This window comes from Pedococcus aerophilus (assembly GCF_039532215.1).
GTDB classification, from domain to species: Bacteria; Actinomycetota; Actinomycetes; order Actinomycetales; family Dermatophilaceae; genus Pedococcus; species Pedococcus aerophilus.
Genome location: NZ_BAAARN010000005.1, coordinates 1 through 56,975 on the forward strand (window position 1 = coordinate 1; position 56,975 = coordinate 56,975).

General features: G+C 71.0%; 52 protein-coding genes and 1 other RNA gene (1 of these 53 running past the window's edge). 14 read left to right on the forward strand and 39 right to left on the reverse strand.

What is annotated here, in order from left to right:
* Positions 1-440 precede the first annotated feature (440 nt).
* Positions 441-1,682 carry a homogentisate 1,2-dioxygenase gene (locus ABD286_RS16680; protein WP_344195530.1) on the reverse strand — a complete coding sequence of 414 codons (1,242 nt, stop codon included), beginning with the start codon at positions 1,680-1,682 and terminating at the stop codon, positions 441-443.
* Between the two features lie 100 nt (positions 1,683-1,782).
* Between ABD286_RS16680 and ABD286_RS16685 the strand changes: the two genes are divergently transcribed.
* Positions 1,783-2,643, forward strand: coding sequence for a hypothetical protein (locus ABD286_RS16685; protein ID WP_344195532.1), 861 nt, complete (start codon positions 1,783-1,785; stop codon positions 2,641-2,643).
* A 3-nt stretch (positions 2,644-2,646) separates the two neighbouring features.
* Positions 2,647-3,888: a fumarylacetoacetase gene (gene fahA / locus ABD286_RS16690; RefSeq protein ID WP_344195534.1), complete on the forward strand. Its 1,242-nt coding sequence runs from the start codon at positions 2,647-2,649 to the stop codon at positions 3,886-3,888.
* 52 nt (positions 3,889-3,940) lie between these two features.
* On the opposite strand, the gene ABD286_RS16695 is transcribed toward fahA, so the two are convergent.
* Positions 3,941-5,017, reverse strand: a complete 1,077-nt coding sequence (locus ABD286_RS16695; protein WP_344195536.1) for an RDD family protein — start codon at positions 5,015-5,017, stop codon at positions 3,941-3,943.
* A 128-nt stretch (positions 5,018-5,145) separates the two neighbouring features.
* On the reverse strand, positions 5,146-6,354 hold the full coding sequence (gene hppD / locus ABD286_RS16700; protein ID WP_344195538.1) for a 4-hydroxyphenylpyruvate dioxygenase: 1,209 nt from the start codon (positions 6,352-6,354) through the stop codon (positions 5,146-5,148).
* A 107-nt stretch (positions 6,355-6,461) separates the two neighbouring features.
* Between hppD and ABD286_RS16705 the strand changes: the two genes are divergently transcribed.
* Positions 6,462-6,926: an Lrp/AsnC family transcriptional regulator gene (locus tag ABD286_RS16705; protein ID WP_344195540.1), complete on the forward strand. Its 465-nt coding sequence runs from the start codon at positions 6,462-6,464 to the stop codon at positions 6,924-6,926.
* A 42-nt stretch (positions 6,927-6,968) separates the two neighbouring features.
* Here ABD286_RS16705 and ABD286_RS16710 read toward each other — a convergent pair whose 3' ends face one another.
* From ABD286_RS16710 to ABD286_RS16755, 10 genes are all read right to left on the reverse strand, one after another.
* The gene (locus tag ABD286_RS16710; RefSeq protein WP_344195542.1) at positions 6,969-7,253 is read right to left on the reverse strand and encodes a hypothetical protein; all 285 of its coding nucleotides are present in this window, start codon (positions 7,251-7,253) and stop codon (positions 6,969-6,971) included.
* Positions 7,254-7,307: 54 nt separating this feature from the next.
* On the reverse strand, positions 7,308-7,898 hold the full coding sequence (locus tag ABD286_RS16715) for a hypothetical protein (RefSeq protein ID WP_344195544.1): 591 nt from the start codon (positions 7,896-7,898) through the stop codon (positions 7,308-7,310).
* Positions 7,898-8,647: a hypothetical protein gene (locus ABD286_RS16720; RefSeq protein ID WP_344195546.1), complete on the reverse strand. Its 750-nt coding sequence runs from the start codon at positions 8,645-8,647 to the stop codon at positions 7,898-7,900. Before ABD286_RS16720 ends, ABD286_RS16715 begins: the two co-directional genes overlap by 1 nt.
* Entirely contained in the window at positions 8,644-9,264 is a 621-nt protein-coding gene (locus ABD286_RS16725) for a hypothetical protein (RefSeq protein WP_344195548.1), read from the reverse strand. Before ABD286_RS16725 ends, ABD286_RS16720 begins: the two co-directional genes overlap by 4 nt.
* Before the next feature lie 135 nt (positions 9,265-9,399).
* Complete coding sequence (locus tag ABD286_RS16730; protein WP_344195550.1) at positions 9,400-11,160, reverse strand: DEAD/DEAH box helicase; 1,761 nt, start codon at positions 11,158-11,160, stop codon at positions 9,400-9,402.
* A gap of 127 nt (positions 11,161-11,287) precedes the next feature.
* On the reverse strand, positions 11,288-12,253 hold the full coding sequence (locus ABD286_RS16735; protein WP_344195552.1) for a zinc metalloprotease: 966 nt from the start codon (positions 12,251-12,253) through the stop codon (positions 11,288-11,290).
* A 226-nt stretch (positions 12,254-12,479) separates the two neighbouring features.
* Positions 12,480-12,782 (reverse strand): DUF3039 domain-containing protein, encoded by a 303-nt coding sequence (locus ABD286_RS16740; protein ID WP_344195554.1) that lies wholly within the window; start codon positions 12,780-12,782, stop codon positions 12,480-12,482.
* Between the two features lie 42 nt (positions 12,783-12,824).
* On the reverse strand, positions 12,825-13,379 hold the full coding sequence (locus ABD286_RS16745; protein WP_344195556.1) for a YqgE/AlgH family protein: 555 nt from the start codon (positions 13,377-13,379) through the stop codon (positions 12,825-12,827).
* Positions 13,380-13,502: 123 nt separating this feature from the next.
* Positions 13,503-15,869 (reverse strand): DEAD/DEAH box helicase, encoded by a 2,367-nt coding sequence (locus ABD286_RS16750; RefSeq protein WP_344195558.1) that lies wholly within the window; start codon positions 15,867-15,869, stop codon positions 13,503-13,505.
* A 213-nt stretch (positions 15,870-16,082) separates the two neighbouring features.
* Positions 16,083-16,481 (reverse strand): VanZ family protein, encoded by a 399-nt coding sequence (locus ABD286_RS16755; protein WP_344195560.1) that lies wholly within the window; start codon positions 16,479-16,481, stop codon positions 16,083-16,085.
* Positions 16,482-16,549: 68 nt separating this feature from the next.
* Between ABD286_RS16755 and ABD286_RS16760 the strand changes: the two genes are divergently transcribed.
* The gene (locus tag ABD286_RS16760; RefSeq protein ID WP_344195562.1) at positions 16,550-17,665 is read left to right on the forward strand and encodes an LLM class flavin-dependent oxidoreductase; all 1,116 of its coding nucleotides are present in this window, start codon (positions 16,550-16,552) and stop codon (positions 17,663-17,665) included.
* Here ABD286_RS16760 and ABD286_RS16765 read toward each other — a convergent pair.
* The 4 genes from ABD286_RS16765 to ABD286_RS16780 form a co-directional block, all read right to left on the reverse strand.
* On the reverse strand, positions 17,630-19,105 hold the full coding sequence (locus tag ABD286_RS16765; protein WP_344195564.1) for an NAD-dependent malic enzyme: 1,476 nt from the start codon (positions 19,103-19,105) through the stop codon (positions 17,630-17,632). The two genes, ABD286_RS16760 and ABD286_RS16765, sit on opposite strands and share 36 nt — an antisense overlap.
* Before the next feature lie 139 nt (positions 19,106-19,244).
* Positions 19,245-20,720, reverse strand: coding sequence for an amino acid permease (locus tag ABD286_RS16770; RefSeq protein ID WP_344195566.1), 1,476 nt, complete (start codon positions 20,718-20,720; stop codon positions 19,245-19,247).
* 17 nt (positions 20,721-20,737) lie between these two features.
* Positions 20,738-21,187, reverse strand: coding sequence for a hypothetical protein (locus ABD286_RS16775; protein WP_344195568.1), 450 nt, complete (start codon positions 21,185-21,187; stop codon positions 20,738-20,740).
* Positions 21,188-21,196: 9 nt separating this feature from the next.
* A complete protein-coding gene (locus ABD286_RS16780; protein WP_344195570.1) occupies positions 21,197-21,907 on the reverse strand; it encodes a class I SAM-dependent methyltransferase in 711 nt (236 codons plus the stop codon).
* 98 nt (positions 21,908-22,005) lie between these two features.
* On the opposite strand from ABD286_RS16780, the gene ABD286_RS16785 reads away from it, so the two are divergent.
* From ABD286_RS16785 to ABD286_RS16795, 3 genes are all read left to right on the forward strand, one after another.
* Entirely contained in the window at positions 22,006-22,617 is a 612-nt protein-coding gene (locus ABD286_RS16785) for an SIMPL domain-containing protein (RefSeq protein WP_344195572.1), read from the forward strand.
* A 4-nt stretch (positions 22,618-22,621) separates the two neighbouring features.
* The gene (gene trxA, locus ABD286_RS16790) at positions 22,622-23,002 is read left to right on the forward strand and encodes a thioredoxin (RefSeq protein ID WP_344195574.1); all 381 of its coding nucleotides are present in this window, start codon (positions 22,622-22,624) and stop codon (positions 23,000-23,002) included.
* A gap of 73 nt (positions 23,003-23,075) precedes the next feature.
* A complete protein-coding gene (locus tag ABD286_RS16795; protein ID WP_344195576.1) occupies positions 23,076-23,711 on the forward strand; it encodes a hypothetical protein in 636 nt (211 codons plus the stop codon).
* On the opposite strand, the gene ABD286_RS16800 is transcribed toward ABD286_RS16795, so the two are convergent.
* Both ABD286_RS16800 and ssrA read right to left on the reverse strand, forming a co-directional pair.
* On the reverse strand, positions 23,708-24,568 hold the full coding sequence (locus tag ABD286_RS16800; RefSeq protein ID WP_344195578.1) for a phosphatase PAP2 family protein: 861 nt from the start codon (positions 24,566-24,568) through the stop codon (positions 23,708-23,710). The genes ABD286_RS16795 and ABD286_RS16800 overlap by 4 nt on opposite strands.
* Before the next feature lie 118 nt (positions 24,569-24,686).
* Positions 24,687-25,053, reverse strand: a transfer-messenger RNA (tmRNA) gene (gene ssrA / locus ABD286_RS16805).
* Positions 25,054-25,319: 266 nt separating this feature from the next.
* Here ssrA and ABD286_RS16810 point away from each other — a divergent pair.
* A complete protein-coding gene (locus tag ABD286_RS16810) occupies positions 25,320-26,342 on the forward strand; it encodes an NADP-dependent oxidoreductase (RefSeq protein ID WP_344195580.1) in 1,023 nt (340 codons plus the stop codon).
* Positions 26,343-26,426: 84 nt separating this feature from the next.
* On the opposite strand, the gene ABD286_RS16815 is transcribed toward ABD286_RS16810, so the two are convergent.
* The gene (locus ABD286_RS16815) at positions 26,427-27,320 is read right to left on the reverse strand and encodes a phosphatidylinositol-specific phospholipase C/glycerophosphodiester phosphodiesterase family protein (RefSeq protein ID WP_344195582.1); all 894 of its coding nucleotides are present in this window, start codon (positions 27,318-27,320) and stop codon (positions 26,427-26,429) included.
* A 166-nt stretch (positions 27,321-27,486) separates the two neighbouring features.
* Complete coding sequence (locus tag ABD286_RS16820) at positions 27,487-27,948, reverse strand: winged helix-turn-helix transcriptional regulator (protein WP_344195584.1); 462 nt, start codon at positions 27,946-27,948, stop codon at positions 27,487-27,489.
* 91 nt (positions 27,949-28,039) lie between these two features.
* On the opposite strand from ABD286_RS16820, the gene ABD286_RS16825 reads away from it, so the two are divergent.
* From ABD286_RS16825 to ABD286_RS16835, 3 genes are all read left to right on the forward strand, one after another.
* A complete protein-coding gene (locus ABD286_RS16825; RefSeq protein WP_344195586.1) occupies positions 28,040-28,654 on the forward strand; it encodes an NAD(P)-dependent oxidoreductase in 615 nt (204 codons plus the stop codon).
* Positions 28,655-28,887: 233 nt separating this feature from the next.
* Positions 28,888-32,268 carry a pyruvate carboxylase gene (locus ABD286_RS16830; RefSeq protein WP_344195588.1) on the forward strand — a complete coding sequence of 1,127 codons (3,381 nt, stop codon included), beginning with the start codon at positions 28,888-28,890 and terminating at the stop codon, positions 32,266-32,268.
* Between the two features lie 221 nt (positions 32,269-32,489).
* Entirely contained in the window at positions 32,490-32,663 is a 174-nt protein-coding gene (locus tag ABD286_RS16835; RefSeq protein ID WP_344195590.1) for a CsbD family protein, read from the forward strand.
* Positions 32,664-32,805: 142 nt separating this feature from the next.
* On the opposite strand, the gene ABD286_RS16840 is transcribed toward ABD286_RS16835, so the two are convergent.
* The 8 genes from ABD286_RS16840 to ABD286_RS16875 all read right to left on the reverse strand — a co-directional run bounded on the left by ABD286_RS16840 (position 32,806) and on the right by ABD286_RS16875 (position 41,965).
* Positions 32,806-34,800, reverse strand: a complete 1,995-nt coding sequence (locus ABD286_RS16840; protein WP_344195592.1) for a DUF2207 domain-containing protein — start codon at positions 34,798-34,800, stop codon at positions 32,806-32,808.
* On the reverse strand, positions 34,797-35,279 hold the full coding sequence (gene smpB / locus ABD286_RS16845; protein ID WP_344195594.1) for an SsrA-binding protein SmpB: 483 nt from the start codon (positions 35,277-35,279) through the stop codon (positions 34,797-34,799). The genes ABD286_RS16840 and smpB overlap by 4 nt, the downstream gene beginning before the upstream one ends.
* Before the next feature lie 103 nt (positions 35,280-35,382).
* Positions 35,383-36,813 carry a peptidoglycan DD-metalloendopeptidase family protein gene (locus tag ABD286_RS16850; protein WP_344195596.1) on the reverse strand — a complete coding sequence of 477 codons (1,431 nt, stop codon included), beginning with the start codon at positions 36,811-36,813 and terminating at the stop codon, positions 35,383-35,385.
* Between the two features lie 144 nt (positions 36,814-36,957).
* Positions 36,958-37,863, reverse strand: coding sequence for a permease-like cell division protein FtsX (gene ftsX, locus ABD286_RS16855; RefSeq protein ID WP_344195598.1), 906 nt, complete (start codon positions 37,861-37,863; stop codon positions 36,958-36,960).
* A 33-nt stretch (positions 37,864-37,896) separates the two neighbouring features.
* Positions 37,897-38,586 (reverse strand): cell division ATP-binding protein FtsE, encoded by a 690-nt coding sequence (gene ftsE, locus ABD286_RS16860; protein WP_344195600.1) that lies wholly within the window; start codon positions 38,584-38,586, stop codon positions 37,897-37,899.
* A gap of 204 nt (positions 38,587-38,790) precedes the next feature.
* The gene (gene prfB / locus ABD286_RS16865; protein WP_344195602.1) at positions 38,791-39,906 is read right to left on the reverse strand and encodes a peptide chain release factor 2; all 1,116 of its coding nucleotides are present in this window, start codon (positions 39,904-39,906) and stop codon (positions 38,791-38,793) included.
* A 134-nt stretch (positions 39,907-40,040) separates the two neighbouring features.
* Positions 40,041-41,441, reverse strand: coding sequence for a GntP family permease (locus tag ABD286_RS16870; RefSeq protein WP_344195604.1), 1,401 nt, complete (start codon positions 41,439-41,441; stop codon positions 40,041-40,043).
* Positions 41,438-41,965 carry a gluconokinase gene (locus tag ABD286_RS16875; RefSeq protein WP_344195606.1) on the reverse strand — a complete coding sequence of 176 codons (528 nt, stop codon included), beginning with the start codon at positions 41,963-41,965 and terminating at the stop codon, positions 41,438-41,440. Before ABD286_RS16875 ends, ABD286_RS16870 begins: the two co-directional genes overlap by 4 nt.
* 156 nt (positions 41,966-42,121) lie before the next feature.
* Between ABD286_RS16875 and ABD286_RS16880 the strand changes: the two genes are divergently transcribed.
* Positions 42,122-42,865: a FadR/GntR family transcriptional regulator gene (locus ABD286_RS16880; protein WP_344195608.1), complete on the forward strand. Its 744-nt coding sequence runs from the start codon at positions 42,122-42,124 to the stop codon at positions 42,863-42,865.
* Positions 42,866-42,875: 10 nt separating this feature from the next.
* Here the strand turns inward: ABD286_RS16880 and ABD286_RS16885 are convergent, their stop codons facing one another.
* From ABD286_RS16885 to ligA, 3 genes are all read right to left on the reverse strand, one after another.
* Complete coding sequence (locus ABD286_RS16885) at positions 42,876-44,270, reverse strand: alpha/beta hydrolase family protein (protein ID WP_344195610.1); 1,395 nt, start codon at positions 44,268-44,270, stop codon at positions 42,876-42,878.
* 129 nt (positions 44,271-44,399) lie between these two features.
* Positions 44,400-44,870, reverse strand: a complete 471-nt coding sequence (locus ABD286_RS16890; RefSeq protein ID WP_344195612.1) for a mycothiol transferase — start codon at positions 44,868-44,870, stop codon at positions 44,400-44,402.
* A 1-nt stretch (position 44,871) separates the two neighbouring features.
* Positions 44,872-47,049, reverse strand: coding sequence for an NAD-dependent DNA ligase LigA (gene ligA, locus ABD286_RS16895; RefSeq protein WP_425565415.1), 2,178 nt, complete (start codon positions 47,047-47,049; stop codon positions 44,872-44,874).
* 179 nt (positions 47,050-47,228) lie between these two features.
* On the opposite strand from ligA, the gene ABD286_RS16900 reads away from it, so the two are divergent.
* Positions 47,229-48,728, forward strand: a complete 1,500-nt coding sequence (locus ABD286_RS16900) for a long-chain-fatty-acid--CoA ligase (RefSeq protein ID WP_344195616.1) — start codon at positions 47,229-47,231, stop codon at positions 48,726-48,728.
* Positions 48,729-48,803: 75 nt separating this feature from the next.
* On the opposite strand, the gene ABD286_RS16905 is transcribed toward ABD286_RS16900, so the two are convergent.
* From ABD286_RS16905 to ABD286_RS16925, 5 genes are all read right to left on the reverse strand, one after another.
* Positions 48,804-49,835 (reverse strand): DMT family transporter, encoded by a 1,032-nt coding sequence (locus tag ABD286_RS16905; protein ID WP_344195618.1) that lies wholly within the window; start codon positions 49,833-49,835, stop codon positions 48,804-48,806.
* A 7-nt stretch (positions 49,836-49,842) separates the two neighbouring features.
* Complete coding sequence (locus ABD286_RS16910; protein WP_344195620.1) at positions 49,843-50,829, reverse strand: uroporphyrinogen decarboxylase/cobalamine-independent methonine synthase family protein; 987 nt, start codon at positions 50,827-50,829, stop codon at positions 49,843-49,845.
* Positions 50,830-50,964: 135 nt separating this feature from the next.
* Positions 50,965-51,234 carry an MmcQ/YjbR family DNA-binding protein gene (locus ABD286_RS16915; RefSeq protein ID WP_344195622.1) on the reverse strand — a complete coding sequence of 90 codons (270 nt, stop codon included), beginning with the start codon at positions 51,232-51,234 and terminating at the stop codon, positions 50,965-50,967.
* Between the two features lie 5 nt (positions 51,235-51,239).
* The gene (gene mnmA, locus ABD286_RS16920; protein WP_344195624.1) at positions 51,240-52,325 is read right to left on the reverse strand and encodes a tRNA 2-thiouridine(34) synthase MnmA; all 1,086 of its coding nucleotides are present in this window, start codon (positions 52,323-52,325) and stop codon (positions 51,240-51,242) included.
* Positions 52,325-53,512, reverse strand: a complete 1,188-nt coding sequence (locus ABD286_RS16925) for a cysteine desulfurase family protein (RefSeq protein ID WP_344195626.1) — start codon at positions 53,510-53,512, stop codon at positions 52,325-52,327. The genes mnmA and ABD286_RS16925 overlap by 1 nt, the downstream gene beginning before the upstream one ends.
* A 183-nt stretch (positions 53,513-53,695) precedes the next feature.
* Between ABD286_RS16925 and ABD286_RS16930 the strand changes: the two genes are divergently transcribed.
* Positions 53,696-55,147, forward strand: a complete 1,452-nt coding sequence (locus ABD286_RS16930; protein WP_344195628.1) for a S8 family peptidase — start codon at positions 53,696-53,698, stop codon at positions 55,145-55,147.
* Positions 55,148-55,295: 148 nt separating this feature from the next.
* On the opposite strand, the gene ABD286_RS16935 is transcribed toward ABD286_RS16930, so the two are convergent.
* Together ABD286_RS16935 and ABD286_RS16940 are read right to left on the reverse strand one after the other, a co-directional pair.
* A complete protein-coding gene (locus ABD286_RS16935; protein ID WP_344195630.1) occupies positions 55,296-55,772 on the reverse strand; it encodes a (2Fe-2S)-binding protein in 477 nt (158 codons plus the stop codon).
* Positions 55,773-55,781: 9 nt separating this feature from the next.
* A protein-coding gene (locus tag ABD286_RS16940) for a molybdopterin cofactor-binding domain-containing protein (protein ID WP_344195632.1) crosses the window boundary here: on the reverse strand, positions 55,782-56,975 show its 3' portion. 1,188 nt of this gene lie beyond the right edge of the window; the window shows 1,194 of its 2,382 coding nt (coding positions 1,189-2,382); the start codon falls outside the window, past its right edge; it ends in the stop codon at positions 55,782-55,784.

Consider the following 56,975-nt stretch of genomic DNA (forward strand, 5'->3'; position numbering starts at 1 on the left):
TGAAAGCCGCGCCACCCCAGAGACGAGGTAATTGGCATCGATTTTTGACACGCTGTTGAGTTCTCAAGGATCGGACGCACACCAGCGACTCGCCGTTTCCGGCCGGAGTGTTTGGGGCAACCGTTCAAGGTTACTCGCCTCGCAACTTGGGCGTCAAATCCGCTCTTCCTTGTCAGGAAGGCCCGGATCGAAGCGCGCTTGGCGTTCGGCGATGACTCAACTGTAGACCATGAACGGCGAGACGCCAAAATCGAGGTCCGCAACCCCCTTCTCACGGGCTGGATCGCACTGCCGGCGTGCTCTTGTGGCGCGAATCCTGTTGTGCTGCACCGGGATTCGCTTCCCTTGCCCCCACGCCCGTACTGCCGGGGTGCTGCTGGGGTGCTCCCGCCGTGCTCCCGCCGTGGTCCCACAGCGGGCCGGAGGCACCCCGGCAGCCGTCACGAGCTGCGCGGACGGCTCCAGGACCACACGTAGGCACCGTCGTCGACGGCCCGGCCACCCTCCCCCAGCTCCAGGGGACGGAAGGTGTCGACCATGACGGCGAGCTCGTCGAAGTACTCCGTACCGATCGAGGCCTCGCTCGCGCCGGGCTGCGGGCCGTGCGCGTGACCCCCGGGGTGCACCGAGATGGAGCCCTTGCCGATCCCCGATCCCTTGCGGGCCTCGTAGTCGCCGTCGACGTAGAACATGATCTCGTCGCTGTCGACGTTCGAGTGGTAGTACGGCACGGGTATCGACAGCGGGTGGTAGTCCACCTTGCGCGGCACGAAGTTGCAGATGACGAAATTCCAGCCCTCGAAGACCTGGTGCACGGGCGGCGGCTGGTGCACGCGCCCGGTGATGGGCTCGTAGTCACGCACGTTGAAGACGTACGGGTAGAGGCAGCCGTCCCAGCCGACGACGTCGAGCGGGTGGAAGGGAAGGGTGTGGATCGTTCCCACGATCCCTCCGGGGCCGTTCCCTCGGTGCTTGATGTAGACCTCGGACTCCTCGTCGGCCTTGGCCCCCACGTCCTCGGCCAGCAGGGGCCCGGCGGGACCCCGCAGGTCCCGCTCGCAGTAGGGGGCGTGCTCGAGCAGCTGCCCGTACTTCGACAGGTAGCGCTTGGGCGGGGCGATGTGCGAGTTGGCCTCGATGGCGTAGGCCCGCAGCGGGTCCTTGGTCGAGCGCCTCGGGATCCAACGGTGGGTCGTCGCCCTCGGGATGATGACGTAGTCCCCCTCGGCGACGTCGAAGGCGCCGAACACGGTCTCCACCCGTGCCCTTCCGCGCTCGATGTAGACGCACTCGTCACCCACACCATTGCGGTACCACGGGCTCGGGGCGCCGGCGACGGCATACGAGATGCGCACGTCCCCGTTGCCCAGCACGAGGCGACGCCCGGTCACGACGTCGGTGTTCCTGACGTCCTTGGGCGCGAACAGGTCGTGCAGCTTGAGGTGTCGCGGCACGAGCGGGTGGTTGGGCGTCGTGGACAGGTCACCGATGCTCCACTCCCTTGCGCCGACCACGGTCGAGGGGATGTTGCGGTGGTAGAGCAGGGAGGAGTCCGAGGAGAACCCCTCCTCCCCCATGAGCTCCTCGTAGTAGAGCTCACCGGGTCGGCCGCCACGGGCCGGGCGCCGGTGCTGGGTGTGCCGCTTGGGCGGGATGCTGCCCATGGCCTGGTAGTGCGCCACTGTCCACCTCGTCGTGGTCTCGTCGCTGGTCGCGTCACCCGTGCGGGACGGACCTCGGGCCGGGTCCTCGGCCGCTTGCCACCCTAGTAGCCTCGCCGCCATGACACCGCCGTCGACGACCGCCGCTGTGCGCGTCGCCGACCCCGCGCTGTTCGACGGCCTGGTCGACGACGCCGCCGTCTTCCCGCCGGGGAACGCACCGCTGGACGAGGCGGTGCGACTGCACCGGTTCCACCGCTCGAGCGCGTACGCCTCGATGGTGGGCCCACTGCTCGTCCCGGTCGCCTCTGTGCAGCAGCTCGAGCCGGTCGCAGCCGCGAGCGTCGGAGCCCTCACAGCGGACCTGGCCGTCGCGCTGGTCGCCCGTCCCGGCGTCCCTGTCGCCGAGGTGGAGGCAGCCGTGACGACGCTCGAGGCCGCCGGCGGCGTGGTCGCGGTCGGTGTCGAGATGGCCTGGACCCCGTCCTGGCGCGATGCCGCCCTCGGCGCGCTGCCCCTGACCCTCGAGGTCCCCCGGGGCGATGCGCAGCCGTCGGCCCTGGACGACCTCCGCGGTGAGGACACCGTCCAGGCGAAGTTCCGCACCGGTGCGACCCCGACCTGGCACTGGCCGGACGAGGCCGAGCTCGCCGGCTTCGTCGTTGCGGCGGTGGGCCGCGGGGTCCCGTTCAAGCTCACCGGTGGCCTGCACCACGTCGTCCGCGGCACGCGTGCCGAGGGTGAGCAGCACGGCCTGCTCAACGTGCTGCTGGCCGTGCACGCTGCGCTCGACGGCGCCCCGCAGCCGGAGCTCGCAGCCGTGCTCGCGGACCGCGACACCGAGGCGCTCGTGCGCCGGACGGGGCTCCTCGGCCCCGAGGAGGCCACCCGCCTCCGTGCCACCTTCACGGCATACGGATGCTGCGAAGTGACCGACCCGATCGGCGAGCTCACCGCACGTCGCCTCATCGAAGGAGCCTGACCGATGTCCACGGACCCGATCGACCAGACCGCCCGTGCGCCCTGGCTCGACCTCCCGGCCGACCACCCCTTCGGGCTGGGCACGCTCCCCTACGGCGTCTTCTCCACCGAGGGCACCGCGCCGCGCGTGGGGGTCCGCATCGGCGACCAGGTGCTCGACGCCGGGGCGTGCGCCGAGCAGGCCGGTATGGAGTCGGGCGAGGTCTGGCTCGCCCCCTGCCTCAACCCCTTCCTGGCCCAGGGGCGTCCGGCGTGGGACGCCGCGCGCGCGTGGCTCGTCGAGGTGCTCACCAACGACAGCCTGCGGGACTGCGTCGAGCCGCACCTGCTCGACCTGGAGGACGTGCGCCTGCACCTGCCCGTCGAGGTGGCCGACTACGTCGACTTCTACGCCAGCGAGCACCACGCCACGAACGTGGGACGCATCTTCCGCCCCGACTCCGAGCCGCTGACCCCCAACTGGAAGCACCTGCCGATCGGGTACCACGGCCGGGCCGGGACCGTCGTCGTCTCCGGCACCGACGTGGTGCGCCCCACCGGCCAGCGCAAGGCGCCGACCGAGACGGCCCCGACGTTCGGCCCGAGCATCCGCCTCGACATCGAGGCCGAGCTGGGGTTCGTCGTGGGTGCGGCGACCGAGCTCGGCAGGCGGGTGTCGGTCGACGACGCCGACGACCACCTCTTCGGGGTGGTCCTGCTCAACGACTGGAGCGCGCGCGACCTCCAAGCCTGGGAGTACGTGCCGCTGGGGCCGTTCCTCGGCAAGTCCTTCGCCACGAGCATCTCGGCGTGGGTCGTGCCGCTGGCCGCCCTGGCCGGCGCCCGGCTGCCCCTGCCGGCCCAGGACCCGCAGCCGCTGCCCTACCTCCTCGGCGACGGCACCCCCTGGGGGCTGGACGTCCACTACGAGGTGGAGCTCAACGGCACCGTCGTCGCCCGCCCCGAGTACCGGGACCTCTACTGGTCGCCGGCCCAGATGCTGGCGCACCTCACCGTCAACGGTGCCTCGGTGCGCCCCGGTGACCTGTTCGGCTCCGGGACGATCTCCGGCACCGACCGCGGCACGCGGGGCAGCTTCCTCGAGCTGTCCTGGAACGGCACCGAGCCGATCGAGCTCGCCGACGGCAGCACCCGGTCGTTCCTCGAGGACGGCGACACCGTCGTCATCCGCGGCTGGGCGCCCGGTCCCGACGGGACGCGCATCGGCCTCGGCGAGGTCCGCGGCACGATCATCCCCGCCCGCTGAGGCGGACCCGGGTGGGCTGGGGTGGTCGGGGTGGTCGACGACCCGGCTCCGGCTAGCGCTGCTGCTTGCCCTTGACGACGTTCGTCGCCGCGAACTTGTCGTGCAGCGCCTGCTTCTTGTCGTCCCAGGCCGGCCACAGGAGGTCCAGCAGGGCGGCGAGTCCGGCGATGTTGCCGAGCACCGGGATGTTCGACAGCAGGCTGAGGGCGGTCTGCACCGACGTGCGCCGCGCTGCCACGCCGACGCTGGGCACCCCGGGACGCTCACGCAGTCGCACGCTGATGCCCAGGACCGCCTTTCCGGGAGTGGCCCCCGTGCGCGACAGGAACAGCACGGAGTACCCGAACTGGATGGCCGCCGAGATCAGGGCGAAGGCGATCAGCGAGCCGTAGTCGAGGCCCGTCGTGTTGATCGTCTCGAATGCCGCGGGGTCGTTGGTCTCGATCGCGCGGCGGAAGTCGTCCAGCACCGGCCCGAGCGCCCGCACGAGAAGCCAGCCGGCGAACACCAGCACCAGCAGGAACTGGATGATCCCGTCGATGAGGTACGCCCCGACACGCTGCCAGAAGGTGGCCAGCGGCTGACCGTCCGGGGTCGTGGGTCCGGTGACGAAACCGCCGTAGCCGGGGGCGTTCCACGGCGCCTGCTGGCCGGGGTGCTGCTGCCCGGGCTGCCCGGGGTACGGCTGACCCTGCTGGCCGTAGTGCTGGGGGTACTGCCCGTGCCCGGGGTACGGCTGCTGCCCCTGCTGGGGCTGGCCCTGCGGGGCGTTCCACTGCCCTGACTGGGGCGTACCGGGGAACTGCGGGTTCGGGGCCTGCCAACCGCCCTGCTGCTGACCCTGCTGCGCCGGGGTCCGGCCCTGCGGGGCGTCACCCGACGGGGCCTGGCCCTGGCCGCCGGTGCTGCCTTGGCTGCCCTGGCTGGAGGCGCTCTGCGTCTGACCGGGGTACTGCGGGGGGTGGCCCTGACCGGGGTACTGCTGCTGCCCGGGCTGGGCCGGCGCCGACGACGCCTGCCGCGTCGACCGGGGCGTGGTGTGCTTCGTCCACACGACGCCGTCGAAGTACCTCAGCTGCTGGTCGTTCTCGGGGTCGTCGAACCAGCCGGCGTGCGTGGGGGTCTGCATGGGGTCAGCCTCTCACGCACCGCTGCGGCCCCTGACGAGGCGGGTGCGACGAGGCGGGCACGACGAAGGGCCGGTATGGCGCGTGGTGACCGCGCGCCATACCGGCCCTGGTGTCCGGGCGGGGTGGCTCAGAGGTTGCCGCGGGCGTCCTGCTCACGCTCGATGGCCTCGAACAGCGCCTTGAAGTTGCCCTTGCCGAAGCCCAGCGAGCCGTGCCGCTCGATGATCTCGAAGAACACGGTGGGGCGGTCGCCGAGGGGCTTGGTGAAGATCTGCAGGAGGTACCCGTCCTCGTCACGGTCGACGAGGATCTTGCGGCTCTGCAGCTCCTCGATCGGCACGCGGACGTTGCCGATGCGGGCGCGCAGCTCCTCGTCCTCGTAGTAGGAGTCCGGGGTGTCGAGGAACTCCACACCCTCCTTGCGGAGCTCGTCGACGGTGCGCAGGATGTCGTTCGTCGCGAGGGCCAGGTGCTGGGCGCCGGGGCCGCCGTAGAACTCGAGGTACTCGTCGATCTGGCTCTTCTTCTTCGCGATCGCCGGCTCGTTGAGCGGGAACTTCACGCGGTGGTTGCCGTTGGCGACGACCTTGGACATCAGCGCGGAGTAGTCGGTGGCGATGTCGTCGCCGATGAACTCGGCCATGTTCACGAAGCCCATCACCTTGTTGTAGAAGGTGACCCACTCCTCCATCTTGCCGAGCTCGACGTTGCCGACGATGTGGTCGAGGGCCTGGAAGAGCCGCTTCGGGGCACCGTCGCGCTTGGCGAAGGTCGACGCCTTCGCGACGTAGCCCGGCAGGTAGGGACCGGTGTAGCGGGACCGGTCGACGAGGCTGTGCACCGTCTCCCCGTAGGTGGCGATGGAGGCGATGCGCACGGTGCCGTGCTCGTCGCTGATGTCCTCGGCCTCACGGACGACACGGGCGCCGGCCGCCTTGGCCTGGGCGACGCACTTGTCGACGTCGGGGACCTCGAGGGCGATGTCGACGACGCCGTCGCCGTGCTTGGCGTGGTGGGCGATGAGCGGGCTGTCGGGGGTGACGGCACCGTTGACGACGAAGCGGATCGAGCCGGACTTCAGCACGAACGACTTGTGGTCGCGCTGGCCGTTCTCGGGTCCTGCGTAGGCCACGAGCTCCATGCCCCACGCGGACATGTAGTAGTGCGCGGTCTGGGTCGCGTTGCCGACGACGAAGACGATGGAGTCCCACCCGGTGACCGGGAACGGGTCCTTCGACTCGTCGTACTCCACGAGCCCGACGAGCTGCTTCAGCTGCTCGATGTCGAGGTTCGCCTCGCGCTCCTGCGGGGTCAGGTCAAGGGTGGTGTCCGTCATGGGTGCAGCGTGGCGGCTGGGCCTCTTGTGTGCAACCGTATGCCGCCGCGTTGCACAGTGTGCGCAGAGTGCCTGCCCGATCGGGGCTGCTGGTGGACAATGTGATCATGATCCTCGACGACCTCGACCGCCGCGTGCTGACCCTGTTCACCGACCACCCGCAGATGGGTGTCCTCGGGGCCTCGCGGGAGCTCGGCGTGGCGCGGGGGACGGTGCAGGCGCGCCTCGACCGGCTGGTCTCGCGCGGCGTGATCCGGTCGTGGGCCCCGCAGCTCGACCCGGCCTCGATGGGCTACCCCGTCTCGGCGTTCTGCACCCTCGAGATCCGCCAGGGGCGCGGTCACTCCCCCGTGGTCGAGCACCTCGAGGGGATCCCCGAGGTGCTCGAGGCGCACACGATCACCGGCTCGGGCGACGTCTTCATCCACATCGTGGCCCGAGACAACGCCGACCTCCAGCGCGTCATCGACGCCGTGGTCGACGACCGCCACGTGGTCAGGGCCAACACGACGATCTCGCTGGCGACCCGTATCCCGCTGCGGACTCTCCCGCTGGTGCAGGCGGGCGGCTGACCGGCGATCCGACCCGGACGGTGGCCCAGCCCGGTCGGTGGCTCAGGAGGCGTTGCCGAGGGCGAACGACACGAAGATCGAGGCGACGATGACCAGGCCACCCAGGGACATGACGGCCGAGCCGGACTCCCCCTGCGTGGCGACCCGTCGGCGGCTGCCGACGAGGACCAGCGCGATGCCGAGCGCGTTCATGGGCAGCGCCGCGTACCAGCCGGGCTCGGGAACTGCGATCGCGCCCCAGGTGAACAGGGCGGCGATGAGCACGCCGAGGATGATGAGCATGACCCGGGTGATCTTGATCCGGGTCTCGATGTAGGCGTTGGCCACGGGGGTACCTCTCGGGGGAACGGGGTGGAGTCGTGCAGCAGGCAGGCTAGGCGGTCACCAGACGCCGCCGGGCCTGGGCGGGCCGCCGCGACGGTCGCGACCGTCACCGCCGGCCGGGTCGTCGCCCGGCGGTCCCACCTCGGGGCCTCCCGGTCGGCCCGGGTCGAGGCTGCCGGGGCGCAGGGGGTCGATCCGGTCGTCGACGGGCGGCTCGGGGAAGTCCACGGGGTGGTCCGGTCCGAACCGGTCGAAGGCCGCACCCCACTCGGGGTCCTCCTCACGGAGCCGGTCCACGACCTTGCGGGCCTGGACGCCGACGGCCTCGCGGTAGGCGACCGCCGTCTCGTGCTCGTCGCGGCCGGACAACACCTCGGCCCACGTGGTCTGGTTCGCGTCGAGGCGGCGCTGCAGCGCCCGTCGCTCGGGTCCGAGCTCACCGGTGCGGGCGGCGGTCTCCTCGGCACGGCGCTCGGCTGCATCCTGCGCCTTGTCCCGCTCGATCTCGACCTTCGCCCGGGCGGTGACCGCCTTGGCCCGCTCGACACCCTTGAGCACGTCGGCGATCTCGGACTCCTGACGGCGCAGCGCGGCCTGCGCCCGGTGGATCACCTCGTCGAGCTCCCGCTCGCCCGGCGCCGGCGCCATCAGAGGTCACCCGGCCCGGTGCCCGGGAAGCCGCTGTTCGCGGTCTCGTCGACGTGGGACCCGGCTTGGCCGTGCGAGGCAGCCGCGGCGCCCGACAGCACGACGTTCACGCCCTGCATGACGAGCGCGAAGATGCCGCACGCCTCGATGAGGGCGGGGATGAGCTTGGACAGGCTCTGGATCAGGTCGATGGCCTGGTTGATCAGGGTGATGGCGCGGCGGATCCCGCCACCCATCGTGATGAGCTCCTTGGCGAGCTTGGCGACGCTGAGGGTCAGCACCCACTCCTCGATGAGACCGAGGATGCCGGCCACCGCCTGCACCACCTGGGAGGTCGCCGACATCATGTTGCCGAGCTGGCGGCTCATCAGGCCGGTCGCCGTGCTCTGCCGGCCGTGGGCCGAGGCGAGGTCGAGCAGCTGGGCCCTCGCCAGGGTCGCCGACCCGGCACGCCAGGCCTGGTCCACGTGGTTGGCCATCCGCCGGTAGTTCTCGGCGACCTCGTTCAGCCCCTTGCTCGTGGAGTCCCAGTTGCTGCGCATCTGGTCCACACCGTTGAAGTCCCCGGCCAGCGGGCTCATGATCGCCTCGATGGGCGACCAATGCAGGATCTTGTTCATCGCCCAGTCGATGCCCTGCAGGATCGGGCCGCAGTTCCCCTTGGCGTTCTCGATCACGTCGCCGAACGCGTCGGACGTGCCGGCGGCGTTCAGGTACCCGGCCGGGTCGTGGATGGCCAGCGCGCTCACTTCTCGCCCCTCTCGAAGTCGCGGTAGTCGTCGAGGTCGTCGCCCACCCCTGCGGCGTCGGCGGTCGTGTTGACGGCGTTCTCGATCTCGCCCGCGAGCGCGATCGGCGACAGCGGGTTGAGGCTCTTCGGTCCGTCGTCCCAGGCGTGGGCCGGCACATGCGGGTTGAAGAGGTTCTCCCCCTCGCGGGTGATGTCGATGACCACCCCTGCACCCCCGGCGATGTTCTTGTCCTCACGGGTGACCCAGGGTCCGTGCTCCCCTGGCGCCATGGGTCCGCCGGGGCCGATGCTGGGCAGGCCGGCGACACTGATCTGGGTCTCGAAGGCCTTGAGCCGGTCGGACGCGGCGATGTCGCGCTGGTGGAAGTTGTCGGCGGTGGTCCGGATCTTGGAGGCCATGCCGTGGGCCGCACCGGGGCTCTGGCTGAGGCTGGTCTCGGCGTCGGTGTAGGCGGAGCGGTACTGGCCGGCGAAGATCGACATGAAGCCGCTGAAGGCTCCGAAGTTCGAGCAGCTCCCCGTCACGAACGAGTGCACGGAACGCAGGTAGCCCCGCTGCAGCTCGGCCGCCTGGGCCAGCTCGGCCATCCCGCCGTAGTTGACCTCGATCGTCATGGTCTCTCCCCCGTCGCGTCGGTCTTCGTCCTTCGGCGCGCGAGCCCCCTCGCTGCGCCAGCCGGAACCTTACCGGCGATCGCGCGGAGCCACGATGGGGACCACTCCCCTGTCCGTGAAGTCGGTCCGGAGGTGCTACCTGCGGCCCACGAACCAGTTCCGGATCTTGTCGATCCGCGCGGTCACCTGCTCGGAGGTCGCCTCGTCCAGGGAGGGACCACCGCAGGCCCGACGCAGGTCGTTGTGCACGACCCCGTGCGGGGCGTTGTTCTTGCGCGCGTAGGCGGCCACGAGCTTGTTGAGCTCCTTGCGCTGCGCCGCGAGGGCCCGGTGCGCGGACACGGCGCCCTGGGCCTCGGCTCCCTTGGGTCGCCGACCGTGCTGGGCGGTCTGCCGCTCGTGCAGCAGCACCGCCATCTGGTCCGGCTCGAGCAGGCCGGGGAGCCCGAGGTACTCCTGCTCCTCGTCGGACCCGACCACGGCGTTGAGGCCGAACTGCTTGGCGTCGAAGAGCACGTGGTCGAACTCCGCGTCGGACTCCAGCGCCTCGAAGGTCATCTGGTCCATGTCGGGGGTGCGCGCGGTGCGGTTGGCCGCGTCGATGAGCGCGTCCTCCTCCGCCCACATGGCCGAGGCGCTGTTCTCGTCCTTCGTGACACGGTCGAGGGCGTGGTCGCGCTCGTCCTCCAGCCGCGCCGCGTGCTCGAGGATCACCGGGACGGACGGCAGGAACACCGACGCGGTCTCGCCCCGTCGGCGGGCGCGCACGAAGCGGCCCACCGCCTGCGCGAAGAACAGCGGGGTGGACGTGGAGGTGGCGTACACACCGACGCAGAGGCGCGGGACGTCGACGCCCTCGGAGACCATCCGCACGGCGACCATCCAGCGGGAGTCGCCCGCGGCATACTCCTCGATCCGCTCGGACGAGCCCGCGTCGTCGGACAGGACCGTCGTGACCTTCTCGCCCGTGATGGCCTCGAGGATCTTGGCGTAGGCGCGGGCCGCGGTCTGGTTGGAGGCGATCACCAGGCCACCGGCGTCGGGGACGCCTCGGCGCACCTCGGTCAGCCGCTTGTCGGCGGCGGCCAGGACGGACGGGATCCACTCACCCTTGGGGTCCAGCGCGGTGCGCCAGGCCTGCGCCATCGAGTCCTTGGTGAGCATCTCGCCCAGCCGGGCGGCGATCTCGTCACCGGCCTTGGTTCGCCAGCGCATCGCGCCGCCGTAGGCGAGGAAGAGCACCGGGCGGACGACGCCGTCACGCAACGCCTCGGCATACCCGTAGGTGTAGTCCGCCGAGGAGCGGCGGATGCCGTCGCGGTCCTCGGCGTAGGTGACGAACGGGATCGGTGAGGTGTCGGAGCGGAACGGCGTTCCGGTCAGCGCCAGGCGACGGGCGGCGGGCTCGAAGGCCTCACGGATCGCGTCGCCCCACGACAGGTTGTCGCCACCGTGGTGGATCTCGTCGAGGATCACCAGCGTCGGGGCGGACTCGGTGCGCGTGCGGTGCAGGGAGGGCCGGCTGGCGACCTGCGCGTAGGTCAGGGCGACGCCGTCGTACTCGCTCGAGTGCCGGGCCGAGGAGTTGGAGAACTTGGGGTCGATGTGGATCCCGACGCGGGCGGCTGCCTCCGCCCACTGGGTCTTGAGGTGCTCCGTCGGGGCCACGATGGTGACGGCGGAGATGGTCCCCCGGCCGAAGAGCTCGGTGGCCAGCCGCAGGGCGTAGGTCGTCTTGCCGGCGCCAGGCGTGGCCACGGCGAGGAAGTCGCGCGGGTCGGCCTCGAGGTAGGAGGTGAGCGCCGCCTGCTGCCAGGCGCGCAGCTTCGACGCGGTGCCCCACGCCGCCCGCTCCGGGAATGCTGGTGAAAGGTGCGAAGCGGCGGCGGTACTCATAGGCGGGCCACGTTAGCCGGTGTCGGCGGACGACATGCCGAGGCCCCGGCGTCGCCGCCGGGGCCTCGGTGTGTGCTAGACGACAGCACTCGCTGGGAGTGGGGTGCGGGCGTCGACCAAAGGGTCGTCAGTTGCCCTGGCGGTAGGTCACCCAGGCGTTCTGCATGCGGGTGGTCTGGCCTGCGGTGAAGCTGTCCATGCAGGCGTCGTCGGTGTAGTCCATGAAGTTCTTGATGGGGTCCAGACCGGCGGCGGAGGTGCAGCTGTCACGGCCCGTGGGGCACCCGTAGGCCGGCGAGGCCTCGGCAGCGGTGTCGGAGACGTAGTCGCCCTGGCCCGTGCAACCGCCCTGGAACGTGTGGTAGAGCCCGGCCCAGTGGCCGACCTCGTGCGTGCCCGTGTCACCGAGGTTGTACGGCGCCGCGCTGCCACCGGGCAGGCTCTCGTCGAGGACGACGACGCCGTCCATGGCGTCGTAGCTGGCCTTGGGGAAGGTCGCCCAGCCCAGGAGGCCGCCGGAGAGGTTGGCGCTGTAGATGTTGAGGTCGTCCATGGTGCCCTTGCGCAGGGCCGTCTTCATGGAGCGCTCGGCGCTGCTGCCCTGGGACAGGTTGTACCAGCTGGCGTTGTTGGTCACGTCGGTGCCGGCCAGCGTGAACGAGAAGCCGGACGAGGCGTAGGCGTTGTTGAGGACCGACAGCTGGTTGTTGATCTGCGTCGTCGTCAGCGTGCCGTTGGTGCCGTCGGTGATGACGTGGAAGTACACGCTGATGTTCGTCGCGGCGAAGGCGCTGCCCCCACCGGGCTTGCGGGCCGAGCCGTTCGAGGCCTTGCTGTAGCCCTTGGCCGCCATGGCCTTGGCGAGGCCGGCCTCCATGGCCTTGGCCTGGGCCGGGGACAGCTCGTTGCCGTCCTTGCGGTTGCCACCCTCCGCCGTGCGGGCCGAGTTCACCGAGTCGGTGTGGGTGGCGCACTCGGCGGCGACAGAGGTCTCGCCGGCCATCGGCTGCGCGGTGGCGCTGCCCTGGCCGAGACCGAGGGCGACGGCCCCCAGCATGAGGGACGAGAGGGCGATTCGGGAGCGAAGCTTCATGGGCGTCCTTTCACGGGGCACCGATCTCGAGGTGACCGGCGCCGACCCGTCGACGCTAGGCGTCGCTGCGGCAAGGTCGCCTCAACAGCCGGTAGGAGCAGGTAAAGACTCCATCGCAAAAGGGCAGGTCAGGGAACCAGAGTGGTCCAAGCACCGTCCTGAGCCGCTCGGGGCTCCCGAGCAGCGTGGGACCGGAGTGGCTTGCTCGGGACCCCTACGGACGCGGCTACTCGCCGCCGTCCTGCGGAGCCCGCAGACCTTCGTAGATCTCCTTGCAGGTCGGGCACACGGGGAACTTCTTCGGGTCGCGGCCCGGGACCCAGACCTTGCCGCAGAGCGCGACGACCGGGTCGCCGGACAGGGCGCTCTCGAGGATCTTCTCCTTGCGCACGTAGTGCGAGAAGCGCTCGTGGTCGCCGGGCTCTTGGAGCTGCTCCTCGACCTGCTCGCGCTCCAGCACGGCGGTCGAGGTGGAGGGCTGGGCCGCGGGGGCCAGCGGGTCGTCCAGGGGGATCTGGGGCTCGCTCATGCGCCCGAGTGTATGACGTGCGGGGCCGCACCCAGCGTCGCGTCAGTTCATCTCGGGGTCGGCGGGGAACGTCGCGACGAAGGCCAGGTGGTCGCGCTGGCGGCGCAGCACCCGCGTCCACAGCTGCCCCGGGTCCGCGTCGAAGGCGTCACGTCCCTCGGACTCCACGACGTACCAGCTCCCCGAGCGCACCTCCGCCTCGAGCTGCCCGGGTGACCACCCGGCATACCCGGCGAAGATCCGCAGCCCGGCGACCTCGGGGACGACGATCGCGGGAGGCGTGTCGAGGTCGACCAGGCCCAGGCCACCGAAGAGCCGCTTGACGCCCAGGGGCTCCACGTCGCCCGGCACGGTCACGAGGCCGAGGGCGCTGTCGAGCCCGACCGGGCCGCCCTCGAAGAGCACGCACGGTGCGGTGGCGTGGGCCTGCCAGTCCGGCAGGACCGCGTCGATGCGGGCCTCCATGGGCCGGTTGAGGACGACCCCCTGGGCTCCCTCGGCGTCGTGGTGCAGGAGCAGCACGACGCTGCGGCAGAACACCCCGTCCTCGATCTGGGGTGTCGCCACGAGCAGGTTGCCCGACAGGTCAGCGTCCACTCCCCCATCATGCCCACCCACGACAGAGCCCCGGTCACGGGGACCGGGGCTCTGGCTGTTCGGGTGAGGCGCGCCGTGCGGTGTCGCTGCGGTCAGCGCGCGTCAGTCACGCGGGGGTGATGCTCAGCGGGAGTAGCTGCTGCGCTCACCGCGCTGGCCGCCACGGTCGCTGCCGTAGGAACGGTTGCCACCCTGGCGCGGGCCACGGGGACCGCCACCACGGGGGCCACCGCCACGCGGGCCACCGTGTCCACCGGGACGACGGCCACCGCGCTTCTCACCCTCGAGGACACGACGGACCTGGTCCTCGGGGACCGGGATGCCGCTGGGGGTGACGGCGCCGGTCGCCGCGAGGCGCTCGTCGCCGGGGACGGCCTTGGTCGGGACCGCGTCGATGCCGGCCTCACGGGCCATGCGCTCCATGGTGCGGCGCTGGTGCGGCAGGGCCAGGGTGACGACGGTCCCCTTGTCACCGGCGCGGGCGGTGCGACCCGAGCGGTGCAGGTAGTCCTTGTGGTCGGCCGGCGGGTCGACCTGCAGGACGACGGAGACGTCGTCGACGTGGATGCCGCGAGCGGCGACGTCGGTGGCGACGAGCACCGGCAGGCTGCCGTCACGGAAGGCTCCGAGGACGCGGTTGCGGGCACCCTGGTTGAGGCCACCGTGCAGGGCGGCCGCGAAGACACCCTGCTCGCGCAGCTGGAGGGCGACGCGGTCGGCACCGAGCTTGGTGCGGACGAAGACCACGGTGCGACCCGAGCGGTTCGCGACCTCGGCCGTGATGGTCTTCTTGTGCATCGGGTCGATGAGCAGCACGTGGTGCTCCATCGTCGTGACCGAGGCCTTGGCGTCGTCGGTGGAGTGCGTCACCGGGTCGGTGAGGTAGCCGTCGACGAGCTTGTCGACACCCTTGTCCAGCGTCGCGGAGAACAGCATGCGCTGCCCACCCTTGGGCATCTGGTCGAGGATGGCGGTGACCTCGGGCATGAAGCCCATGTCGGCCATGTGGTCGGCCTCGTCGAGGATGCAGATCTCGATCGCGTCGAGGATGACGGCCTCGCGCTCGACGAGGTCCTTGAGGCGACCGGGAGTCGCGATGAGCAGGTCGACGCCGCGGTTCAGGGCGTTGATCTGGGTCGTGTAGGACAGGCCGCCGGCGACGAGCTTGTGGCGCAGGCCGAGGACGTGCACGAGGGGCTCGAGCGCGTCGGACACCTGCATCGCGAGCTCACGCGTCGGCACCATGACGAGGGCACGCGGGCGACGCGGGGACGCCTTCTGGCCGTTGTCGAGGCGCGACAGGGCGGGCAGGCCGAAGGCCAGCGTCTTGCCGGAGCCGGTCTGGCCACGGCCGAGGACGTCCTTGCCGGCCATGGCGTCCGGGATGGTGGCGTTCTGGATCGGGAACGGCGTGGTGATGCCGTCACGGGCCAGTCGCTCGACGAGGCGGCTCGACAGGCCGAGGGCGGCGAAGCCGTTGTCCTCGGCGACGTCCACGGGACCGTCGACGCTCTTGCGGGTCGCCTTCACCCAGGTGTCGGCCTCCATGCGCTCGGCCTCGGGGTCCACCTGGTCCTCGAAGCGCGGGCGGTCGTTCCGGTCGAACGAACGCTGCGGGCGGTCGTTCCGGTCGAACGAACGCTGCGGGCGGTCGTTCCGGTCGAACGAACGCTGCGGGCGGTCGCTGCCGAACTCACGACGCGGACCACGGTTGTCGTCACGGTCGAACGAACGCGCAGGGCGGTCGTCACGGTTGAACGAGCGCTGCGGGCGGTCGCTGCCGAACTCACGACGCGGACCACGGTTGTCGTCACGGTCGAACGAACGCGCGGGGCGGTCGTCACGGTTGAACGTGCGCGCCGGACGGTCGTCACGGTCGTTGGAGCGTGCGGGACGCTCGTCACGGTTGAACGTGCGGGCCGGGCGGTCGTCGCGGTTGAACGAGCGCTGCGGGCGGTCGTCACGGCCGGCGTCACGGCGCGGGCCACGGGAGTCTTCATTGGAAAAGCGGGTCACGGTGCGGTCCTCACGGGAGTAGGTGCTGCGCTGGGGGCGCTCATCGCGGGAGAACTCGCGGCGCGGGCCACGGTTGTCGTCACGGTCGAAGCGACGGACCGGGCGGTCGTCACGGGTGAACTCGCGGCGCTGGGGCCGGTCGTCTCGGTTGAACGAACGCGCAGGACGCTCGTCACGGGAGTCGCGGCGCTGGGGCCGGTCGTCACGGTTGAACGAACGCGCGGGGCGCTCGTCACGGCTGAACTCGCGGCGGGGGCCGCGGTCGGTGGTGGGGCGGCGGTCGCCACGGCTGTCGTCACGGCTGAACTCGCGGCGCGCCAGGCGGTCGGCGTCGCGGGCCGGACGCGAGGCGGCGGACCCGCCTGCAGCGGACTGTCCGCGGTGGGCCTTCTTCGGACCCTTCTTCGCGGCAGCCTTCTGGTCAGGGGTCCAGCGGGCCCTTTTGGGCGCGCCGGATCGCTGGTTCTTGGGCACAGATATTCAACTCACTTCAGGTGCTCGAGGTAGACACGTCTCGAGCCACCTGGCGAGGGCAACGATGAAGACGAGCCTCAGGCGCATCAGCGCCCGTTGGACCGGATCAACAGTTGTCATCCGGTGGGGCTCAGTCGGAATCGGGAAAACGTGGTGAGGCCACTGTGCCTCCGGTGGCGCTGCCAGGCGCCTGCCGAACTGAGCACCTGAATACTACCAGCGCCAGCGACGCCTTCCGACCACGGCCAGCGTGACGGCGAGCACCACTCCCCCGAGGTCGGCGACGGCGTCCCAGGCATCCCCCGACCGGTTGGGCAGCCAGAAGTGCTGGGCGAGCTCGCTGAGCGGGGCGTGCAGGGCGATCAGGCCGACGGCCGGCCACGGACGACGCCAGGCCCGGAGCAGGAGCAGGGTGGGCACCCCGAAGAGCAGCACGTGCACGACCTTGTCGGTCCAGGTCACCGGCCCCTGGATGTCCACCCGTGGCCAGTACAACGCCGCCAGGTGCACCGCGACGACGACCACGGCGAGCACCTGGGTCCGGGTCGGACCCCGCGACCCCTCCGGACGGATCCGCCCCGCGGCCTGCGTCGGCTCGGTCTGCTGCCTCACCCGGCCAGCGTATGCGGCGTGGTCGCCGCCCACGGAATCGGTGGCCGCCCGGTGGTGTTGCCTCCTGCGTGACTGACGTGACCGCGACGAACGAACCGACGAACGAACCGACGAACGAACCGACGAACGACGAGCAGACCGATGGACTCGCACCCGAGCCCACGACGCGCCATACCCGGCCGTTGTCGTTGCTCGACTTCGTCGACGTCCCGGCAGGGCAGAGCGCGCAGGACGCCATCGCCCGGAGCACCCGGGTGGCCCAGGCGGCCGACCGGCTCGGTTACGCGCGGTACTGGATCAGCGAGCACCACAGCTTCGCAGGCCTTGCCAGCAGCTCTCCCGAGATCCTCATCGCGCACCTGGCCGGACAGACGTCCGCGATCCGCGTCGGTGCCGCCGGCATCATGCTGCCGAACCACTCCCCCCTCAAGGTGGCCGAGTGGTTCAAGACGCTGGAGATGCTGCACCCGGGCCGGATCGACCTCGGCCTGGGGCGCGCGCCCGGCACCGACCAGCTGACGGCGTTCGCCCTGCGTCGCTCCCGGGAGGCCCTGTCGGCCGACGACTTCCCGCAGCAGGCCGGCGAGCTACTGGCGTTCCTCTCGGACACCTGGCCCGACGACCACCCGTTCAAGGCGGTCCTGGCCACCCCGGTCGTGGACACCTCCCCCGAGCTGCTCATGCTTGGCTCGAGCGGATGGGGCTCGTCCTTCGCGGCGGCCAACGGGATGACGACCGTCTTCGCGCACCACATGGCCCCCGAGCTCGCGGTGGACGCGCTGCGGGCCTACCGGCGCAACTTCCGTCCCGGCCTCGTCGGCGACACCCCGCGCGTCATCATCTCGGTGCTGGCCCTGGCCACCGACGACGAGGACGTCGCAGCCGACTTCCGCGCGGGGTGGGCGCTGCAGATGCGCCGTATCCGCAGCGGCGACACCACGCGTCCGAGCGCGGCCGACATCCGCGAGTTCCGGCTCTCAGCCGACTTCGCGCGCATCGCGCCCAGCCTCGAGGGGCGGGTGTTCGCGGGTCCGGCCACCGATGTCGCCAAGGGCCTGACCGCCCTCGCGGACGAGGCGGGCGCCGACGAGATCACCCTCGTGGCACCGACGCCCGACCTCGACGCGAAGCTGCGCAGCCTCGAGCTGCTAGCGCAGGAGTTCGGCCTCGTCGCCCGTGGGTGAGGCTGCCTCGGCGACCGCCGCACGCTCGACCGCCTCGGGGCTCTGCCCCAGCACCGCGGCCTTGACCGCTGCGGCGACGACCTTCGACACGTCGGGGTGGAAGACGCTCGGGATGATGTAGGCGGCGTTGAGCTCGTCGGGGTGCACGACCTCCGAGAGCGCCTTGGCAGCAGCGAGCATGACGTCGAGGTCGATCGAGGTCGACGCCGCGTCCAGCAGGCCACGGAAGACGCCGGGGAAGACCAGGACGTTGTTGATCTGGTTGGCGAAGTCGGAACGGCCCGTCGCCACGACGGCGGCGTGCTGCGCGGCGGCGGACGGGTCCACCTCGGGCTCGGGGTTGGCCATCGCGAAGACGATCGCCTTGTCGTTCATCGTGGCGATGTCGTCGCCGGTGAGGATGCCGGGCGCGGAGACGCCGATGAAGACGTCGGCCCCGCCGACGGCCTCCTTGAGCGTCCCCGTCAGGCCACGGGTGTTGGTGTGCTCGGCCACCCAGCGCAGGTTCTCCTGGCCCTCGGCGGCGAGGTCCGCGCGGGCGCTGTGCACGACGCCGTACTGGTCGGCGACGACGACGTCCCGGGCACCGGCCCGCAGGAGCAGCTTGAGGATCGCCGTGCCGGCCGCACCGGCCCCGCTGAGGACGACCTTGGACTCGCTGAGCTCCTTGCCGACCACGCGGAGCGCGTTGCGCAGGGCGGCGAGCGTGACGATCGCCGTGCCGTGCTGGTCGTCGTGGAACACCGGGATGTCGAGCTCCTCACGCAGCCGCGCCTCGATCTCGAAGCAGCGCGGTGCGGAGATGTCCTCGAGGTTGATGCCGGCGAAGACCGGGCTGATCGCCTTGACGGCGGTGATGATCTCCTCGGTGTCCTGGGTGTCGAGGCAGATCGGGAAGGCGTCGATGTCGGCGAACCGCTTGAACAGGGCGGCCTTGCCCTCCATCACCGGCAGGGCCCCGAGCGGCCCGATGTTGCCCAGGCCCAGGACCGCGGACCCGTCGGTGACGACGGCGACGGTGTTGCGCTTGATCGTCAGGCGACGCGCATCGGCCGGGTTGTTGGCGATGGCCATGCAGACCCGGGCCACGCCGGGCGTGTAGATGAGCGACAGGTCGTCACGGTTGCGGATCGGGACCTTGGACTCGATCTTGAGCTTGCCACCGAGGTGGACGAGGAAGGTGCGGTCCGAGACCTTGCCGATCTCGACGCCGTGGACCGCGCGCATCTGCTCGACGATCTCGTCGGCGTGCGTCGTGTCACGGGCGGCTGCCGTGACGTCGACGCGGATGCGGTCGGCACCCGACGCGGTCACGTCGAGACCGGTGACCAGTCCCCCGCTCTTCTCGATGATCCCGGTGAGCTCGGAGACCGCGGTGGCGCGGGCCGGGAGCGTCAGTCGGACGGTGATGGAGTTGGACACGGAGGGCACGGCGCTCATGCCGTGCATTGTCCCGATTACCGGGGGGTACGCCGAACCGGGGTGTCCGCCATCTCGCCGACCGGTCTCGCCGGCCGGTCTCGCCGGCCGGTCTCGCGGACCGGTCTCCCCACGGGCCGGGCGGCGAGACCGCGACGGGTCACCGGGTGCTTCGCGCCTGCTCGGTCTCAACCGACCGGTGCGGGCCGGTGCCGCGTCGGGAGATGCCGATCGCGAGGATCACCGCTGCCAGCGCGAGGCTGAGGCCCAGCTCGAGACGGTGCCCCTCCTGGACCAGCATGAGCACGAGGACCGCGACGATGAAGGTGATCGTGGCGTAGGTCAGACCGGGGTAGAGCCACATGCGCACGGCCGGCCGGGTGCCCTCGTCGTCGAGCTGGCGTCGCATCCTCAGCTGGGACAACGCGATGGCGAGGTAGACGAATAGCGCGATGGCGCCCGAGCTCGCCAGCAGGTAGCCGAAGATCTTCTCCGGGAGCAGGTAGTTGCCGACGACACCGAGGAAGCCGACGACCGAGCTGGCGATGATGGCGTTGGCCGGGACGCCGCGGCTCGTGGTCCGCGACCAGCCGGCGGGTGCGTCACCTCGCGACGAGAGCGAGAAGGCCATGCGGGACGCGGTGTAGAGCGCCGAGTTGAGGCAGCTCGCGACCGCCGTGAGGATGACGAACTCGAGCACCGTCGTCAGGCCACCGAGGCCCATCCGCTCGAGCGCGGCCTGGTAGGAGCCGGAGTTCTCGTCGACCAGGGCCGGGTCGTTCCACGGCACGAGGGCGACGACGACGAAGATCGAGCCGAGGTAGAAGAGGCTGATGCGCCAGATGACCGAGTTCACGGCCTTGCGGATGCCCGCCTCGGGGTTGGGCGACTCGGCGGCGGCGATGGTGACGATCTCGGTGCCCATGAAGGTGAACATCGTGACGAGCATCGCCGACAGGACGGCGCCGAAGCCGTTGGGCATGAACCCGTCGTTGGTCCACAGGTTGCTCACGCCGGAGGTGTCGGAGCCGGGCAGGACGCCGAAGATCGCGAGGGCGCCCACGACGATGAAGGCCACGATGGCGATCACCTTGACGAGCGCGAACCAGAACTCGAACTCGCCGTAGTTGCCGACGCTGAACAGGTTGGTGACGACGAGCAGCCCGGTGATGACCAGGGCGAAGACCCACTGCGGGACCCCGGGGAACCAGTCACCGAGGATCAGCGCCCCGGCGGTGGCCTCGACCGGGATCACGATCACCCAGAACCACCAGTACAGCCAGCCGATCGAGAAGCCGGCCCACGGTCCGATCGCGCGGTCGGCATAGGTGGAGAACGACCCCGTGTCGGGCTGCGCGGTGGCCATCTCCCCCAGCATGCGCATGACCAGGACGACGAGGGTGCCGGCGAGCGCGTAGGCGATGAGGACGGCCGGCCCGGCTGTCGCGATGGCCTTGGCCGAGCCCACGAACAGACCCGCGCCGATGACCCCCGCGATGGAGATCATCGTGACGTGACGTGGCTTGAGGCCGGCCTGGAGGTGGCTGCCCACGGGGCCCCCCTCCTGCGTGCCGCTGCCGCCGCTCGGCTCGGGGATGGAGGGGTCGGTTGCTGTGCTCCTGCTCGAATCACTCACCCGAGGAGGGTGGCGGCTCAGTCACCGGTGCGCAAACCGGGACCATTCGCCGCGCGGCGTCGCAGCCTCCGCAGGACGAGCTGGTGCCCGGTCAGCGAAAGCCACAGGCAGACCCCCGCGAGCGGCAGCTCCACGACCACGGCCATCGCCACCGCCACCCACCGGTCGTCGGTCGCCGGGGCGGTGACGACGTCGAACCACGCGTCCACGACGAGGAGCGTCCCGGTGACGGCCGCGAGCGACGGGAGGGCTGGGTGCAGGCGCAGCGCCGCCCACGCGGTCGCGGCGAGCGCCACGAACATCGCCGCGTCGAACCCACCCCACGCGAGGTCGTAGTGCGCCGCCGCCTGCGAGCTCGGCAGGTGCAGCGCGAGGTAGGCGGTCCACGGCACCATCAGTGCCGCCAGCCCGAGGAAGACCCAGCCGACGACGTGCACCGCGCGACCGCCTCCGGCCTCCTCAGCCACGACGGGAGCTCATGCCGGCTCGGGCTTGCGGACCGTGAGCAGGTAGCGCTCCTGCTCGATCTCCTTGCCCCAGTAGGTCGAGTCCGAGAGCTGCACCACGGCGGGCTCCCCCACGAGGTCCCGCACGAGGGCAGCGAGCTCCACCGAGGGGACGCCGGAGCGCCAGGAGGGCACCACGCCGTGGCCGGCGTCGGCCTCCATCCCCCAGCGACCCTCGATGAGGAGGAGACGACCACCGGGGCGCACGAGGTCGACCCACGCGCGGACCGCGGCCACCGGGTCGGGCAGGGTCCACAGGATGTGGCGGGCCAGCACCACGTCGAACGCGCCGGCTGCCAGCGGCGGCACCCCCGCGTCGCCCTGGACCACGTCGACGGCACCGCCGAAGGGTGCGGTCTTGGCCCGCGCCCGGGCCACCATCTCGCTGGAGAGGTCGACGCCGCTGACCTGGTGGCCCAGCTCGGCCGCGAGCACGGCCATCGACCCGGTGCCGCAGGCGAGGTCCGCGACGTGCCCGGGGCGGGCCGGCAGCCAGGTCCGCAGCAGGTCCTTCCACGCGGCACGGATGTCGGAGTCCAGCAGCCCGTGGTCGGGGTACTCGTCGTACTCGGCCGCGAAGTCGTCCCAGTAGCGGCGGACCTCGTCCAGGTCGAGGTCGGTGCCGGAGGTGCGTTCGGCCGTGCTGGTGGGCGAGCTGGCGCCCGCGGTCTGCTGCGTCATGTCGTGCTGTCCTTCCTGACGATGCGCCGACCAGCCAACCACGACTTCCTGACATCGCGCCCGCCCTGCCGGCGAGGCGGCCGACCTAGGCTGGGGGCATGAGCAGCCACCTCGAGGTCAGCGGCACCGGGCGTGCCTCGGCCGTCCCGGACGTCGTGCGCCTCCAGGTCGGCGTGCGCGTCGACGGCGACGACGTCTCCTCCGCCCTGGCCGACGCCGGGAGCCGCGCCGCGGGACTGGCCCAGGCCGCCCGCGACCACGGCGTCGGCGCCGCCGACCTGCGCACCACCGACACGGGGGTGCACCCCCGTCACGACCGGGAGGGGACCACGGTCGTCGGCTACACGGCATACCAGAACCTCTCGGTGACCGTCCGCGACGCGAGCCTCGTCGGGGGCCTCGTGGACGCCTTCGCCGGCGTCGCCGGCAACGCCCTCACCATCGACCACATCGGTCTCGACGTGGCCGACCCCGAACCCCTGCTCGCCCGGGCGCGCGAGGCCGCCTTCGCGGACGCGCGGCGCAAGGCGGAGCAGTATGCGGCGCTGGCCGGCCGCGAGCTGGGGAAGGTCCGAGACCTCTGTGACGTTGTGCAGGGTGGACCCCAGCCACGGATGGCCATGATGGCGATGCGTGCGGCGGACACCTCCGTCGAGCTGGGTGAGCACACCGTGACCGCGACCGTCGTGGTCCGCTGGGACTGGAAGTAGACACATGGCTAGCACGACCCTGACCGCGCAGAACTTCGAGAAGACGATCCTCGAGGAGGGCACCGTCCTCGTCGACTTCTGGGCCGAGTGGTGCGGCCCGTGCAAGCGCTTCGGGCCGGTCTACGAGGCGGCCTCCGAGCAGCACCCCGACATCGTGTTCGGCAAGGTCGACACCGAGGCCGAGCAGGCGCTGGCGGCCGCCGCCAACATCACCTCTATCCCGATGCTCATGGCGTTCCGCGACGGCATCCTCGTCTTCGCCCAGGCCGGCGCGCTCCCCGCGCCGATGCTGGAGGACGTCATCACCAAGGTGAAGGGCCTGGACATGGACGCCGTCAAGGCCGACGTGGAGGCGCAGAAGACCGGGTCCCAGACCCAGTCCTGAGGCCGGTCCTGACGCCGTCGCCCACCGGCGCCGGTGGTCCCGACCAGTGCTGGCGGTGCGCCACACTTGAGCCATGTCGTCGTGGTCCGTTCAGGCTCTCGGGTGGGCCGGTTCGGCACTGCTCGTCTTCTCGCTCCTCCAGGCCAGGGTGCTGCGCTTCCGGCTGCTCAACCTCGTAGCCAGCTGCACGCTCACGGTGTTCAACGCGCTGCTCATGGTGTGGCCGATGGTCGCCATGAACATCGTCATCGCGGGGATCAACGTGTGGTTCATCGCGCGGCTCCTGCGCGAGCGCGGGGACGAGAAGGTCTACGAGGTCGTGGCCGTGGGTGCCGACGAGGCATACCTCCAGCACTTCCTCAAGGTGCAGGGTGGCGACATCGCGCGCTACTTCCCGAACTTCGACGCCGCCCCTGCTACCAGCGGCCTGGGCCCGGGCCGCAGCGCCTACCTCGTCGAACGCGGCAACGAGACGGTCGGGGTGGTCGTCGTCCGCGATGCAGGTGACGGCGTGGCGCAGGTGGAGCTCGACTACGTGACGCCGCGGTTCCGCGACTTCTCCCCCGGCGAGTTCGTCTACCGCAACAGCGGACTGTTCCGGGGCAAGGGGATCCGTCAGATCGCCACGCCCCCGGGGATGGTCAACCCGTACTACGCGCGGCTCGGTTTCCGCCAGCAGGGCGACCACTGGGTCGCCGACATCGCCTAGTCGACCGACTGCGTCCGGCTGCGTGCCGCCCGGGCATCCAGCGGCCCCGGCCGGTCCGGCTCCACCCGGCGGACCGTGAGGTAGAGGCGGTGCGCGGTCACGACGACCGCGACCCACGCCAGGCCCAGCAGCCAGCCCGCGACCACATCGGTCAACCAGTGGTGGCCGAGGAACACCCGGCTCAGGCCCATGGACACCACGAAGGCCACGCCCGCGAGGATGGTCGCCGTCCGGGCCCGCTTCCTGTCGAGGCGTCGCAGCACCAGGTAGACCGCGATCCCGGTGAGCACCGTGGCGTTGAGGGTGTGGCCACTCGGGAACGACGGGGAGCTCTCGAACGGTGGGACGGCCAGCGAGCGCGGAGGACGTGCCCGACCGATGAGCTCCTTGCCCGTGACCGTCATGGCGAGGGACCCCGCGGCGGCGATGAGCATGAGCACCAACGGAGTTCGCGACCGCCAGCGCCAGACCATGAGGATCGTGGCGAGGGTCGCCAGCACCGGCATCCCGATGGGTCCACCGACATCGGTGTAGAGGGTGATCGCGTGGTCCAGCCCGGGGCTGCGCCACCCGACGGCGGCGTCGAGCACCGGGCGGTCCAGGCCCGCCAGGCCGTCGGCCTCGATGACGGACTCGTAGACCTCCGCGGACACCGAGGTCAGCCCGACCACGACCAGTCCTCCGACCAGGGCGGTCAGCAGCAGGACGACGTTGGCCGCGCTCCAGGCACCGAGCCGCAGGGCACCGTGCCCGACGGCGACCCCGGCGCGGGCGACGGCGCGCCCCACCGGCGTGGTCCAGGAGGCCAGGTCACGGGAGCCGATCCGCTCCTCGTGAGCAGTGTCGTCACGCAGCATCCCGCCATCCTCGCAGCCCCGTCCCGGTCGTGCCGGAGCAGCAGTCCCGCCGGAACGGCGAAGGGCCCGGCGCCTGAGCCGGGCCCTCCTGACAGCTGGAGCGTGTGTGTGGCACAAGTGGTGGAGGTGGCGGGAATTGAACCCGCGTCCATTGACGGGAAACCAGGGCTTCTCCGGGTGCAGTGCGCTGTGGATTTTCTCGGCCCCAGCGCTCGCGCGCACACGTCCGCTGACAGGCCCAGTCGAGTAAGAGTCCCGCGCAGTCCCCCGACATGACTGCGCAGCAAGTTCTCTAGTTGACGCCAGACACTGAGTCGAGAACTAGCTCAGGCTGACGGACTTCGTGGCTCGCTCAGGCGGCGAGGGCGAAGTCGGTGCGCTTGGAATTGGCACCTATTGGTTTGCCGGGAGCGTTTACGAGATAACCAGGCATCCTCGACCCGCTTCCCCTGATATGCCGACCAATGTCGAAACCGATCACCCCCATGCTCCGGTGCCGCTGCTCACGAGGCTGCTGCTGGTTGCACGGGGTGTCACACACACGCTGTTCAGTTGTCTTCGTCAATCCTAGCGTCCAACACCCGCGGCCCCCGCATCCATTTCCGCAGGCACCCCCGAGGACCTCGTATGCCGCGTGGGCGGCGGTGTGGGCCATCCCACCCTCGCGCCATACCGGGAACAGCGTCGCGCGGGAGCCGGTTGCCCCCACGGGCCCGCAGTCCGGCCCACTCCCCACGTGAAAGGACCCTCCATGACGACCAGCACCCAGTGGCACCTCGTGCGCCGCCCCCACGGCGAGCCCGTCGATGCGGACTTCGCGCTCGTGCAGGCCGAGCTCGACGCACCAGGTGACGGGCAGCTGCTCGTGCGCAACACGTTCTTGTCGGTCGACCCCTACATGCGCGGTCGGATGAACGACGCGAAGTCCTACGTCCCGCCGTTCGAGCTCGACCAGCCGATGACCGGTGACGCCGTCGGCGTCGTCGAAGCGGTCGGCGGCACGGTCTCCGACGCGACCGGTGCCGCGGTGCAGGTCGGCGACACCGTCGTGCATCCCTACGGGTGGCGGACCCACGCGCTCGTGGAGGGCCGCCACACCCGCGTCGTCGACACCGAGCTCGCCTCGCCGTCGGCCTACCTGGGCGTGATGGGCATGACCGGTCGCACGGCCTACGCCGGACTGGTCCGCACCGCCGAGCTCAAGGAGGGCGACCGTGTGTTCGTCTCCGCGGCGGCCGGCGCCGTCGGCTCCCTCGTCGGCCAGATCGCCCGGCTCAAGGGCGCGTCGCTGGTCGTGGGATCGGCCGGCGGTCCGGAGAAGGTGCAGTGGGCGGTCGACGAGGCCGGCTTCGACCGCGTCGTCGACTACAAGGCCCAGCCGATCGCGGCCGGTCTCGAGGAGGCTGCCCCCGAGGGCATCGACGTCTATTTCGACAACGTCGGCGGTGACCACCTCGAGGCTGCCCTGTCGTCGCTGCGCCTGCACGGTCGCGTCGCACTCTGCGGGGCCATCTCCGCCTACAACGCCACCGAGCCGGTGCCGGGACCGAGCAACCTGTTCCAGGCGATCGGCAAGCGACTCACGCTGCGCGGCTTCCTGGTCAGTGACCACGAGGACCTCCGCCCGGAGTTCGAGCAGGAGATGGCGGGCTGGCTCGCCGACGGCCGGATCGCGTGGCGCGAGACCGCGGTCGAGGGCATCGAGAGCGCTGTCGAGGGGTTCCGCAGCCTGCTCGCCGGAGGCAACACCGGCAAGATGGTCGTCCGCCTCTGACGCTCGGCCGCCGCTCGCCCGGTTCGATGTGAACGCGCCCGAGAACTCAGGCGCGTTCACATCGAACCAGCACGAGCATCGGCGTCAGGCGGCGCGACGCCCGGATTCGCGCTCGGCAGGGTCGTGGGCGAGCAGGAACGCCTGGAGCCCGGCGAGGTCGTCGGTGTTGACGGCGTCGACGTCGGCCGCGACCAGCTCGGACCACACGGCGTCCCTCGCCGGGCCCGGCACGTCCACCGTCGCCCAGAAGCGCAGGTCGTACCCGTGGCGGTGGGCCGTCGCGGCGATCCCCCGCAGCCTCGCTCGCTCGCCGGCAGGCATCGGACCCACGCCGTTCCAGGTGAAGACCTTGGTCCAGTTGTCGCTGACCAGCGGCATCAGGCTGGAGGGCAGCCCCGACTCGAGGTCGGCGAGGCGCCCGTCATAGAAGGCGAAGCGCGTCGTCGCCGCCCGCATGGCGGCGAGGTCGCGGTTGCCCGACAGGACCGCCGTGACCCCGCGCTCGTGGACCCGCCCGTTCCGGTAGGCGGTGAGCAGCTCCGGGTGACGGGCCAGGGCACGCTCGATGACGGGGTACGCCGCCGTGCCCTCGCTCTTGACGTCGATGAGCAGGCGCAGGGAGCCCCTCCAATGCGGGTGGACCGAGCCGCCGTTCTGGCGCCAGCGCTGGGCCAGGGGTGCGAGGTAGGTCGACTCCAGCGTCCGCGTCAGGTCCGGCCCGTCGTGCCCGATGTACAGCTCACCGTCGACGAGCCAGACATCGGCCTCGACCGAGGTGAAGCCGTGGTCAAGGGCGTCGAGCAGGGGCCGGTCGTGCTCGTAGTCGTTGTGGGCATGGGCCCGCTCGAGCGGTTGGACCGTCGACACCCCCGGTCGGCCGGACGGCGCGGGGTCGGCCAGCGCAGACGGGGCGGTCGCCACGGCCAGGGTGGCGACGGCAGCGAGGACCGGGGCGGCAAGACGTCGGAACGAGGACATGCCCTCCACTGTCGTCCTTTTCGTCCTGTTCGTGCCAGTGCCGCCGGGTGACGTGAAGATGCACGGGAGGTGACGACTCGGGTCGAGGTGAACACGCCCGGGAACCCCGGCGCGTCGACATCGAATCAGTGGTCACCTCGAATCAGTAGTCACCTCGAATCAGTGGTCACATCGAGCCGGCGGAGACCGCGGAGTCGGAACGCTCCCTGGCAGCGAGGATCTCGCCGACGTGGGTCTCGGCCCAGTCGGTGAGCGCTGCGATCGGGACGATGAGGGACCGACCGAGGTCGGTGAGCTCGTAGTCGACGCGCGGCGGCACCTGGGCGTGGACGGTCCGCGTGACCAGCCCGTCGCGCTCGAGGGCGCGCAGGGTCTGGGTGAGCACCTTGGGCGCCACTCCCCCCACCGCGGCCCGCAGCTCGGTGAACCGCAGCACCTGCTCCGACAGCGCCCCGATGACCAGGGCCGTCCACTTGTCGCCGACGCGGTCGAGCACGACCCGAGTGGGGCAGTCGGGGTCGAACGCGTCTCCCCGGTCGGCCCATGACCGAGCAGACCGAGCAGACGAGTCGGACAGGTCGGTCAGGTCGGACCGGTCGGACAGGCTGGTACGAGCCACGGTAACCATCAGGTACTTATAGCACGTTGAAGTACCCAGTTACCATTGGTTACTGTCACCTCGAACGTCCACCCGACCCCAGCAGACCAGGAGCAGCACCATGAAGATCGCCCTCTTCGGCGCCACCGGCACGATCGGCAGCCGCATCGCCCGTGAGGCCGTCAGCCGCGGCCACCACGTCACCGCACTGTCGCGCCGCGGCGCCGATGCCGGTGTCGACGGCGTCGAGTCCGCCACCGGCGACCTCGGCGACCCCACGTCCGTCAGCGAGGCCGCGAGCGCCCACGACGTGATCGTGTCGGCCACCGGCCCCAGCCGCACCGGCGAGAGCCACGAGCCGTGGATCGCCGCCACCCAGAACCTCATCGACCACGCCGGGTCGACGCGCGTCGTCTTCGTGGGCGGCGCCGGCTCGCTCCGACTCCCCGACGGCACCCGCCTGCTCGACAGCGAAGGGTTCCCCGAGGAGTACAAGGCCGAGGCCACCTCGGGCGCCGCCACCCTCGACCTGTTCCGCGCCGCACCGGCCGAGCTCGACTGGACCTACTTCTCCCCCGCCCCGGCCATCGCGCCCGGCGAGCGCACCGGCACCTACACCCTCGGGCTCGACGAGCTCGTGGGCAGCCAGATCAGCGCCGAGGACTACGCCGTCGCCCTCGTCGACGAGCTCGAGCAGCCGCGGCACCGTCGGCAGCGCTTCACCGCCGCCGGCTGAGGGGTCGGCCGGCCTGCCGCCGAGGGTGCGGACCCGACTCGGCGGCCACGCGCCATACCCCTCCCGCCCACCTCCCACCAGCGGCGCGGCCATCGCGGGCGGACCGGTCACCACCGGTCCGCCCGCAGCCATGTCCGCATCGCGGTCGCCCGGTCTCAGCCCGCGAACGCTCACTAGGATCGCCCTGCACGCTCGTCCCAGTGGTCTTGCCAGCAGTTGTCGCAGGAGGTCTCGTGTTCAGCAAGGTGCTCGTCAGCAACCGAGGTGAGATCGCGGTCCGGGCCTTCCGGGCCGCCACAGAGCTGGGGGCCAAGACCGTCGCGGTCTTCCCCCACGAGGACCGCAAGTCCGAGCACGTGCTCAAGGCCGACGAGGCGTACGAGATCGGCGAGGCCGGGCACCCGGTTCGGGCCTACCTCGACCCCGAGGGCATCGTGCGCACCGCCGTCGAGGCAGGCGCCGACGCCGTCTACCCCGGGTACGGCTTCCTCTCGGAGAACCCCGACCTCGCCGAGGCCTGCGCCGCAGCCGGCGTGACGTTCGTCGGGCCGCCCGCCTCGGTGCTGCACCTCACCGGCAACAAGGCCCGCGCCATCGCCGCGGCCAAGAAGGCGGGCCTGCCGACGTTGCGCAGCGCCGCCCCCAGCACCGACGTCGACGAGCTCGTCAAGGGTGCCGAGGAGATCGGCTTCCCCGTGTTCGCCAAGGCGGTGGCCGGCGGTGGCGGTCGCGGCATGCGGCGCGTCGAGCGCCGCGAGGACCTGCGGGAGTCGCTCGAGGCCTGCATGCGCGAGGCCGAGTCGGCGTTCGGTGACGCGACCGTGTTCCTCGAGGAGGCCGTGGTCAGCCCCCGCCACATCGAGGTGCAGATCCTCGCCGACGGCGAGGGCAACGTCATCCACCTCTTCGAGCGCGACTGCTCGGTCCAGCGCCGCCACCAGAAGGTCGTCGAGATCGCCCCGGCGCCGAACCTCGACCCGGCCCTGCGCGAGGAGATGTGCGCCCACGCCGTCGCCTTCGCCAAGGAGATCGGCTACGTCAACGCGGGCACGGTCGAGTTCCTCCTCGCCCCCGACGGCCGCTACGTCTTCATCGAGATGAACCCCCGCATCCAGGTCGAGCACACGGTCACCGAGGAGATCACCGACGTCGACCTCGTCAGCTCGCAGATGCGGATCGCCAGCGGTGAGACCCTCGCCGACCTCGGCCTGTCGCAGGACTCGCTGCAGATCCGCGGCGCCGCCCTCCAGTGCCGCATCACCACCGAGGACCCGGCCAACGAGTTCCGCCCCGACACCGGCCGCATCACGACCTACCGCTCCGCCGGTGGCGCGGGCGTCCGCCTCGACGGTGGCACGGTGTTCGTCGGCGCCGAGATCGGTGCCCACTTCGACTCGATGCTCGTCAAGCTCACCTGCCGGGGGCGGGACTTCCCGACGGCGGTACGGCGCGCCCGTCGCGCACTCGCGGAGTTCCGGATCCGTGGTGTCTCGACGAACATCCCCTTCCTCCAGGCCCTGCTCGAGGAGCCCGACTTCCAGGCCGGGCGGCTCTCGACCTCGTTCATCGACCAGCGACCCGAGCTGCGCACGGCGCGCATCTCCGCCGACCGTGGCACCAAGCTGCTCACCTACCTCGCCGAGGTCACGGTGAACCAGCCCCACGGCGCCGGTCGCACCCAGGTCTCACCGCGCTCGAAGCTGCCCGAGCTCGATGCCGGCACGCCGGTGCCCCCTGGTGCGAGGGACCGGCTGCTGCGCGAGGGGCCGCAGGCCTTCGCCGACGCCCTGCGGGCGCAGGAGGCCGTCGGCGTCACCGAGACCACCTTCCGCGACGCCCACCAGTCGCTGCTCGCCACGCGCATCCGCACCCGCGACCTCATGCACGTCGCCCCGCACGTCGCCCGGCTGACGCCGCAGCTGTTCAGCGTCGAGGCCTGGGGCGGCGCGACCTACGACGTGGCGCTGCGCTTCCTCGCCGAGGACCCGTGGGACCGGCTCGCCCAGCTGCGCTCGGCCATGCCCAACCTGCCGCTCCAGATGCTCCTGCGCGGGCGCAACACGGTCGGCTACACGCCATACCCGACTGCGGTCACGGACGCGTTCGTCACCGAGGCCGCGGCGACCGGCATCGACATCTTCCGGATCTTCGACGCGCTCAACGACGTCAACCAGATGCGTCCGGCCATCGACGCCGTGCGCGCCACCGGCACGGCGGTGGCGGAGGTCGCGCTCTGCTACACCGGCGACCTCACCAGCCCCGGCGAGAAGCTCTACACGCTGGACTACTACCTGCGCCTCGCCGAGCAGATCGCCGAGGCCGGCGCGCACATCATCGCCATCAAGGACATGGCCGGCCTGCTGCGCGCCCCCGCCGCACGGACCCTGGTGACGGCACTGCGCGAGCGGTTCGACCAACCGGTGCACCTGCACACCCACGACACCCCCGGCGGCCAGCTCGCCACCCTCCTGGCCGCCATCGACGCGGGGGTCGACGCCGTCGACGTCGCGAGCGCGTCCATGTCGGGCACGACGAGCCAGCCGGCCATGTCGGCACTCATCGCCGCCACCGACGGCACGGCCCGCGAGACCGGCCTGAGCCTGCAGGCCGCGTGCGACCTCGAGCCCTACTGGGAGGCCGTGCGCCAGCTGTACTTCCCCTTCGAGTCGGGACTGCCCTCCCCCACCGGGCGGGTCTACACGCACGAGATCCCGGGCGGGCAGCTGTCGAACCTGCGCCAGCAGGCCATCGCCCTCGGCCTCGGCGACCGGTTCGAGGCGGTCGAGGACACCTATGCCGCGGCCAACCGCATCCTCGGCAACATCGTCAAGGTGACCCCCAGCAGCAAGGTCGTCGGCGACCTCGCGCTGGCCCTCGTGGGAGCCAAGGCCGACCCGGCCGACTTCGAGGCCAACCCGACGAAGTACGACATCCCCGACTCGGTCATCGGCTTCCTCTCCGGCGAGCTCGGTGACCCGCCCGGCGGATGGCCCGAGCCGTTCCGCACCAAGGCGCTCGAGGGTCGCAACCCCAAGCCACGGGTCACCGACCTCTCGCACGAGGACGCCCAGGCCCTGCGGGCCGCTCCCCGCCAGACGCTGAACCGGCTGCTCTTCCCCGGGCCGACCAAGGACTTCCAGAAGTCCCGGGACTCCTACTCCGACCTCGCGGTCCTCGGCACCCGCGAGTTCCTGCACGGGATCGAGGTCGGCACCGAGCACGAGATCGACCTCGAGCCGGGCAAGCGCCTGCTCATCGGGCTCCAGTCGGTGTCCGACGCCGACGAGCGCGGGATGCGGACGGTCATGTTCACCATGGGGGGTCAGCTGCGGCCGGTGCAGGTGCGCGACGAGAAGGTCGCCGTCGACGTCAAGGCTGCCGAGAAGGCGGACCCCTCCGACCAGAAGCAGGTGGCGGCACCGTTCGCCGGGGTGGTCAGCCTGGCTGTCGAGGAGGGGTCGTCCGTGGAGGCCGGCGCCGTCGTTGCCACGATCGAGGCGATGAAGATGGAGGCCAGCATCACCGCCCCCGTCTCCGGAACCGTCGCCCGGCTCGCGATCGGCTCGCAGCAGCAGGTCGAGGGTGGGGACCTCCTGCTGGTCCTCGGCGGCTGACCGGCCACGCGGCATACCCGCGAGCGGGGTCACCGCCCACGGGCTGGACGCCTGGCAGAGCCCTGACCTGCGACTTCTCCCGAACCGGGTTACGGTCGAAGGGCACGGTGGTCAAGAAGCGGCCAACTCCCCGTGCGGACAGATCGGTCGGCAGGCGTCGCCTGCCGTGCTCGAGCGTCGGGCGCAGCGTCCGGCGTCACCTGCAGACAAGGGAGCACACCATGGGACTCACCGACAAGCTCGACAACACCAAGGACGACCTCGTGGGCAAGGCGAAGGAAGCCACCGGCAAGGCGACCGACAACGAGCGCCTCGAGGGCGAGGGCAAGGCCGACCAGGCCGAGGCCGACGTCAAGCAGGCCGGCGAGAAGGCCAAGGACGCCTTCAAGCACTGAGCCGGCCGCGGCACCAGCACGACCGCAGCACCGCACCACGCAGCACCGCACCACGCACCGCGAAGCGGGGGTTGCTCGGGGACACGGGACTTGTTCGTCCTGCTTTCCCTGGGCAACCCCCGCTTCGTCGTGTCGGGGCTGCCTACCAGGAGCCGCCTGACGAGCCGCCGCCCCCGCCGCCGGAGAACCCGCCTCCCCCGGAGAACCCCGAGCCGCCCGAGCTGCCGGGCGTGCTCGTGAACGTGCCACCGGCGGTCGTCGCGAACGAGTCCATGCCGTCGGCGATCCCGCCGAAGGAGTTCATGCTGCCGCCGAGGTACCACAGCGGCGGGGTGAGGGTGTGCCCGGCGGCGGCCGCCGCCTCGGCGACCTTCTCGAAGGTCGAGGCCCACTGCGAGGACACCCCGAAGACGATGGCGTAGGGCAGGTAGCGGCTGAAGACGTCCTGCGCCTCCTCCCACCTGATCTGCGAGGCCTCTGCCGTCACGAGGTACTGCCTGAAGCCCTCGGACTGGGCCAGCACGGCGCTGCCCTCGGCGGTGCGGGCGGCCATCCGGCGTCCGAGGAGGAGCACGATGCCACCGGCCAGCACGCTGCCGCCGACGAGGGCGAACCCCGGCGGGATCCCGAGGCTGCTACTGGAGCCCAGGCTCATCAACGGGCCGCCGAGCCAGATGCCGAAGAACACCGGCACGAAGACGAGCAGGCCGCCCAGCGTCGTCCACGCTCCTCGCTGCGCCTGTGGGGAGCGCCGGAACCATCCCCGCCGTACGACCTCGTCGTACATCAGCGACTGGACGCGGGACAGGGTCGGCTTGAAGGTGTTCTTCAGGTCGGACAGGTCGCGGACAGGAGCAGTGGCGAAGACCCCCGCGAGCAATGCCTCCTCGTAGGGGTGCAGGGGCACCGCCGCCTGGGCTGCGGTCGGCGTGGTCCGGGTGAGGCGCCAGTCCTTGCCGCCGAACATCCCGGACTCGATCGGCTCGATGGTGAGGTGGCCGCGCACCGCGAGGTCGACCAGTGTCGCGGACACGTCGACCGTGTTGGCGGTCTCGTCGATGACGGTGCCCACCAGACCCGGCGGCACCCCCTGCGGCGGGGTGAACTGGACCGCGACGACGCGCTTGCCGGCGCGGGTCACGCGGGCGTCCCCGCCGGAGACGGCGCTGGGTATGGCGCCTGCGCCGGCTCCCGGGGAGCCTTGGCTGCCGCCCGGATCGAGACCCGGAGTCAGGCCCGGAGTCAGGCCGGGGGTCACGCCGGCGTACTGCTCGTCGCGACCACGGGTGTAGACGAGCGTTCCCATCAGCCCGGCGGCGAGCAGCGGAAGGGTGACCCCGGCGCCGAGGGCAAGTGCCCCGAGGGCCTTGGACCCCTGCGTCGTGATGACCCCGCCGTCGCTGGAGACCTCGCCCTCGTGCAGCACCGGCGAGAGGTCGCCGAAGCCGTCGCGGGGCAGCGAGACGAGGATCGAGACGCCCTGACCGGGGTCGACCCGGGCGGCACCGAACCGGGCCGTGGCACCCGGGGTCGCCTCGCACCGCTCGGTCGACCCGAGCTCGCCGAAGAAGCACTCGGCGCGGTCAGCGGCGCCCGGGCCGGTCACCGAGGCGCTGACGTCCTCGTAGGTGCTGTCGTTCGCCGAGCCGACGAGGTTGTAGTAGAACTCCGCGTGGTCGTCGAACCCGTTGACGATGGCGTCGAGGTGGTAGCGGACGACGTAGGTCTGCGTGCCCTCGACGGTCTGGTCGGGGTCGCCGACCCGGATCCGCACCGAGGTCCCGTCGGCGGCGTCGCTCACCGACACGTCGTCGGGGGCGCCGGACGGCGAGGTCGCCGTGACGTCGCTGATCGGGTACTCGCGGTAGGTGTCCTGGCGGTCCTGGTAGCCGGCGCGCACGGTGACGTAGCGCTCGATACCGTGCCGGTCCCCGCCGGACGGGAACTGCCACGTGATGTTCTCGGCGACATCGACCGAGCCGTCCTCGTTGACGGCGAAGTCGACGTGGAACTTCGTGGCGAGGTCGTCCTCCGCCGCACTGGCGGCGCCCCCGGACAGGACGAGGAGGCCGAGGCCGAGGGCCACCGCCCAGCCCGCCAGCACTCTTCGTCGCACGGTCCCCCCGAACCGGCTCATACCTGAGGGCGACCCTTCGCGCCGAGGGCCCGCTGGGCCTCGCGGTTGTCCTGCCGCTCGCGCAGCGCGTGCCGCTTGTCGTACTGCCGCTTGCCCTTGGCGACGGCGATCTCGACCTTGGCGATCCCGTCCTTGAAGTACATCTGCAGCGGCACGATCGTGTGCCCGCTCTCGGAGGACTTGCGCATGATCTTGGTCAGCTCGGCGCGGTGCAGCAGCAGCTTGCGGCGACGCCTCGGCGTGTGGTTGGTCCAGGTGCCCTGGACGTACTCCGGGATGTGCACGCCCTCGAGCCACAGCTCGTCACCGCGCCACGCGGCATACCCGTCGATCAGCGAGGCCCGCCCCATCCGCAGGCTCTTCACCTCGGTGCCCATCAGGACCAGGCCGGCCTCGAAGGTGTCCTCGATGAGGTAGTCGTGGCGAGCCTTGCGGTTGCTCGCGACCACCTTGCGACCCTCGTCGTTGGCCTTGGCCACTGCCCTGTCCCGTCTGTCGACACCTGCTCGTGCGTGCGCCGGCCCGGGTGCGGACCAGCAGGGCAACGCTACCTGTTGGAGGGGGGCCCGGGGCCAGCAGGTTTCAGAGCCAGCGCCGCGGGTCCTTGGGCGTGCCGTCCTCGTAGGTCTCGAAGTGCAGGTGGCAGCCGGTGGAGGAGCCGGTCGTCCCGACGTAGCCGATGACCTGGCCACGCGAGACGTGGCCGCCGCGCACGGCGTAGCTGCTGAGGTGGTTGTAGGTCGTCACGAGGTTCACCCCGCGCAGGACGCCGTGGTCGACCATGATGCGGTTGCCGTAGCCGCCGCCCCAGCCCGCGGAGATGATCGTGCCGTCGGCACCGGCCACGACCGGCGTCCCGCAGCTGGCCGCGTAGTCCCGGCCGGCGTGCAAGCGCCAGTAGTGCAGGATCGGGTGGAACCGCATCCCGAACTCGGAGGACACGGGCGCGGCCGACGGGGCGCTGAGGAAGCCACCGGACGCCGGAGCGACCGGCAGGGTGGACTTCGGGATCGGCTTGTTCGCCTTGCGGGCAGCGGCCCGGGCTCGGGCCTCGGCCGCGGCCTTGCGGGCAGCAGCGGCCTTGGCTGCCTTGGCGCGCGCGACGAGCACGGCCTTGAGGCGGGACTGCTCCTTCTCGGCGGCGACGAGCTTGGCGCGCTCGCCCGCCTTCTTGGACTCCAGGGCCTTGGACTGGGCGACCTGCTGCGCGGCGAGGGCGTCGAGCCTGGCCTTCGCGGCCGCGGCGCTGGCGCGGGCCTTGGTCGCGCGGGCGAGCGCGAGCTCGGCCGTCTTCTTGGCTGCGGCCACCTGCGCCTTGAGGGCCTTGATGTGGGCTTCCTGGGCGCGGGCCGCGGCCTGCGCGGTCGCCAGCCTGGTGAGCGACTGGTTCTGCACGTCCATCACCGTGTCGGTGAGGGCGATGCGGTTCGCGAAGTCCTCGGGGGTCGTGGCACTGAGCGCGACGGACAGCTGCCCCATCCCCTGGTCCTGGTAGAGCTGCGAGGCGAAGCGCGCCACACGGGTACGGGTGTCCGAGAGGTCCTTGCGCGTCCCGGCGAGCTCGTCGACCGCACGGGCCTCGTTCGCCCTGGCCACGTCGAGCGCGACTGCCATCTCGTCGTTGTGGGCGTCCGCGGCCGACATCTGCTTCGTCGCCCGGTCGAGGACGGCCTGCGCCTCCGGCAGCGCGGCCTGGGTCCGGCGCAGGGCGATGTACGCGTCGCGCAGGTCGGCCGAGGTGTCCTCGAGCTGCTCCTGGAGGTCGTCGATCTCCTTGTCGATCTTCTTCTTGGCCTTGCCCGGGTCGGTGGCCGACGGCGCAGCCGCAACGCCTGCCGTGGTCCCGGCCCCGACGACGCCGAGGGCCCCGACGGCGCCGGCGCGGGCGGTCGCGCTGGTCGCCGAGGCAGCCAGTGAAGGGGTGGCCAGGGCGAGCGAGCACACCGCGGCGAGGCCCAGGCTGGTCAGCCGGACCGGGTGAGACGCGCGGCGACGCGGGGGGATGGCGCTCATAGGCCTCATTCGTAACACAGGGCTCACCGGTTTCAGGGGATTTGGCGGCGGATCCACACCTGTGAATCCGCCGATCGGCCGACCCGGGCGCGGCGCTCGGAGGCTCGGAGGCTCGGAGGCTCGGAGGCTCGGAGGCTCGAACGATCAGACGCGCAGGTAGCGGCGCAGCGTCGCCCAGGACGTGACGATGGCGATGATGAGCATGATCGCCGCGAGCGTGGGGGCGATGACCCACACGTCCCCGGCACCGACGATGGCCACGTCCGGGAGCTCCCGCGCGACGTACCCGGTCAGGTAGTGGATCGTCGCGTAGAGCAGGCCGACCGCGGCGCCCACCCCGACGAGGGTGGCCAGCACGATCTCCATGACGAAGGGCAGCCGGATCGTCAGGTTGCTCGCCCCGACCAGCTTCATGATGCCGGTCTCTCTTCGGCGGGTGAAGGCGGCCTGCCTGATCGTCGTGGCCATGAGCAGGACGGCGCAGATGATCATGATGAACGCCAACCCGAGCGAGGCGACCGTGACACCGTTCATGACGGTGAAGAGCTTGTCGAGCGTCTTCTGCTGGTCCTGGACGCGTCCCACCCCCGGGGCGCCTTGGAACGCACTCACGACCACGTCGTACTTCGTGGGGTCGGACAGCTGCACGCGGTAGCTCTGCGGGATGTCGCCGACCCGGATGTTGCTGGCGAGGGGGCTGTTGCGGAACTGCTCCTGGAAGCGGTCGTAGGCCTGCTGCTCGGACTCGAAGTAGACATTCTTGACCAGCGGCTTCATCTGGTCGAGCTGGTCCTTGAGGGCGGTCCGCTGCTCGTCGGTCACCGTGCGGCCGGCGCAGTTGGGCTCGGCGGAGTCCTCGCCGCACATGAAGATCGAGACCTGGATCCGGTCGTACCAGAAGCCCTTGAGGGTGTCGACCTCGCGCTGGAGCAGCAGCCCGAGCCCGAGGAGGTACAGCGAGACCGTGGTCACGAGCATGACCGAGACGGCGATCGAGAGGTTCCGGCGCAGGCCGGTCCAGATCTCGCTGAGCATGAACTGCAGTCGCATGGGGTGAGGTCTCCCGACGTCCGTGGCCTGCGGTCAGCGACCGCTGCCGTAGACGCCCTTGTTCTCGTCGCGGATGATGTGGCCGTTCTTCAGCTCGACGACACGCTTGCGCAGCTGGTCGACGATGTCGTCGTCGTGCGTGGCCATGACGATCGTGGTGCCGGTGCGGTTGATCCGGTCCAGCAGGCGCACGATGTCGAGGCTGGTCGTCGGGTCGAGGTTGCCGGTGGGCTCGTCGCACAGCAGGATCGGCGGCTTGTTGACGAACGCGCGGGCGATCGCCACCCGCTGCTGCTCACCACCGGAGAGCTCGTGCGGCAGGCGCTTCTCCTTGCCGTCCAGGCCCACCATCTCCAGGGTCTCGGGGACGACCTGGCGGATGGCGTGCCGCGAGCGGCCGAGGACCTGGAGCGCGAAGGCGACGTTCTGGTAGACCGTCTTGTTGGGCAGCAGCCTGAAGTCCTGGAAGACCGTCCCGATCTCGCGGCGCAGGCGCGGCACCTTGCGCTGCGGCAGGCGACCGACCTCCTGCCCGGCGACGAGGACGGCTCCCTGGGAGACGCCCTCCTCCTTGAGCACGAGGCGCAGGAGGGTCGACTTGCCCGATCCGGAGGACCCGACGACGAAGACGAACTCTCCTCGCTCGATCTCGAGGTTGATGTCGCTCAGCGCCGGTCGGCTGGACCGGGGATAGACCTTGCTGACGTTCTCGAAACGGATCATGCGCGGGTCGTGAGCCTTACCGGGGGGCTGGATGGGACGGCATACCGGTCACGCGCGGCTGCCCGCGCACGACCCCCACGAGGATAGGTCGCAGACCTGCGTATGCCGCGCAGCAGCGCCTGCTCGGCGTTGCGGCCGGGTGCGCGGGGAGGGGCCGCGGTGCGTGGGGAGGAGCCCCGGTGCGCCCGGTCGGGCGGTGTCGGCCTACTCGGCAGCCTTCTGCTGCTCCTTGCGCCACCGCACGCCGGCCTCGATGAAGCCGTCGATGTCGCCGTCGAAGACCGCGGAGGGGTTGCCGACCTCGAACTCGGTCCGCAGGTCCTTGACCATCTGGTACGGCTGGAGCACGTAGGAGCGCATCTGGTCGCCCCAGCTGGCCTTGACGTCGCCGGCCATCTCCTTGCGCTCGGCGGCCTCTTCGGCCTGGCGCTGCAGCAACAGGCGGGACTGCAGGACGCGCAGGGCAGCGGCGCGGTTCTGGATCTGGGACTTCTCGTTCTGCATCGACACGACGATCCCGGTGGGGATGTGCGTCATGCGGACCGCGGAGTCGGTGGTGTTGACGCTCTGGCCACCGGGGCCGCTGGAGCGGAAGACGTCGACCTTGATCTCGTTCTCGGGGATCTCGATGGAGTCGGTCTGCTCGATGAGCGGGATGACCTCGACGGCGGCGAAGCTCGTCTGGCGGCGGCCCTGGTTGTCGAACGGGCTGATCCGCACGAGGCGGTGGGTGCCGGCCTCGACCGAGAGGTTGCCGAAGGCGTAGGGCACGTTGATCTCGAAGGTGGCGGACTTCAGGCCGGCCTCCTCGGCGTAGGACGTGTCCATCACCTGGGCGGGGTACTGGTGGCGCTCGGCCCAGCGCAGGTACATGCGCATGAGCATCTCGGCGAAGTCGGCGGCGTCCACGCCACCGGCTCCGGCGCGGATGGTGATGACGGCGGCGCGCTCGTCGTACTCCCCCGACAGCAGCGTGCGGACCTCGAGCTCGCCGACGGCCTTCTGCAGGGAGACGAGCTCGCGCTCGGCCTCGGCCATCGTCGCGGCGTCGCCACCGTCCTCGGTGCCCATCTCGACGAGCACCTCGAGGTCGTCGATGCGCGAGTCCATGCTCTTGACGCGCTCGAGCTCGGAGTTGGCCCGGCTCAGCGCCGAGGTCACCACCTGCGCGGCATCGGGGTCGTCCCAGAGGTCCGGCGCGGAGGCCTTGGCCTCGAGGTCGGTGATCTGCTCCTGCAGCGCCGCGAGGTCGGTCACCTCACGGACGGAGTCCATGGTGGTGCGGAGGTTCTTGATCTCTTGCTGGAAGTCGACGGCCACGAGCACCAACTCTATGGCACCGACTGCCGGACGCCGACCGGCGCCGTCACGGCCCCCGGACGCACACCCCCGGACGCAGGTATGGCGCGCGGCCGGGGCCGCGCGCCATACCCGTCCTGCTCCGGGTCGATCGCTCAGACGACCAGGCCGAGCAGCAGGACGAACACCAGGCCGGACACCGAGAGCACGGTCTCCATCAGCGACCAGGACTTGATGGTCTGGCCGACGGTGAGGCCGAAGTACTCCTTGACCAGCCAGAAGCCGGCGTCGTTGACGTGGGAGAAGAACACCGAGCCGGCGCCGATCGCGAGCACCAGCAGCGACACCTCGGAGGTGCTCATGCCGGCGGCGAGCGGGGCCAGGATGCCCGAGGCGGTCACGGTGGCGACGGTCGCAGAGCCGGTGGCGAGCCGGATGAGGACCGCGACGATCCAGGCGAGGAGCAGGACCGACAGGCCGCTGTTCTGCACCCAGTCGGCGACGAGGCCACCGATGCCGGTGTCGACCAGCGTCTGCTTGAAGCCACCGCCGGCGGCGACGATGAGCAGGATGCCGGCGATCGGCGGGAGCGACTTCTCCAGCGAGCTCGACAGCTGCTTGGTGCCCATGCCGGCGCCACGGCCCAGGGTGAACATGCCGACGATGACGGCGATGAGCAGGGCGACGAGCGGGGTGCCCACGAAGTCGAGCGCCTTGCGCAGCGGGTTGTCCTCGGAGGCGACGAAGATGTCGGCGAGCGCCTTGCCCATCATCAGGACGACGGGCGTGAGGACGGCGAAGAGCGTGACGCCGAAGGACGGGCGCTTCGCCCGCGCCTCGCGGTCCTCGTCGGTGCCGAACAGCTCGGGGGCCGGGACGTCGACCCAGCGACCGGCGAACCGTGCGAAGAGCGGCCCGGAGATGGCGATGGTCGGCAGGGCGACGAGGACACCGAAGGCGAGGGTGATGCCGAGGTTGGCCTTGAGGGCGTCGATGGCCACGAGCGGTCCGGGGTGCGGCGGCACGAGGCCGTGCATGGCGGACAGACCCGCGAGCGCGGGGATGCCGACCTTGATGACGGACAGGCCGGAGCGACGGGCGACGAGGAAGATCACCGGCATCAGCAGGACGAGGCCGATCTCGAAGAACATGGGCAGGCCGATGAGGGCGCCCACGCCGGCCATCGCCCACGGCAGCGAGCGGGCCGACGACCGTCCGACGATCGTGTCGACGATCTCGTCCGCTCCCCCGGAGTCGGCGAGCAGCTTGCCGAACATCGCACCGAGGGCGATCAGGGTGCCGACGCTGGCAGCGGTGGAGCCGAAGCCCTTGGTGAAGCTGGCGACGACGTCGCTCATGGCGACGCCGGCGATGGCGCCGACCGTCAGCGAGCCGAGGGTGAGGCCGAGGAACGGGTGCAGCTTGAACTTCGTGATGAGCAGGACGATCACGGCGATGCCGATCAGGGCGGCCGGGACGAGGCGCGCGGCCGGGATGTCCGGGACGTCGGCAGCCGCCACGGCGGGTGCGAAGAACGAGAACAGGTCAGTGGTCATGCGAGCGACGCACCTTTCGAGGCGAGGACGTCGAGCGACTGCTCGACGAGGGTGTCGACGGACTGGGCGACGTCGAGGGCCTGGCCGACCTCGTCGGCCTGAAGGGGTTCGAGGGTGGCGAACTGGGAGTCGATGAGCGCAGCGGGCATGAAGTGCCCGGGTCGACCGGCCACGCGCTCGGCGAGCACGTCCCGGTCACCGTGCAGGTGGACGAAGACGGTCTGCGGCGCGACGGAGGTGAGGATGTCGCGGTAGGCGCGCTTCAGCGCCGAACAGCTCGCCACGCCGCCGGTGGCGGCGTGCTCCCCCAGCCAGGCGGCGATGGTGTGAAGCCAGGGCCCGCGGTCGGTGTCGTCGAGCGGGATGCCGGCAGCCATCTTGGCGATGTTCTCCGGGGGGTGGAAGTCGTCGGCGTCGGCGAACGGCACCCGTAGCCGCTGCGCGAGGGCTGCTCCCACGGTTGTCTTCCCGGAGCCTGACACCCCCATCATCACGACGAGGGGTGGGCTGGTGGGGGTGGTCATCTCCGCGACTCCTTTGTCCGGTGCTCGCAGCTCGACGGCGAGGCTGGCGTCATCCAGAGTCGCTGATCAGATCTGGTTTGACAAGTGTTTGGAGAAATTAAATCTGCCTTATTGGTCCCGTGAGTCTCACGAGGCTGCGTCTGGCACGCTGGGCGCATGAGCACCGACGCGCACGGCCCGGGCCTGCACGCGAGCGTCCTCGACGCGCTGGGGCAGGAGATCGTCTCGGGGACCACGGCCGTCGGGTCGGTGGTGCGCATCGACCAGCTCGACGAGCGGTTCGGCGTCTCCCGGTCGGTCGTCCGCGAAGCGGTGCGCGTGCTCGAGTCGATGGGGCTGGTCGAGACCCGGCGCCGGCTCGGGGTGCGGGTCCGCCCCCGGAACCAGTGGAACGTGTTCGACCCGCGCGTCATCCGGTGGCGCCTGGACGGCCCGGACCGCGAGGAGCAGCTCGTCTCGCTCGGTGAGCTGCGGCGTGGGTTCGAACCCGTGGCCGCCGAGCTCGCCGCCGAGCGGGCCACGCCGGAGCAGTGCGGCGCGATGGTCGGCGCCGTCATGCAGATGACCGTGCACGCCAAGGCGGGTGACCTCGAGGCGTACCTCAAGGCGGACCAGGTCTTCCACGCGACCATGCTCGAGGCCTCGGGCAACGAGATGCTGGCGGCACTGTCGACCGTGGTCGCCGAGGTGCTTTCCGGCCGCACCCACCACGACCTCATGCCGGCACGCCCCAACCCCGTCGCGATCCGGCTGCACGGAGACGTCGCCCAGGCCATCGGCTCCGGTGACGGCGCCGCAGCCTCGGCCGCGATGACCGCGATCATCGAAGAGGCGAGCGACGCCGTACGCGGCACCGCGGCGGCAGCCTCGGACGACACCGAGGAGACCGCCGCGGACTGAGCTGCTGCGCTCAGAGGGCGCAGGTGTTGAGCAGGTCACCACCGCTCGGGCGGGCGACGAAGCCCTCGGCCGGCGGCGGCGTACCCCGCTCCACCCAGGCCGTCAGCGAGTCGAACGCGCTGCGGGCGCAGGGCAGCAGCGGACGCAGCTGCGTCGGGTAGGCGGTGTAGAGGCCGTCGGTGTGGGTGCCGTCCTCCACCGAGTAGTACCGGTGCAGCGCGCCGGAGCCCGCCTTCTCGATGAGGTCGTCGTAGACGTCGGAGTCGGTCGCCGGGGGAAGCAGGGTGTCCAGCGTCCCGTGCAGCGTGATCATCGGCTTGCCGATCTTGCCGGTGAGCGAGACCGACTCCACCGCGTCCTTCACCGACTGGGGACGGGACGCGTAGTCGTAGTCCGCGTCGCAGTGCGGGGTGCCGCTGGCGCAGAACGGGACACCGGCATCGAGGGCGCCGTCCCACCCGGGGTCGAACTCCTCCCGGTAGATCCGCTGCGTGAGGTCCCAGTAGTAGGAGTAGTGGAACGCCCAGAGGAACTCCGACCCGGGGGCGAACCCGGCGGCGATCATCGCGTCGTGCGCAGCCTGGTCACCCGTGGCGGCGTACTTCGGGTAGTTCTTCAGCGCCGTCGGCAGGTAGGTGAACAGGTTCGGGCCCTCGGACCGGAACAGCGTGCCCTCCCAGTCGACGCCACCGTCGTAGAGGTCGGGACGGTTCTCCAGCTGCCAGCGCGTGAGGTAGCCGCCGTTGGAGATGCCGACCATCCAGGTGCGCTTCGGCGCCTTGGCGTAGACCTTCTTCAGCGTCGTCTTCGCGGCGACGGTCAGTTCCGTGACGCGGGAGTTCCACTCGCGGATCGAGCCGCCCGGGGTGCTGCCGTCGCGGTAGAACGCGGCACCGGTGCTGCCCTTGTCGGTGGAGGCGAAGGCGTAGCCCTTGCTCAGGACGTAGTCGCTGATGATGAAGTCGTTGGCGTACTGCCCGCGAACGCCCGGGGCGCCGCTGACGACCAGGCCGCCGTTCCAGTGGTCCGGGATGCGCAGCACGAACTGCGAGTCGTGGTTCCACCCGTTGTTGGCGTTGGTCGTCGAGGTGTCCGGGAAGTAGCCGTCGACCTGGATCCCGGGGACCCCATTCGGGTTGACCGTGCCGGCGGCGTGCAGCCCCGCCCAGTCGTTGGGGTTCGTGTGTCCGGTCTTCACGGTGCCGGCGGTGGTGAGGTCGCCGAGGCAGGCGACCTTCTGGACCTCCGCCCCCGGGACCTTGACCTTGGACTGGCGGGCGCAGTGCCCGCTCTGTGGCTTGTCCGCCGAGGCGGGGGCGGCGGTGGCCAACGCACCCACGAGGGCGAGGGTGGCGGTGGTGGCGAGGGCGGCGATCCGCCGGCGTGACGTCATTGTCGGGCGCATGCCCTTCATGCTTCGCCCCCACGACGTGCCTGCTCAATGTGGGTGAGTCACACAAACAGGGCGTATGGCGTGTGCCTTGTCTCGACCTCCCTCTTGACCTCCTCGGACGTCTGCCGCCACCGCGGGTGGTCAGGACTCCGGGTGTGACTGCGCCGCGAGCAGGACGTCGCGGGTGAGCTCCAGGTGACCGCGGTGCTGGGCGAGCTCCTCGTAGACGTGGAAGAGCACGCCACCCTGGGTGGTGGCGTACCAGTCCTGGCGACCCGGCGTCGGGTTGGCCGGAGCCGATCGCGGGTGGGATCGGGCCACCCAGTCCCGCAACGCCACGCGCGTGCGGTCGGTGTCGGCGGCCAGGGCGGCGACCGGGCCGATCGCCACGAACTCCGCGTCGCGGTCCCGCGGGACGATCTCGCCGAGGTTGACCGTGGAGGCCCAGCGCGCGACGACGGCCAGGCAGTGGGTCAGGATGGCGTAGGGCGTGTTGGCCCCGGGGAGGTCCGGTCGCGTGTTCGCGAGGTCGTCGCCGAGCTCCAGGACCATGTCGCGCATCCCGACCAGGGCCTCGTCGCAGAACCGCAGGTAGGTCTGCTCGTCGATCACGTCAGGCGTCCTCGGACGTCTCGTCGTCGGAGGACGTGGCCCCCGACGGGCCCTCGGCAGCCTCGGGTGCGGGGCCGTCCTCGATCAGCCGGCGGAACCCGGCCTCGTCGAGGATGGGTCGGCCGAGCTCGCGGGCCTTCTCCTCCTTGGACCCGGCGTTCTCCCCCACGACGACGTAGTCGGTCTTCTTCGACACCGAGCCGGAGGCCTTGCCGCCGCGGGACAAGATCGCCTCCTTGGCCTCGTCGCGGGAGAACCCCTCGAGCGACCCGGTGACGACGATGGTGAGTCCGGCGAGGGTCTGCTCGACCGACTCGTCGCGCTCGTCCTCCATGCGCACCCCGTCGGCCGCCCAGCGGTCGACGATGCGGACGTGCCAGTCGTTGCCCGGGGCGTCGAACCACTCGCGCACCGCCTCCGCGATCACGCCGCCGACACCCTCGACGGCGGCGAGCTCCTCGAGGCTGGCCGCCCGGATCTTGTCCATCGAGGCGAAGTGCTGGGCCAGCGCCCGGGCCGCGGTGGGACCGACGTGGCGGATCGACAGCGCGACGATGACCCGCCACAAGGGCTGGTCCTTGACCTGCTGGAGGTTCTCGACCAGACGCCTGCCGTTGGCGGACAGGACGCGCCCGTCGACGACCTCGTCCTCCGGGTCCGTCTTCTTCGCTGCACGGGTGAAGAGCGGAACCTGGGCGATCTCCTTCTCCCCCAACGAGAACAGCCCGGACTCGTCCTCGAGCACGCCGAACTCCAGCAGCGCGATCGAGCCCTCCCAGCCCAGCGACTCGATGTCGAACGCCCCCCGCCCGGCCAGCCCGTTGAGCCGCTCGCGCAGCTGGTGGGGACAGGTGCGGGCGTTGGGGCAGCGGATGTCCTTGTCCCCCTCCTTCTCGGGCTTGAGCGCGGTGCCGCACGACGGGCAGTGCGTCGGCATGACGAACTCGCGCTCGCTGCCGTCACGGAGCTCGACCACCGGGCCGAGGATCTCGGGGATCACGTCACCGGCTTTGCGCAGCACGACGGTGTCGCCGATGAGGACGCCCTTGCGGCGCACCTCGTCAGCGTTGTGCAGGGTCGCGCGCTCGACCGTGGACCCGGCGACGAGGACCGGCTCCATCACCCCGAACGGCGTCACGCGACCAGTCCGCCCGACCCCGACCTGGATGTCGAGCAGCTTGGTGTTGACCTCCTCAGGCGGGTACTTGTACGCGATCGCCCAGCGCGGGGCGCGTGACGTCGACCCCAGCTGGCGCTGGACGCTCACCTCGTCGACCTTGACGACGATGCCGTCGAGCTCGTGCTCGACGCTGTGCCGGTGCTCACCGAAGTGCTCGACGAACGCCTGCACCTCCTCGATCGTGTCGACGACCTTGAAGTGGCTCGAGATCGGCAGCCCCCACTCGCGCAGCAGCTCGTAGGCCTGGGACTGCCGGGTCAGGTCGAGGCCCTCGCGGAACCCGATGCCGTGGACGAGCATGTGCAGCGGACGGCTCGCCGTGACACGGGGGTCCTTCTGCCGCAACGACCCTGCTGCCGAGTTGCGCGGGTTGGCGAACGGCGGCTTGCCCGCCTCGACGAGCGAGGCGTTGAGGTCGGCGAACCCCTCGATCGGGAAGAACACCTCACCGCGGATCTCGACGCGCGCCGGGTGGTCGCTGCCGGCCAGCTGGTGGGGTATGCCGTCGATCGTCCGCACGTTGTGGGTCACGTCCTCACCCGTGCGGCCGTCACCACGGGTCAGGGCGCGTACCAGGCGGCCCTTCTCGTAGAGGAGGTTCACGGCGAGGCCGTCGATCTTGAGCTCGCACAGGTAGTGGAAGTCGGTGGTCCCGGAGTCACGCGTCACCCGCGCGGCCCACGCCGCCAGCTCCTCCGGAGAGAAGCAGTTGTCGAGCGACAGCATCCGCTCGAGGTGGTCGACGGCCTGGAAGTCGGTGCTGAACACCGCTCCCCCCACCTGCTGGGTCGGGCTCTCGGGGCTGCGGAGCTCGGGGTGCTCCTCCTCGAGGTCGGTGAGCCGGCGGATCAGGGCGTCGTACTCGCCGTCGCTGATCGTCGGCGCGTCCTTCACGTGGTACGCGAACTGCGCCGCACTCGCCTGCTCGGCGAGCTCGGTCCACTCGTGGCGGGCCTGGTCGGGGACGCTGCTCGAGACGATCTCACTCACGAAGGTCATCCTGCCGCACCCCACCGACGGCGTGGGTGCGGGAAGCGGCACTCCCCCGGTGGGTTCGGCGTTGGCCGGGTAGCCGCGCACGCGGCACACCCACGCCCACCCGAGCCTGCCCCGTGGCCAAACCCCGCGGGAGCAGCAAGGATGAGCGGACCACGTTCCCCGACGATGCGGAGCCCTCGATGACGAACCTCGCGACCAACCTGGTCACCACGGCACAGAAGACGCCCGACCAGGCAGCCATCAAGTTCAGGGGCAACGACCTGAGCTACGCCCACCTGCACGCCATGGCGGCCAAGGTGGCCGGGTCGCTGCGGGCTGCGGGCGTGGAGCCGGGAGACCGGGTGGCGATCATCCTGCCCAACGTCCCGGCGTTCCCCGTCGTGTTCTTCGGCTCGCTGCTCGCCGGCGCCGTCGTCGTGCCGATGAACCCGCTGCTCAAGTCGGGCGAGATCGACTTCTTCTTCAGCAACTCCGGCGCGAAGGTGGCGTTCGTCTGGCCGGACTTCGTCGCCGAGGCGACCGAAGGGGCCAAGAACTCCGGCACCCGGATCGTGCAGTGCGGGCCGCTCGGCCCCGACGAGGGCTCGATCGAGGACGGCAAGCCGATCGCCGAGCCGACCGAGCGCGACGACGACGACACCGCGATCGTCCTCTACACCTCCGGCACCACCGGTCGCCCCAAGGGCGCCGAGCTCACGCACAAGAACATCCACCTCAACGCCTACCGCAGCGCCGTCGACATCCAGGAGACGACCGGCGACGACGTGGTGATGGGGTGCCTGCCGCTGTTCCACGTGTTCGGGCTGGTGGTCGGGCTCAACGCGGCGGTGATCGCCGGAGCCGCGCTCGCGCTCATCCCGCGCTTCGACCCCGCAGAGGCCATCAAGGTCATCAACGACGAGAAGGTCACGATCATGATGGGCGTGCCCACCATGTATGCCGCCATCCTCAACCACCCGGACTCGGACGCCATGGACGCGACATCGCTGCGGACCTGCTGCTCGGGAGGCTCGGCGATGCCACACGAGGTGATGAAGGCCTTCGAGGACAAGTTCGGCTGCGTCATCCTCGAGGGATACGGGCTGTCCGAGACCTCCCCCGTCGCGTCGTTCAACATGCCGACCCGCGAGCGCAAGCCGGGCACCATCGGTGTCGCGATCCCCGGCTGCGAGATGAAGCTCGTGGACCTCGACGGCAACGACGTGCCGCCCGGCGACGGGGTCGGCGAGATCGCGATCCGCGGCGACAACGTCATGAAGGGCTACTGGCGCAACCCGGAGGCAACCGCCGAGGCGATCCCGGACGGCTGGTTCCGCACCGGCGACCTCGCCACCGTGGACGACGAGGGGTACTTCACCATCGTCGACCGCAAGAAGGACATGATCCTGCGCGGCGGCATGAACGTGTACCCGCGCGAGGTCGAGGAGGTGCTGTACGAGCACCCCGACGTGCTCGAGGCGGCTGTCGTGGCCGTGCCCGACGACCTGCTCGGCGAGGACGTCGGCGCGGCGGTGGCGCTCAAGCCCGGTGCCACGGCGACCCTGGAGGACGTGCAGGAGTTCGTGAAGTCGAAGATCGCCGCCTACAAGTACCCGCGGCACATCTGGGCCGTCGACGAGCTGCCCAAGGGAGCGACCGGCAAGATCCTCAGGCGCGAGGTGCACAAGCCCTCCGCCTGACCACCGCGTCGCGGGATCTCCGCGTCACCGTCCACGAACCGCCCGGCGCCCCATGGTGAGGCGGTTCGTGGACGCTCAGAGCGCTGAGCCCGCCGAACGCGTCCGGCGCCGCGTCGGCAGCCCGATGACCACGGCCGACACCAGGACGATCGCCGCTCCGAGCAGCTGCGGCCAGGCGAGGTGCTCGTCGAGGACGAGGACGCCGAGGACGACCGAGACGACCGGGATCAGGTAGGTCACGGTGGTGCTGACCGTCGCACCGGCGCCCCGGACGACGTCGAACTGGAGCATGTACGCCAGCCCCGTCCCCACGACGCCCAGCGCGAGGACGCACAGCAGCGGCGTCAACCACCCACCACCGGTGGGGTCGGCGTGCCCGCTCCACGGCGCTGCATACGTGTCGCGGTGCAGCGCCCACCACCCGAGGATCACCGGCGCCATGAGTACCGACCCGACCACGAGCAGCGCGGTCGGCATGGACAGGCCCCCCAGGTCGGCGCCGCCGAGGTAGCGACGGTTGTAGGTCCAGCCCAGCCCGTAGCAGGCGCCGGCGACCAGGGTCATCCCGAAGCCGAGCAGGTCCGGGCGCCCCGAGGACTCCCACGGCTGGGTGATCACCACGACGCCGACGAACCCGATGAGCACGGCGGCCAGCTTGCGTGGCGAGAGCCGGTCGCTGGGGAGCAGCAGGAGGGCGAAGAAGAGTGCGGCGATGGGCGTGGTGGCGTTGCCGATGCCCGCGAGCGCCGACGACACGCGTTCCTCGCCCAGCGCGAAGAGGCTGAACGGCAGGACCGTGAGGAAGACGCTGGAGACCGTCAGGTGCGCCCAGGTCCGGCGTTCCCGCGGCAGCCGTCCCCCGGTGAGGGTGAGGAGGGCCAGCAGGGTGAGCGTGCCGGCGTAGATGCGCAGCCCGGAGATCTGGAGCGGCGCGAGGGTGCGCAGGCCGACCTTCATGAGCAGGAAGCTCGAGCCCCAGATGAGCGAGAGCAGGAGGTACTTCGCCTGCCACGGCACGCGCGTCGTCGTCCGGCCGGCAGGGGGCTGCGTCGGGGATCCCGATCCGGTTGCCACGGGGGTGTTGGTCGTGCGGGGCGTGCTGGTCATCGGTGGGTCAGCTCTCGGCTCGTTCGGTCCACTCGGCGGCCACCTCGACCGCCTTCCTCTGAACGCTCCAGGCCCCCTGCGGTGTGAGTCCGGCCAGGCCGCAGGTCGGGGTCGCGACCAGGTCGGCCAACCCCTTCGGCGAGAGCCCGGCGTCGGACCAGCCGCGCTCGACGACCTGGGCCGCTCCCTTGGACGTGCTCGAGCCGTCGGTCGCCAGGCACCCGGCCCACAGGGCGACGCCCTGCTCGGTGGTCGCCGCGATGGACTCCCACCGCTGCGGGGTGAGGTCGGTGACGTCGAGCGCGACCGCACCGACACCGGTGGCCCGCAGGAGCGGCAGCGGTATGGCGCGGTCGCAGCAGTGCACGACCGTCGCCCGCTCGCCGGCCGCGGCGAGCACCTCGCGGAGTCCGTTCATCGCGCGCTGGGGGTCCACGGCGCGCAGGCTGCCGTACCCCGACGCGGTCGGCAGGCGCCCGGCGAGCACCGCCGGGAGGGAGGGCTCGTCGACCTGGAGCACCAGCCGGGCGCCGGGGACGAGTCGCTGCACGGTGTCGAGGTGGACGCGGACCCCGTCGGCCAGCGACCCCGTCAGGTCGCGGACGGCGCCGGGGTCGACGAGGACCTTCTCGCCCCGGGTGAGCTCGAGGGTGGCGGCCAGGGTCCACGGGCCGGCGCACTGGAGCTTGAGCTCGCCCTCCCAACCGTCGAACGCCTCCGCCAGCTCGTCGAGGTCCTCGCGCAGGAGCGCCCCGGTCCTCGAGGCGTCGTGGCCGGGTCGCTCGACCAGGCGCCAGCCGGCCGGTTGGAGGTCGACGTGCAGGTCGACGAGCAGTCCCGCTGCGCGACCGATCATGTCGGCGCCGGGCCCACGGGCAGGCAATTCGGGGAGGTAGGGCAGGTGCTCGTCCACGGCGAGGATCTCGCGAACCCCTCGCAGGGCCTCCCGGATGTCGGTGCCGGGAAGGGAGCCGATACCAGTTGCGCGAGCCACGGCCCCGACTCTAGACCGCGCCGGTGACACCTCCTGACCACCTCGGCCGGCCCTGCTCCTCGCTCACCGCTTTGGGTGCCTGGACGGTCGGAATTCCGACCGTCCAGGCACCCGAAGCGGGCCGACGGAGGCCGATCAGGCGGCGTCGTGCTGGGCGATCAGGCGCTTGGGGGCGACCAGCGCACCCTGCACCCCTTCGGGCGCTGCGGCCCAGAACCCGACCCGGTCGTCGTGGTGCTGCTGGGACGTCATGACGAACATCTTCCTGCCGCCCGCGAACCAGACGGGCTCGCCGTGCGACGCCCGCTGATCTGTGCCGGGGTAGGCGACGCAGAGCGAGCGGAGCCGGTCCAGCGGCGTCCCGGGACGGATCTCCCGGCCTGCGCGCACCTCTCCCGGCGCCATACCGGTCAGCGCTCCAGCCAGCTCTGGGCGATGGTGGCCGAACCGACCACGCGCGTGCCCTCGTAGAGCACCACGGACTGTCCGGGCGCGACGCCCCGCATGCGGGTGGACAACCGGACCTCGACGTCATCACCCGAGGCCCACGCCTGGGCGGGCACCTCCTCGCCGTGGGCCCGGACCTGGGCGCCGACGGAGACGACACCCTCCGGGGCGGCGCCGCACCAGCGGGCGTGGTCGCCGCGGATCGCGTTGACCCCCAACAGGTCCGAGGTGCCGATGGTGACGGTGTTGGTCGCTGCGTCGACCCCGACGACGTAGCGCGGCTCGCCGTCCTGGCTCGAGCGCGGCAGGCCGAGACCGCGTCGCTGGCCGACGGTGTAGCCGTAGGAGCCGGCGTGCGCACCGACGACCTCACCGGAGGCCGCGTCGACGATGTCGCCGGCCTGCTCGCCGAGGCGGGACGTCAACCAGCCGCGGGTGTCGCCGTCGGCGATGAAGCAGATGTCGTGGGAGTCCGGCTTGGACGCGATGTAGAACCCGCGGTCCTTCGCCTCTGCACGGATCTCGGGCTTCGTGGTGTCACCGAGCGGGAAGAACGCCCTCGACAGCTGCTCGGCATCGAGCACCCCGAGGACGTAGGACTGGTCCTTGTCCATGTCGACCGCGCGGTGCAGCTCGCGACCACCGTCGGAGCCGGTGCGGATCTGGGCGTAGTGCCCCGTGGCCACCGCGTCGAACCCGAGCGCCACGGCCTTGTCGAGGAGGGCCGAGAACTTGATCTTCTCGTTGCAGCGCAGGCAGGGGTTGGGGGTCCGCCCGGCCGAGTACTCAGCGACGAAGTCCTCCATGACGTCGCGCTTGAACCGCGCCGCCATGTCCCAGACGTAGAAGGGGATCCCGAGCATGTCGGCCACCCGGCGCGCGTCTCCCGCGTCCTCGATCGTGCAGCAGCCACGCGCGGACTCGCGCAGCGTCGCGGCGCTCTGCGACAGCGCGAGGTGCACCCCGACGACCTCGTGCCCCGCGTCGAGCATCCGGGCGGCGGCGACGGCGGAGTCCACTCCCCCGGACATGGCCGCGACGACGCGCATCAGCCGGCCACCCCGCTGGCCCGGCGGGCCCGCTCGACGGCGGCGGGCAGCGCGGCGAGGACCGCGTCGACATCGGCGTCTGTCGAGGTGTGGCCGAGGGTGAGCCGCAGCGCACCACGCGCCGAGCTCTCGGGGATGCCCATGGCCAGCAGGACGTGCGACGGCTGGGGAACGCCCGCCTGGCACGCCGACCCGGTCGAGCACTCCACCCCCGCCGCGTCGAGCAGGTAGAGCAACGAGTCACCCTCGCAGCCCGGCACGAGCAGGTGGGCGTTGCCCGGCAGGCGACGTATGGCGTCGCCTGCCTCCCACGCACCCGTCACCGTGATCGCGTAGGGCAGCGCCTGCGCCGAGGTGACCAGTCGGTCGCGCAGCGCGACGAGCCGCGCGGTCTCCGCCGGCAGGGCGGCGACCGACTCCTCGAGGGCGACGGCGAACGCCCGGATGGCGGGGACGTCGAGCGTGCCGCTGCGGATCTGGCGCTCCTGGCCACCGCCGTAGGTCTGCGGCACGACCTTGGCGTCACGGCGGACGACGAGCGCGCCGATACCGAGGGGGCCGCCGACCTTGTGGCCGGTGACGGTCATGAGGTCCACCCCGGACGCAGCGAAATCCACGGGGACGTGCCCGGCGGCCTGCACGGCGTCGGAGTGGAACGGGATCCCGAACTCGTGGCTCAGGGCAGCCAGCTCGGCGACGGGCTGGATGGTGCCCACCTCGTTGTTGGCCCACATCACGGTGACGAGGGCGACCGAGTCCGGGTCCTCCTCGATCGCGGCGCGGACCGCGTCGACGGTGATGACACCGGCCGGGTCGGGATCGACCCAGGTGACCTTGGCGCCCTCGTGGGCCACGAGGTGGTCGGTGCAGTCGAGGACGGCGTGGTGCTCGACGGCACTCGCCACGATGCGGATCCGGGCCGGGTCGGCGTCGCGACGGGCCTCCCACGTGCCTGCGACCGCGAGGTTGTCGGACTCGGTGCCCCCGGAGGTGAAGACCACCTCGGACGGGCGGGCGCCGAGCGCCTTGGCGATGCGCTCGCGGGACTCCTCGACGACGCGGCGCGCGAGGCGGCCACTCGTGTGCAGCGACGACGCGTTGCCCGTGACCGCCAGCTGCTCCGCCATCGCCGCAGCCGCCGACGGCAGCATCGGCGTGGTGGCGGCGTGGTCGAGGTAGGCGGGCACCCACGAAGTTTACGCGTCGACGGCGAGCGCGCCCCTCGCCCGCCCGCCTGGCGGATCGGGGTGCGCCGATGTTTCTTGACCCTCCCTTGACCTGCCCCCGCGTAACCGCGCCGTGCACGCCGTCGTTGCACACGGCATACGGCAGACCACCACCGATGCTGGTCGCTCCTCGAAAGGGATCCCATGCGCACCGTGACACGTACCCGGGCAGCCATCGCTGCCGCGGCCCTGGCCACCGTGGCCCTGGCCGCTCCGGCCTCCGCCGGCCTGCTCCCGTCGGGCGACTCGCTCGCCCCCGTCCAGCCCTGGCTCTCCTCACAGCTGGGCACGCTCCAGTCCGCCACCCCCACCACCGTGCTCGTGCACGGCACCGACACCGCCGCTGCCGAGCGAGCCGTCGCCGCCGCCGGCATGAAGTCGGTGACGACGTTCGACAAGATCGGCGTCGTCGTCGCGACCGGGCTCCCCGCCCAGGTCCAGGCCGTGCGCGGCGAGTCGGGCGTCACCTACGTCGAGGGCAACCAGCCCATCGAGCTCACCATGGCCACCAGCAACATCGCCACGCGTGGCGACGAGGCCCGCAACACCCTCTCCGGCGCCGACGGCACCCAGCTCGACGGCAAGGGCGTCTCGGTCGCCGTGATCGACTCCGGCGTCGACCCGAGCCACCCCTTCCTGCAGAACGCCGACGGCACGTCGGCCGTGGTGAAGAACCTCAAGATGGTCTGCGAGCCGCTCACCGAGAGCACCTGCGCCCCGGTCGACGCCGGCCCGCTCGACACGGACCTGCTCTCCGTCGGTGGTCACGGCATGCACGTCAACGGCACCGTCGCCGGTCGCGACGTGACGTTGTCCGACGGCACGAAGATGCACGGCGCCGCTCCCGGCTCCAGCCTCGTCAGCATCAGCACGGGCGCCGTCCTGTTCATCATCGGTGCGGACGCCGCCCTCAACTGGGTGCTCGAGAACCACGACGCCCCTTGCGGCGCAGGTGTTCCCGCGAGCACGTGCCCGCCGATCAAGGTGACGAGCAACTCCTACGGCCCCACCGGTGGTGGCGCCTTCGACCCCAACTCCGCGACGGTCAAGCTCCAGCGTGAGCTCGTCAAGGAGGGCGTGGTGACGGTCTGGGCCAACGGCAACGACGGTGGCGACGGCTCCGAGTCGCTGTCCAACCCGCCCGGCATGGACCCGACCCCGGGCATCCTGTCCGTCGCGTCCTACTTCGACCAGAACACCGGTACGCGCAACGGCACCGTCTCCGACTTCTCCAGCCGAGGCAAGCGTGGCGACCAGTCCACCTACCCCGACATCTCCGCCCCGGGTGAGGACATCACCAGCTCCTGCCGCATCTACCTCCCGATCTGCACCACGGGCCTGGACCCGAAGGAGGGCGGCGACTACAACACCATCAGCGGCACCTCGATGGCCACGCCGCACATCTCCGGCATCGTCGCCCAGCTCTTCCAGGCGAACCCGTCGGCGACCCCGGCCCAGATCGAGGCGGCCATCGAGTCGACCGCCTACAAGTACACCGACGGCGCGGCCTACGAGGCCGGTACGAACGGCACCACGAGCTTCGACAAGGGCCACGGCCTCGTCGACGTCGTGGCTGCTGCGGGTGCCATCCGCTGACGACCCCCCAGCCCGGCGGATGACGCCGAACGCCCCGGACCGCGCGTGGTCCGGGGCGTTCGTGCGTATGGCGCGTGGGCGCCGTATGCGGTGCGTGCAGGAGGTGCGGGGTGAGCAGCGCGGCGGGGCAACACCGCACGGCCCACGCTCACATCCGGGCTGCGCCGTCCCGGACCGCCTCGCGGATGCGGTTGTAGGTGCCGCAGCGGCAGACGTTGCGGATGGCGTCGAGGTCGGCGTCGGTGATCTCCCGACCCTCGGCGCGCACCTTCCTCACCAGTGCGACCGCGGCCATGATCTGGCCGGGCTGGCAGTAGCCGCACTGCGCGACGTCACGCTCGAGCCACGCCTCCTGCATGGGGTGCAGGTCGCCGTCGACGGTGTCGGCGAGGCCCTCGATGGTCGTGACCTCGTCGGACTCGGTGAGGTCACCGACGCGGACGGCGCACGGGTTGAACGCCTTGCCGTTGATGTGGGAGGTGCAGGCCTTGCAGACGTTGATGCCGCAGCCGTACTTGGGTCCGGTGTAGCCGAGGACGTCGCGCAGGACCCACAGGAGCCGCACGTCGTCGGCCACGTCGACGGTGACGGACTCGCCGTTCACGGTGAAGGTGTGCTGTGCCATGGGTGCTCCTCAGTAGGTGTGGGACAGGCCGTCGGTGGGCGACGCCGGCACCGGGGGGACGAAGGACTTGGGGGTGAAGGCGACGGTGCCGTGGTTGACGGGGAACCTCGTGGGCACGGTGCCGGTGGCTCGGGCGTACGCGCAGGCCGTGGCCGCCACCGAGGCCGCGACCCCGGCCTCCCCCGCCCCGCCGGGATGGTCGCGGTCCGACGGCATGACGATGCACTCGAAGGTCGGCGGGACGTTCCACTGCCGGGTGTAGAAGTAGTTGTCCCAGCTGGCCTCGAGGAAGTGCCCGTCCTCGAGGTGGTTGCTGCTCGTCAGGGCCAAGGCGATGCCGTCGGAGACGCCGCCCATCATCTGCGCCTCGAGCCCACGAGGGTTGATCACCAGTCCGGCGTCGATCGCGACGACAGCCTTGGTGACCCGTGGCCCGGTGACCGCGTCGCGGATCTTCCGGTCGACGGTCGCGGGGCGGCAGTCGATCTCGACGAGCACCGCCGTCGCACCCTTGTACTCCGAGTGGATCGCGATCCCCTGGGCCGTGCCGGCGGGCATCGCCCGGCCCCACTGCCCGGCCTCGGCGACCTTGCGCAGGCAGGCCTTGACGCGCTCGTTCTTGAGGAACGCCAACCGGAACGCGAGCGGGTCCTTGCCCATCCGCTTCGCCAGCTGGTCGATGAACAGCTCGTTGGCGCAGGCGACGTCGGGTGAGTAGATGTTGCGCATGCTGCCGGTGTTGAAGCCGGTCTCGACCTCGTTGAGCAGCTGGGTGACGACCCCGAAGTTGTAGGGCAGCTCCTGGGTGAGCGTGAAGATCGACTGGGCGAACCCGAGGTTGCCCAGCCCCGCCGGGAGCTCGGCCGCCATGGCCGTGAGCCTCTCGCCGAGACCGTGCGAGAAGTCCGTTTCCACACTCGTGTGGCGCTGCTCGAACGTCAGCACCTCCGACCCCAGCGTCGTCGCCCGGATCCGCGACGTCGCCATCGGGTGGACCCGCCCCTGGCGGGGCTCGTCGGCGCGGTGCCACAAGAGCTTGACGGGCTTGCCCATCGCCTTGGAGATCTTGGCCGCCTCGATGGCCGCGTCGCCGAAGAGCTTGTGCCCGAACGATCCTCCGCCCGTGACGACGTTGACCTCGACGCTGGTCTGGGGCAGGCCGAGGGCGTCGGCGATGTTGCGCTGGGCCACGATCGGCGACTT

Coding starts and splice junctions, on each gene's coding strand:
- ABD286_RS16840 (WP_344195592.1), bottom strand. CDS start 34,800: ATGAGCCGGTTCGGGGGGACCGTGCGACGAAGAGTGCTGGCGGGCTGG.
- ABD286_RS16885 (WP_344195610.1), bottom strand. CDS start 44,270: ATGCGCCCGACAATGACGTCACGCCGGCGGATCGCCGCCCTCGCCACC.
- ABD286_RS16835 (WP_344195590.1), top strand. CDS start 32,490: ATGGGACTCACCGACAAGCTCGACAACACCAAGGACGACCTCGTGGGC.
- ABD286_RS16935 (WP_344195630.1), bottom strand. CDS start 55,772: ATGGCACAGCACACCTTCACCGTGAACGGCGAGTCCGTCACCGTCGAC.
- ABD286_RS16810 (WP_344195580.1), top strand. CDS start 25,320: ATGACGACCAGCACCCAGTGGCACCTCGTGCGCCGCCCCCACGGCGAG.
- ABD286_RS16695 (WP_344195536.1), bottom strand. CDS start 5,017: ATGCAGACCCCCACGCACGCCGGCTGGTTCGACGACCCCGAGAACGAC.
- ABD286_RS16730 (WP_344195550.1), bottom strand. CDS start 11,160: ATGAGTACCGCCGCCGCTTCGCACCTTTCACCAGCATTCCCGGAGCGG.
- ABD286_RS16900 (WP_344195616.1), top strand. CDS start 47,229: ATGACGAACCTCGCGACCAACCTGGTCACCACGGCACAGAAGACGCCC.
- mnmA (WP_344195624.1), bottom strand. CDS start 52,325: ATGCGCGTCGTCGCGGCCATGTCCGGGGGAGTGGACTCCGCCGTCGCC.
- ABD286_RS16785 (WP_344195572.1), top strand. CDS start 22,006: ATGAGCAGCCACCTCGAGGTCAGCGGCACCGGGCGTGCCTCGGCCGTC.
- ABD286_RS16705 (WP_344195540.1), top strand. CDS start 6,462: ATGATCCTCGACGACCTCGACCGCCGCGTGCTGACCCTGTTCACCGAC.
- ABD286_RS16915 (WP_344195622.1), bottom strand. CDS start 51,234: ATGGCGCCGGGAGAGGTGCGCGCAGGCCGGGAGATCCGTCCCGGGACG.
- ABD286_RS16715 (WP_344195544.1), bottom strand. CDS start 7,898: ATGGCGCCGGCGCCGGGCGAGCGGGAGCTCGACGAGGTGATCCACCGG.
- ABD286_RS16685 (WP_344195532.1), top strand. CDS start 1,783: ATGACACCGCCGTCGACGACCGCCGCTGTGCGCGTCGCCGACCCCGCG.
- ABD286_RS16765 (WP_344195564.1), bottom strand. CDS start 19,105: ATGAGCGCCGTGCCCTCCGTGTCCAACTCCATCACCGTCCGACTGACG.
- ligA (WP_425565415.1), bottom strand. CDS start 47,049: ATGACCTTCGTGAGTGAGATCGTCTCGAGCAGCGTCCCCGACCAGGCC.
- ABD286_RS16875 (WP_344195606.1), bottom strand. CDS start 41,965: ATGACCACCCCCACCAGCCCACCCCTCGTCGTGATGATGGGGGTGTCA.
- ABD286_RS16870 (WP_344195604.1), bottom strand. CDS start 41,441: ATGACCACTGACCTGTTCTCGTTCTTCGCACCCGCCGTGGCGGCTGCC.
- trxA (WP_344195574.1), top strand. CDS start 22,622: ATGGCTAGCACGACCCTGACCGCGCAGAACTTCGAGAAGACGATCCTC.
- ABD286_RS16795 (WP_344195576.1), top strand. CDS start 23,076: ATGTCGTCGTGGTCCGTTCAGGCTCTCGGGTGGGCCGGTTCGGCACTG.
- ABD286_RS16905 (WP_344195618.1), bottom strand. CDS start 49,835: ATGACCAGCACGCCCCGCACGACCAACACCCCCGTGGCAACCGGATCG.
- ABD286_RS16735 (WP_344195552.1), bottom strand. CDS start 12,253: ATGAAGCTTCGCTCCCGAATCGCCCTCTCGTCCCTCATGCTGGGGGCC.
- fahA (WP_344195534.1), top strand. CDS start 2,647: ATGTCCACGGACCCGATCGACCAGACCGCCCGTGCGCCCTGGCTCGAC.
- ABD286_RS16800 (WP_344195578.1), bottom strand. CDS start 24,568: ATGCTGCGTGACGACACTGCTCACGAGGAGCGGATCGGCTCCCGTGAC.
- ABD286_RS16780 (WP_344195570.1), bottom strand. CDS start 21,907: ATGACGCAGCAGACCGCGGGCGCCAGCTCGCCCACCAGCACGGCCGAA.
- ftsX (WP_344195598.1), bottom strand. CDS start 37,863: ATGCGACTGCAGTTCATGCTCAGCGAGATCTGGACCGGCCTGCGCCGG.
- ABD286_RS16825 (WP_344195586.1), top strand. CDS start 28,040: ATGAAGATCGCCCTCTTCGGCGCCACCGGCACGATCGGCAGCCGCATC.
- ABD286_RS16850 (WP_344195596.1), bottom strand. CDS start 36,813: ATGAGCGCCATCCCCCCGCGTCGCCGCGCGTCTCACCCGGTCCGGCTG.
- ABD286_RS16725 (WP_344195548.1), bottom strand. CDS start 9,264: ATGACGATCGAGGTCAACTACGGCGGGATGGCCGAGCTGGCCCAGGCG.
- ftsE (WP_344195600.1), bottom strand. CDS start 38,586: ATGATCCGTTTCGAGAACGTCAGCAAGGTCTATCCCCGGTCCAGCCGA.
- ABD286_RS16815 (WP_344195582.1), bottom strand. CDS start 27,320: ATGTCCTCGTTCCGACGTCTTGCCGCCCCGGTCCTCGCTGCCGTCGCC.
- hppD (WP_344195538.1), bottom strand. CDS start 6,354: ATGACGGACACCACCCTTGACCTGACCCCGCAGGAGCGCGAGGCGAAC.
- ABD286_RS16740 (WP_344195554.1), bottom strand. CDS start 12,782: ATGAGCGAGCCCCAGATCCCCCTGGACGACCCGCTGGCCCCCGCGGCC.
- ABD286_RS16820 (WP_344195584.1), bottom strand. CDS start 27,948: ATGGTTACCGTGGCTCGTACCAGCCTGTCCGACCGGTCCGACCTGACC.
- ABD286_RS16930 (WP_344195628.1), top strand. CDS start 53,696: ATGCGCACCGTGACACGTACCCGGGCAGCCATCGCTGCCGCGGCCCTG.
- ABD286_RS16880 (WP_344195608.1), top strand. CDS start 42,122: ATGAGCACCGACGCGCACGGCCCGGGCCTGCACGCGAGCGTCCTCGAC.